Here is a 46,262-nt window from a genome sequence, read left to right as displayed (position 1 = left end):
ACCCCTCGCCCGCCCCCCCCGCCGTCCCCGCCACCACCCTCCGCGCCACCGCCGAGGACCGCGAACCCCCCACCGCCCCCGGCAGCCTCCGCGCCACCCCCGCGGGCCCCGACGCCGCCGTCCTCACCTGGACCCCCTCCCGCGACGACACCCGCGTCACCGCCTACGACGTCCACCAGGCCGGCGTCCGCATCCACACCGCCCCCGGCACCGTCACCACCGCCCGCGTCACCGGACTGCGCCCCGGCACCGCCTACTCCTTCACCCTCCGCGCCCGCGACGCCGCCGAGAACTCCTCCCCGGACACCGCCCCCGCCGACCTCACCACCCCTGCCGCCCCCGGCGCGCCGCCCAACACCTCCCCGCGCGCCCTCACCGCCGCCTCCGCCCGCGGCGAGATCACCCTCACCTGGACCCCGCCGGAGACCGGAGCCCCCGTCACCCACCACGAACTCCACATCGACGGGCGCTTCGCCACCACCGTCGTCTGGGGCACCACCCCGCCCCCCGGCCGTGCCACCTACACCTTCCCGGCCCAGGCCCGCCCCGGCACCACCCTCACCCTCACCCTCCGCGCCCGCCTCCCCGACGGCACCTGGGGCGACTTCTCCGCCCCCCGGACCGTCGTCGTCCGCTGAGCCCGCCGGGGGTGTCCCTCAGGCCGTTCCCGGCGCCCCCGAACTACCCTGGAACCGTGGCCGAGACCGTTCTCACCAATACCGGGCTGGACCAGTTCCTCGCGCTCCTCGACGGCAGGCCGGAGCACCGCGACCCGGCCTTCGCGCGGGCCGCCGAAGCCGTGCTCGGGCTGCTCGCCCTGCGCGGCGCCGACCGGGCCGCGGGGATGCCCGAACCCGACCCGCGGCTCGTGCGGCAACTGCTCGTGGAGGACCTGCCGGCCTTCGTCTACGCCCCGCCCGGCGACCTCCCGGCCTACCCGGCCGTCGTCGGCGCGCTCGCCGGCTGCTTCGACGGCGAACTGCGGCAGCGCGTCGCCGCCGTCGTCGCCGAGGCCGGGCCCGACTTCGAACGGGCCATGACCGACCCGGGGAACCTCACCTGGCACCGCTGGTACGCCTCGCTGCTGCGCACCGTCGGCGCCGACCTCGCCGACCCCGACGACGTACGGCGGCGGATCGGCGCCCTCGACGGGGCACCGCTGCCCGACGGCGTGCTCCGCGCCGATCTCATGGGGCGGACCGCGCTCGCCGAGACCGTGCTCGCCGAGGCCGTCGCCCGCGCCTACGTCCGGGACGCCGAGCAGCCGCCCGCCGCCGGCCCGCTCCTCACCGACCACGCCGTCGCCGCCGGCATCGGCCGCGTCACCGCCGCGCTCCTCGACCGCTGGACCGCCGCCGGCCTCGCCGACCAGCTCGCCGGCGCCTATGCCCGCTTCGCGCCCGGCCCCGACGACTTCCCCCACCTCGTCCTCGCCGACGCCCTCCTCGACGAGCACATGGACTACTACGGCGACACCTCCGTCGCCGTCCCGCCGCCCGCCGACGACGGCCCCGGCGGCGACGTCGAGCGGGACGCCGACGCGCTGCTCGCCGCCGTCGAGGAGCTCGCCGAGGAGGAGTACGAGCCGTACGGCGGCGAGGCACCGCACCTGCTCTACGCGCTCTACCAGCGGGGCTGCGCCGCCGACTCGGTCGCCCGCCGCGCCGCCGAGTACGAGGACTGGACCGTCGACCCGGCCCTGGAGGACGTGCCCGTCACCGTGCCCGAGGGCGTCACCGGCGGCTATGTCACCCCGCCCGTGCCCGAACTCGTCCGGCTGCTCGGCTCCGCCGGGATCACCGAGGACGACCGGGCCCGGCTGGAGGGCCCGGCCCGCGACCTCGCCGCCGTCGCCGACCGGCTCGCCGCCACCGGCCTCGTCCTCCGCTCCGGGGACGCCTTCGGCCTGACCCCGCGCGGCGCCGCCACCGTCCGCTACCTCCTCCGGGTGCGCCGGATCGCCGCGCCCACCGCCGCCGAGGCCGCCGCCTGGTCCGCGGAGGAGCTGGTGGCCGCCGCCGCGCAGTGGCCGCACCCGGCCGCCGCGCGCGTGCTCGCCGACTGGCTGCACGCGCGCGGGGAGACCGCCGACGCCTGGTCGGAGCTGCTGGCCGCGCTCGGCACCGTCCACGCCCACGCCTCCGAAGGGGCCGACGTCCGCGCCCTGTTCGGGCTCCTCGACACGGCCACCGCCCCGCCCGGCGCCCTCCGCGGGGCGCTGCGCGACCCGGTCGTCGGCGCCTGCGCCCTGGACGCGCTCCGGGTGCGCGGCGAGGACGCCGACCCGCTCCAGGTGCCGATGTCGGCCCGGGCCCTGCGCGTCCTCGACCGGCTGCCCGCGAAGAAGGGGCCGTTGGAGTCGCGGCGGGCCGCCTTCGACGCGGCGGCGGCCGACTGGCCGGGCGGCTCGGCCGCCCTGGTCAGGGCGATGGCCGAGGCCGACCGGCACGGCACCGAACGGGTCCTCGGCCCGCTCGGCATCGGCCTGCCGTGAGGCGCCTCCGGTGTCGGGCGGTGCTGACGCACCCCCGGCATCAGCCGGTCGTCAGGTACATCCCCGACGGTCCGGCGCCCGCCGTGTTCCGGCAGGCCCGGTGGCCGGACGGGGTGGCGTGGATCAGCGCGAGGCAGCGCCCGAGGGCCTGCTGACCGTACGCGTTGGGGTGCATGGACTCCTGGACGAGGCCCTGGGTGGACTGGCTGTCGATCCACCGCGCCCACTCGCTCGCCGCCCCCGACGGCGGCAGCGCCGCCGTCACCTGACGGCTCGCCTTCGCGCACACCTCGCGGCCCTGGAGCGCGTCCCGCAGGTCGAGGAACTGCGCGCCCTTCGCGACCGCCACCTGCCGCAGCCGGTTCGCGAGCTGGGGGACGAGGGAGTCCCGCGCCCAGTCGGAGTCCTTGTTCCAGAACGGGCAGCCGCCGGTGTTCGTCCGGGACCAGCCGCTCTCGGAGTAGCGGTTCTCGGCGGCGCGGGGGATCGGCGACGGGTACGACTGGAGCACGATCCGGTAGTCGGAGGCCGCGTAGCCCGCCCCGGTCATCACGGCCCGGATCTCGTCGACCGCCCTGCCGACGTCGGCCATCACGCCGTCGATCCTGGCGTCGACCTCGGCCTGCTGGTCGTCGTGGCAGTACGAGTACCAGACGATGTAGTCGGTCGCGCAGGTGGTGATGATGTCGGCGAAGCCGAGGTCGTTGCCGCCGATCGACAGGGCGATCAGCTCCACGTCGTGCGAGGCGGCGACGGCGGCCAGCTGGTCGGCCTGCGGCGCCTCCCCCTTGTACGCCCGGCCGCCCTGCGCGGCGCGGACGACGTTCTCGGTCGTGGCCCCGGAGCAGGCCAGGTTGATCAGGGTGCTCGCGACCGGTCCGGCGCTCCTGACCTCCGAGACGTCGGAGCGGTGGCAGCCGCCGGCGGTGGAGCCGTACACCCGGGACGGGGCGTATCCGCTGCCGGTCCAGGCGCGGTCGGTGCCGTCGCGGCCGCCGGAGTCGGTGAGGCTGTTGCCGAGCCAGCGGCCGGCCTCGCCGGAGATGTAGCTGTCGCCCATGGCGACGACGGCGGTGGGGCCGGTGCCGGGGGACGCCTGCGCGGCGGGGGCGGCGGCGGTGGCCAGTCCGGCGGCGGTACACAGGGCCAGGAGTGCGCGCAGTGCGCGGTGGGGGGTCGAGGGCATGGCTGTGTGCTCCTGCGGGGACGCAGTGACGTGGGGGACAGCCGCCGGCCGGTGGCATGGCGGAATCTCGCACGCGCCGGCTTATTACCGCTAGGTAGCTGCATATCTCGGTTGCGTCACGTCCCCTGTGACGCGACAGGGCCCGGGCCCCGGATCTGTGCGTTTCCCGGGGGCCGGGCCCTGTGCGGAGGCGCGCCGGAGATCAGCCGACGAGCTGCTCGTACGCGGGGAGGGTGAGGAAGTCCGCGTAGTCCGCGTCGAGGGAGACGTGCAGGAGGAGGTCGTGGGCCTGCTGCCACCGGCCGGCGGCGAACGCCTCCTCGCCGATCTCGGCGCGGATGGCGGCCAGCTCCTCGGCGGCGACCGCGCGGGCCAGCTCCGGGGTGGCGGTCTCGCCGTTCTCGAAGACGACGCCGGCGTTGATCCACTGCCAGATCTGGGAGCGGGAGATCTCGGCGGTGGCCGCGTCCTCCATCAGGTTGAAGATGGCGACGGCGCCGAGGCCGCGCAGCCACGCCTCGATGTAGCGGATGCCGACCTGGACGGCGTTGCGCAGGCCGTCGTAGGTGGGCTTGGCGTCGAGCGAGTCGATGGCGATGAGGTCGCCGGGGGCCACGGAGACGTCCTCGCGGAGCCGGTCCTTCTGGTTCGGCCGGTCGCCGAGGACGGCGTCGAAGGAGGCCATGGCGATCGGGACCAGGTCGGGGTGGGCGACCCAGGAGCCGTCGAAGCCGTCGCCGGCCTCGCGGTCCTTGTCGGCCTTGACCTTCTCGAAGGCGACCTTGTTGACCTCGGCGTCCTTGCGGGACGGGATGAAGGCCGCCATGCCGCCGATCGCGTGCGCGCCGCGCTTGTGGCAGGTGCGGACGAGGAGTTCGGTGTACGCGCGCATGAACGGGGCGGTCATCGTGACCGCGTTGCGGTCCGGGAGGACGAACTTCGCCCCGCCGTCACGGAAGTTCTTGACGATGGAGAAGAGGTAGTCCCAGCGGCCCGCGTTGAGGCCGGCGGCGTGGTCGCGGAGCTCGTAGAGGATCTCCTCCATCTCGTACGCGGCCGTGATGGTCTCGATGAGGACCGTGGCGCGGACGGTGCCCTGCGGGATGCCGACGTAGTCCTGGGCGAAGACGAAGATGTCGTTCCAGAGGCGGGCCTCCAGGTGCGACTCGGTCTTCGGGAGGTAGAAGTACGGGCCCTTGCCGAGGTCGAGCAGGCGCTGCGCGTTGTGGAAGAAGTACAGGCCGAAGTCGACGAGCGCGCCGGGCACGGCCCGTCCCTCGAAGGTGAGGTGACGCTCGTCCAGGTGCCAGCCGCGCGGCCGCATGACGACGGTGGCGAGCTCCTCGGCCGGCTTGAGGGCGTACGACTTGCCGGTGCGGGCGTCGGTGAAGTCGATGTTCCGGGTGTAGGCGTCGATCAGGTTGACCTGACCGAGGACCACGTTCTCCCAGGTGGGCGCCGAGGCGTCCTCGAAGTCCGCGAGCCACACCTTCGCGCCGGAGTTGAGCGCGTTGATCGTCATCTTGCGGTCGGTCGGGCCGGTGATCTCGACGCGGCGGTCGTCGAGGGCCGCCGGGGCCGGCGCCACCTTCCAGGAGTCGTCGGCGCGGATCGCGGCGGTCTCCGGGAGGAAGTCGAGGGTCGAGGTGCGGGCGATCTCGGCGCGTCGCTCGGCGCGGCGCGCGAGGAGCTCGTCCCGGCGCGGGGTGAACCGGCGGTGGAGCTCGGCGACGAAGGCGAGGGCCGCCTCCGTCAGCACCTCCTCCTGGCGCGGCAGGGGCTCGGCGTCGACGACGGCCAGGGGGGACGGCGCTGGTGCGGACATGACCTGTCACTTCCTTCAGCGGACTACGCGTGCGGTGCCTGGCGGCCGCCGGGCGTCACGGACGGCACGGAGTGCCGCGGGTGCCGAGATACGGCCGCGAGCGCCTTCACAGGGGATCAGGCGCTTCTATGCAGTGGATATTAGTTTCCTCATGGTGGAAGTTCAATCGTTTGTTGATGTCGAGATTCTTCGGGTCGACAGAACATGGCTCCGGGTGCCAGCCCCCTCACTCCAGGTGCCCGCACCCGGCCGGCCTCACCCCTCCAACCGGTGGAGATCCGCCTCCGTGTCGATGTCGAAGGGCTCCGCCACGTCCGAACAGTCCACCAGCGCGACCGCCTCCCGGTGCGCCGCCAGGTAGTCCCGCGCCCCCCGGTCGCCCTCCGCACCCGCCGCGATCCCCGCCCACCGGTCCGCGCCGAACAGCACCGGATGCCCCCGCTTCCCGTCGTACGCGGCCGCCGCCAGCGCGTCCCGCCCCCCGTACGCCGCCCGCACCCGGGCCACCGCCGCCGCCCCGATCCCCGGCTGGTCCACCAGCGACACCAGCGCCGCGTCCACCCCGCGCGGATCCGCCGCCAGCGAGGCCAGGCCGACCCGCAGCGACGAGCCCATCCCGTCCGCCCACCCCGGGTTCTCCACGAGCACGCACCCCGGCAGCTCGGCCCGCTCCCGCACCAGCTCCGCCGACGCGCCCAACACCACGTGCACCACCGCGCAGCCGCCCTCACGCAGCACCCGCACCGCGTGCTCGACCAGCGGACGGCCCCGGTACGGCAGCAGCGCCTTGGGCCGCCCGCCGAGCCTGCGCCCGCCGCCGGCGGCCAGCAGCAGACCGGCGACGAGCGGCGGGGAGGAAGGGGAGGAAGGAGAGGGGGAGGCAGTCTTCGTCATGAGCACTGCTTACCTCATGACCCGGAATGACACGGTCGCATGAATGGCGCGCCCGGCCTCTTCCCCGCCGGGCGGCCGAGGGGTTAACTGACCCCCACTCAGGGCGCCCGACCACCGCCCGGAGCCAGTCGGAGCGGACGTCTCGGAGTGGGGGGCCGTGGTGCGGAGCGTGGAGCAGAGGCCGGTGACCGGCGAGACAGTGGACCCGAGGGTGACCGGACTGCGGTCCGCCGTGGCCCGCCTCCGGCGCGAACTGGCCGGACACCGGGTGGAGCTCGCCGACCGGGAGATCGCCGAGGACGAACTGGCGGCGCTCGACGCGATGGCGGTCAGCGGCGCCCCCGAGGTGTGGCGGCTGCGCCGCAGCCTCCTCCTCGTCGCCGGCTCGCTCGGCTCCGTCAGCGCCCTCTCCGAAGCCCTCGCCGGCGTCCGCCACGCCGTCGAACTCTTCGGCCCCGCCCTGCCGCCCCGGCAGCCCGGCGCCTGACCCCCGGCGCCGAGCCGTCCGTCCCGGCGGCCCGGGCGGCCTATTCCGTACGCGCCGCCTCCGCGCGCCGGGCCTCCGCGCGGCGGATCGCCGGGGCGATGGCCGCCTCCACCGCCGCGCGGCCCGCGGCCGCCGAACCGGTCCGCTCCACCATCGTCCGCACCAGCGCGTGGTAGAAGAACGCGGGCGCCCCCGAGGCCCACCAGCCGATGTTCTCCGGGTCCAGCATGAAGTCGAGCAGACCGTCCGGCCGGGCCGGGACGAACGCGTAGCGGCTGTGCTCCCACTTGTCGTCGACGCCCCTGCTCCAGCGGTCCCGCAGCTCGGCCTCGCCCAGCTCGGGCAGGACCGCGCGGAAGCAGCCCGCCCACTGGTGCGACTGTGTGTCCATGCCGAACGACAGCAGTTCCAGCCGGTGTTCGTCGTCGCGGATGCCCAGCTCCTCGCGCAGCGCCCGCCGCGCCGCTCCGAACAGGTCGGGAACGCCGTCCTTGAGGTCGTGGACGCCCGACATCCCCTCGTTCGCCGAGGAGTTCCACCGGTTCGGGTTCATGCCCACCGTGGCGCTCCGGCGTGACACCAGGATCGTGTCGTCCGGCTCCGACACCACGATCACGTTCGCCCCGAAGCTGCTCGACAGGAAGCCGTTGACCGCGACCGGGTCCTTCCCGTCCAGGTAGTGCTCCCGCAGCGTCAGGCCCACCCCCTCGCCCTCCTCCAGCCGGCGGTCCAGCTGCTGCGAGGCCAGGAAGGTGAAGTAGTCGGCGGGGGAGAACCGCAGCTCCACGATCGGGTCCTCGTGCCGGTCGGTACGGGTGACCGCGATGGTCTCCAGGGCGAAGTTCGGGTGGTTCCAGCGCTGCGGCAGGCCGGCGACCGCCCGGGTCTCCTGCTCGTCCTCGATCTCCTGCCGCCACCGCAGCACGTCCGCGGGGACGTGCACGAAGGTGTCCGGCTCGTAGTAGACCTGGAGGTTCTCCTCCTTGATGGGGCGCGTCCCGTCGCCCTCGTAGACGTAGTACGGAGTCCTCAGCGGCCCGATCCGGAAAAGGTCGCGGTCAGCCACGGTTCCCTCGCTCCCCGTTGGTGTCCATGGGGAGTTGACCGTTGCACACCCCGAGGCGGTGAGGCAAGATCAGGGCACTCCGACGGGGGGAGGGGGCGGCGGTGGACCGAGCCACCACGGAGCACAACCTCGCCTACGCGGTGTGCGTACGCCGCTTCGGGCCGCCGGACGGCCCCGAGACCCTGCCCGAACTCCTGGGCGCCGACCAGGTGATCGAGCGCTTCTGGACGGTCGCCGCCGAACTGGGCTTCGCGCGCGGGGGACCGGTGATCACCGGCACCCGGCGGGAGATCGCGGAACAGCTGATGGGCGTCGCCCGGCGCTCCACCCCGGGCGGCCGGACCCTCCTCTACTGGCTGGGCCACGGCGAGGACCTCGGCTTCGGCGTCACCCTCCCCGCGGCCGACTGGGACGCGGACTGGGCCACCGAGACCTCCATGGACGCCGGAGCCCTCCACGCGCGGCTGACCCGCCTCCGCGGCGACGTCCTGTGCGTCATCGACGCCTGCCACTCCGGCGCCCTGGCCCGCCAGTTGGACGACCACCTGCGCACCATGGAGGAGGCGGAGGCCCGCCCCGTCCGCAGCATCGGGTACGTCGGCACCGCGGCGCGCGAGGAGCGCGCCCGCGTCGGCGTCTGGCTCCGCTGCCTGGAGGACCTGGTCCGCGACCGGCGGGCCACCACCCGGCACGGCGCCCTGTGGACGCCGTACACCGCCGCCCTGGGAGCGGGGGAACTCATGGAGGCGGTCCGGCACCGGGTGCCGGAACAGGAACGCCAGGAATCCCGCCTCTACGGCGGCGAAGGGCTCAACCGCTTCTTCCGCAACCCCTACCACGACCCCCGGGCCAGCGCGCAGTCCGCGGCGCTGCGCGGCGCCGCCGCCGAACTCCGGCAGAGCCGGTTCCCCAGTCTCCGGCAGGTGTCCGACAGCGAGTCGTTCGTCGGCCGGCACGGTCCGCTCCGGCGGGCCGCGGACTGGCTGGCGGCCCCCCAGGGGCACCCGGTGCTGCTCGTCACCGGGAAACCCGGCTGCGGCAAGTCCGCCTTCCTGGCCCAGCTGGTGCGGTTCGCCCTGGAGACCGACGGCGGCCCCATCCACCGGGCCGCCGGGATCCCGCCGCAGCACCGTGCCACGGTCGCCGCCGTCGCGCTCTGCCGCGACGCCGCCGCCCTGGACGTCGCCCGCCGGCTCGCCGAGGACATGGAGCTGGCCCCGCCCGACGGCGTGTGGCGCAGCCCCGCACAGGTGCTGGCCGCGATCGGCCGGGAGACCCGCGGCAGGGCGGCCACCGCCTTCGTGGTCGACGGACTGGACGAGGCGGCGGCCGGACAGGCCGAGGTGATAGCCGAGGAGGTGCTGGCCCCGCTCGCCCAGCTGCCCGGCGTTCAGCTGGTCGTCGGCAGCCGCACGCTCACCAGGACCGCGCTGCTCCCGCTGGCGGCCCGCGCCCGGGTCGAGGACCTGGACCGGGACACCGAACGGGACGCCGACATCGCCGCGTACACCCGCCGGAGGCTGGCCGCACCGCCCTCCCCGTACGCCGCGTCCTTACCCGGCGGGGCCGCCTGGGAGGACGGCTCCGAGGGGCCCGGCGCACCGGCCGACGGCGCGCTGCGCGACCGGGTGGTGGCCGCCGTCGCCGCCCGCTGCCAGGGCTCCTTCCTCGCCGCTCTGCTCTACTCGGCCCTCCTCGCCCGCCTCGACCGGCCCTACGACGAGACCACCCCCGAGTTCCGCTCCGTCCTGGAGGCGGGCCTCGACGACGTGTTCGACCAGGAGCTCGCCGACCTCGACGCGGCCGCCGGAGCCGTGGGCCGGCGGTCCGGCGACCGGCCGGGCTGGGCCAGGGGGCTGCTGCTGCCGCTGGCCGCCGCGCAGGGCGCCGGGCTTCCGGAGGAGGACGGGATCTGGCTGTCCGCCGCCAACGCCCTCGCCGCCCGCGCCGGGACCGGCCACCGGTACCGCGACGACGACATCGAATGGATCCTGCACCACGCCGGTGCCCACATCGACATCGCCGGAGGCAGCGGGCAGAAGGTCAACCGGCTCTACCACAAGGCGTGGGTCGGGCACCTGACCGCCTCCGCCCCCGGCGGACCGGAGCAGCTGCACTCGGTGCTGACCGACGTCCTGCTCGCCGCACACGACGACGCGTACGCCGGCCGGGAGACCACCGGCCCGTACATCGCCCGCCACCTCGCCGACCACGCCGCCGCGGCCGGCCGGCTCCACGAACTCTTCGACCGGCCCGCGCTGCTGCTCCGCCTGGACCCCGAGCGGATGAGCATGCTGCTCGACCGGCCCGAGCGCCCGGCCACCCCGCAGACCGCCCTCTACCGCAGGATCGCGGACGCCCTCGGCCGGGCGGGCACCCCGGTGCGACGGGCCACCCTGCTCACGGCGACCGCCCTGCGGGACGACCCCGCGCTGCTCGGCTGGGCCCGGCGCGGCGCCGACCTGCCGTGGGAGGACCGCTGGACCACGGCCGAGGCGCTGGGGCACAGCCGGGAGTGGCGGGCCCCGCGCGGCGACGTCCTCGCCCTCGCGGGCACCGCCGTCCCGGAGACGGCCCTGCTCGGCGCCGGGGAGCAGCTGTGGCGCTGGCCGCTGGCGGGCGGCGGACCGGAGCTGCTGCGCGACAACATCGCCGCCGAGGCGGGGCGCGCCGCGAACCGGCTGCACAGCCTCAAGGTGCCCGCACGGTCCGACTCGCCCGTCGCGGCGGTGGCCGGCGACGCGGGGCGGCTGCTGGTGTGGCCGCGCGACGCGGGTGAGGTGCGGATCCTCGGCTGGGGCGCGGGGATCTCGGACGTGGCGGTCGGCGGCGACGAGGACACGGAGGTGGTGGTCGCGGCCGGCGGCTTCCACGTGGGCGTGTGGACGTGGACCGACGGCCGGCCCCGGCACCACCGCTTCCGGCGCTGGCACCTGGGGCGCGGGACGGAACCGGGGGTGGTGTCCGCGGTGGCGGTGGCGCGGCTGGGCGACACGCTGTGCGTGGTGGCCGGCGGCGACGGGGGCTGCGAGCTGTGGGACGTACGGACCGGGGGCCGGCTGCACGCCTTCGGCGCCGACAGCGGCACCTGCCAGGCCCTCGCCGTGGTCGACCACCGGCCGGGCGCGGGCATCGCGGAACCGGCGCCGGGCACACCGCAGCGCCCCCCGGGCACGACGGGCGCGCCGGGCGGGCAGCCGGGGACTCCGCGGCCGGTACCGGCCGCGCCGACCGCCGCTGGGCCGCCCGCCGGCACCTATGTGGCCGGCTTGTTCACCGGCCGCCCCGACATCCGGGTGTGGCGGCTCCCCGACGACGGCTCCGCCCCCGTCCCGCTGTCGGTGCCGGACGGTCAGCGCCGGGAGCCGTCGGGCACCGCGGTCGCCCTCGGGCACCAGGGCGACGATCTGATGCTGGCCGTCCTCGACGGGGACTCGGCGCGGATCTGGAACCTCTCCCGGGGCCGCGAACTCCCCCGGCGCCCCGGGCACCGCAGCCGCCCCACCTCGCTGGCCTTCCTCCCCGACGGCAGCGGCGCCGTGGCGGTCGCCGACGGCGTCCGCGTCCGCGTCTGGGACCCGCCCGCGGCCGGCTCCGCCCCGGTCCGCGGCGACGGCCTGCTGTCGCCGAGCGCCAAGCTGTTCGGGGCGCTCGCCCCCGACGCGGCCGGCAGCCCGCGGTCCGGGGCGGTGGCCCTCGCCTCCGGCAGCCGGCTGCGCGCCTGGGACCTGACGGGGCGGCGGCTGTACGAGACGGACGACCTGGGCGAGGCCGGGGCCGTCGCCCTGCACACCGACCGCGGCGGCCGCACCTGGCTGGCGGTCGGCGGACGGGACCGGCAGGGCCGCTCGCTGGCCCGGATCCGGCCGCTGCACGGACCGCGGGACGCGCCCTGGCGGGAGTTCGAGGCCCCGCGGCGCGGCGCCGTGCTCCCGGCGGTCGCCCTGGCCGAGGACGCCGGCGCCGGTCCGGGCGACCCCGGAGGGGAGCTGTGGCTGTTCTACGCCGACGGGCGCTGGATACACCGGCGCGGCGTCCGCACCGGCGAGGAGTCGCCCGGCCACTGGGTGGCCAACAGCCGCGTCGGCCACCTGGAGGTCGTCCAGGGCCCCGGCGGCGAGTCCCTGCTGGCCGCCACCGCGGGCGACTCCCTCTGGCTGTGGCCCGGCCTGGCCCCCGGCGGGCCCCGCGCCCGGCTCCGCCTCCCGAAGGGCTCCTCCGCCCGGGCGCTGGCCGCCACCCGCGACGGGACGGGACGGACCTGGCTGGCGGTGGCCGTCGACGAGCCGGTGCCCCACGCGGCCGGCACCGCCTCCCACCGGTCCGCCGTCAACGCCCAGCCGACCCGCAGCACCCTGCTCCTCGGCCGGCCCGACGACCCGGAGGGCCTGCGCGCCCTGGACGGGGCGCCCCCGCGCCTCAACTCCCTGGCCTTCTCCACCACCGGCGACGGCGCGTCCGTCCTGCTGGCCGCGTCCCTCCAGGCCGACCTCACCGAGATCACCGGCTGGACCGTCGCGCCGGGCGGCGCCGAGGCGCCGGCGCGCTGGGAGATCCCCTCGCGCGGCTACGACGTGCAGTCCGTCCTCAGCGCCCGCTCCCCTGCGGGCGGCCTGTACCTGGCGGCCGTCGGCCTCGACCGGATGGACCTGCTCCACCTCACCCCGACCGACCGGCTCACGGAGGCCGCGCATGAATCATGACCTGGTGGTCTTCGTCCCCGGCATCCTCGGCAGCCGGCTGCGGTCCGCCGACGGCACCGACGTGTGGGACCTGTCGCTGCGCGTCGCGGGCCGGGTCCTGCTGCGCGGCACCGAGGAGTTCTTCGCCCGCCTCACCCTGCCCCCGGGGCTCGGCACCGGCGAACCCGGGGACGCCGCCGAGGGACTGCTGGAGCCGGCCGGCCTCCTCCTCCAGCCGCGCAGCTGGCCCGGGCTGATGCCGCACGTCGCGTACCAGCCGCTGCGCAAGCACCTCGACCGGGCGGGCGCCGCCGGCCGCAACCGCGTGGTCACCTTCTCGTACGACTGGCGGCTGTCGAACGAGGTCTCGGCCCGCCGGCTCGCCGCCTTCGTCGCACGCGAACTGGACGACTGGCGGGACACCTGCCGCCGGGCCGGAGTCCCGGACGAACCCCGCGTGGTCCTGGTCGCCCACTCCATGGGCGGCCTGGTGGCCCTCTGCTACCTGGAGCTGTACGGCGGACGCGACACCGCTCGCTCGCTGGTCACCATCGGCACGCCGTACTCCGGGGCGGTCAAGGCCGTCCAGGCGCTCACCGGAGCCTTTCCCCGCCGCAAGCTCCTCGGCGTCCCGGCCCGGCTGCGGGAGCGGCTGGTCGCCGCGGCCCGCAGCATGCCCGCCGTCCACGAGCTGCTGCCCACCTACCAGTGCGTCACCGGCGACCCGGACGGCACCCGGCTCGACACGGTGCCCCTGCCCGACCTCGACACGGCCGCCGTCCGGCACGCGTTCGCCTTCCGGGCCCGCCTCGACGAGGCCCAGCGCAGGAACCGGGCGGCCGACGCGGCGGCCGGCCGGCCCGCCCCCTACACCTGGTTCGCGGCCGGCGGCCGGGGCACCCCCACCGCCGTCACCCTCAGCCGCGGCCCCGACGGCATCGCCTTCGCCGACCGGCTCCCCGGCGACCCCCGCTGGCAGGGCGACGGCACCGTCTCCTGCCTGTCCGCGACCCCGCCCGCCTGGGAGTCCGGCGCCCGCATGGACTGGTACGGCCTGGGGCACACCGAACTCGCCAACGACCCGGACCTGCACCTCCAGCTCCAGGACCGGTACGACGCCCTCGACCACCGCAGGTTCCAGGCCGGCGACCGGGGCTTCGGACTCGACCTGCCGGAGGCCGTCACCGCCGGCACGCCCTTCGAGATCGGCGCGGTCTCCGAGGAGCAGCGGCTGCTGCTCGACGCGCGGGTCCACGATCCGGTCTCGGGCGAGACCGCCGCGGACCTCCGGCTCCGCCCCGACGGGGAGGGCGGCTACCGGGCCACCGCCCAGCTGCCGCCCGGCGTCTGGACGGTGGAGGTCACCGCGCCCCGGCTGCGCGCCCTCGCACCGCGCCGCGAGACCCTGCTGGTCCTGGAGGACCCGGCGTAGGAGGGGCCGCGGGCTCAGCGCCGGATCAGCCGCCGCTCGCGGGCCGCCGCCACCGCCGCCGTGCGGGAGTCGACGCCCAGCTTGGCGAAGACGTGCACCAGGTGGGACTTCACCGTCGCCTGGCTGAGGAAGAGGACCTTGCTGATCTGCTGGTTCGACAGCCCCTCGCCGACCAGCTGGAGCACCTCCAGCTCCCGCTTGGTCAGCGCCTCCGCCGGCGTCCGCATCCGGTCCATCAGCCGGTGCGCCACCGCCGGGGCCAGCGCCGACTGGCCGGCCGCCGCCGTCCGCACGGCCGCCGCCAGCTCCTCCGGCGGCGCGTCCTTCAGCAGATAGCCCGACGCGCCCGCCTCCACCGCCGCCAGGATGTCCGCGTCCGTGTCGTACGTCGTCAGCACCAGCACCCGCGGCCCGCCCGGTACGGCGGTGATCGCCGCCGTCGCCTCCGAACCGTGCATCCCCGCGCCGAACTGGAGGTCCATCAGGACCACGTCCACACCCCCGGCCGCCGCCAGCTCCACCGCGCGCTCCGCCGTCGCCGCCTCGCCGACCACGGTGAGGCCGGGCTCCGTGTCCAGGACCGCGCGCAGCCCCGCCCGTACCACCGGGTGGTCGTCGGCGAGCAGGAGTCGGATGGTCATGCGGACGCTCCAGCGGGGAGGGGGAGGGAGACGGCGACGGCGGTGCCCTGGCCGGGCGCCGACTCGACGGTGAACGTGCCGCCGAGCGACTCCGCCCGCGAGCGCATCGCCGGCAGCCCGAAACCGCCGTCCGAGGACGGGCGCACGGAGGCGGGGTCGAAGCCCCGGCCGTCGTCGACCACGTCGAGCGTCACCGACGCGTCCATGAACGACAGGGTGATCTCCGCCCGCGAGGCCCCGGCGTGCCGCACCGTGTTCCCCAGCGCCGACTGCGCGATCCGCAGCAGCGCCACCTCGTACGGCGTCGGCAGCTCCACCGGCGTGCCGCTCACCGAGAACCGCGCCCGCGGCCCCGCGCCCGGCTCGCACAGCCGCTCCAGCGCCGCCGCCAGCGAACCGCGCTCCAGCTCGGGCGGCGTCAGCGCCCGCACGAACCGGCGCGCCTCCGCCAGGTTGTCCTGCGCGGCCTGCCGCGCCCGGTCGATGTGCCCGGCCGCCGGCGAACCCGCCGGCAGCGCCCGCTCGGCCGCCCGCAGCAGCAGCTGGATCGAGGAGAGCCCCTGCGCGAGCGTGTCGTGGATCTCCCGGGCCAGCCGCTCCCGCTCGGCCAGCGTCCCCGCGTGCCGCTCGGCCGCCGCCAGCTCGGCCCGGGTGGCGATCAGCTCCTCGATGAGCCGTCGCCGCCGCTCGCTCTCCCGGTACAGCGCCTGGTAGCCGAGGACGGTCGCCACGGCCACCGCGGCGCCGAGCAGCGGGCCGATGAAGACCCCCGGGTTCAGCGCGGCGCCGTGCCCGACGTACGAGAGGATCGCCGCGCCCGCCGTCAGCGCGACCGCCGGCAGCGACCAGCGGGTGGGCAGCAGGTGCAGCTGGAGGAAGTACAGCGGGAAGGCGAGCCACAGCGCCTCCGGCGTCGCCCACAGCAGCGCCAGCCAGGCGAGCGCGAGCACCGCGAGCCAGCCCGCGGCGGCCCGCTGCGAGCTCCGTACGGAGGGGAGCCAGGCCCCGGCCGCGTACACCGCGCCGGTCACGACCGCGAGGACGGTCCCGGCGGTGGAGCGGGCGCGGACCGCGGCCAGCACCAGCAGTCCCGCCATGAGGAGGTGGAGACAGAGGCGCAGGGCGCGGAGGGCGGGGGTGAGGGTGCGCGCATCCATGACCTCACCAGCGTAGACAGGGCGGGGAGGTGGCGGCTCAACCGAAAGTTTGAATACGGAGCCATCCGTGGCGCGATGCCCGGAGGGGCCCCGGGCCAGCAGGCTTGGCCCCATGTTCGTGGCATGGAGAGACCTGAGATTCGCCAAGGGGCGGTTCGCCCTCATGGGCACGGTGATCGTGCTGATCACCCTGCTCGTGGGGCTCCTTTCCGGGCTGACGGCCGGACTCGCGCGGGAGAACGTCTCCGCGGTCACCGGCCTGCCCGCCGACCGGATCGCCTTCGCGGCGCCGCCCGCCGGGCGGTCGGTCTCGTTCACCGACTCGACGGTGACGGAGCGGCAGTGGACCGCGTGGGCGGAGCGCCCCGGGGTGACCGGGGCGGCGCCGCTCGGCATCCGCACCCTCAACGCGGTCGCGGGTGAGCGGACCGCCGCCGTCTCCGCCTTCGGTACGCGGCCGGGCGACGGCCTCGCACCCGGAGCCGTCGCCCCGGGCAGGGCGGTCCTGTCCGCGTCGGCGGCCGAGGAACTGGACGCGCGCGCCGGGGACACGGTCCGGCTCGGCCCGCTGGAGGTCACCGTCGCCGCCGTCGCCGGTGACGCCTCGTACAGCCACACGCCCGTCGTGTGGACCTCGCTGGACGACTGGCAGCGGCTCGGCCACAGCGGCACGACGGCGGAGGAGCAGGCGACGGTGATCGCCCTGCGCGGCGACGGCGCCGACTGGGCCGCCGGCGACGCGGCCGCCGGCACCGAGGCGCGGACCGTCGACGACGCCCTCACCGCCATAGGGTCCTACCAGGCCGAGAACGGCTCCCTCCAGCTGATGCGCGGCTTCCTCTTCGTCATCTCCGCGCTCGTCATAGGGGCCTTCTTCACCGTCTGGACCATCCAGCGCAGCGGTGACGTCGCCGTCCTCAAGGCGCTCGGCGCCTCCACGTCCTATCTGCTGCGGGACGCGCTCGGGCAGGCGGTGCTGATGCTGGTGGCCGGGACGCTGCTGGGCACCGGCCTCGCGCTCGGCATCGGCGCGCTCGTCAGCGGCGGCGACGTGCCCTTCGTCCTCTCGCCGCTCACCGTCCTCGGGCCGGCCGCCGTCCTCATCGTGCTCGGCGCGATCGGCTCCGCCCTGTCCATCCGGCGGATCACCGCCGTCGATCCCCTCACCGCGCTCGGGAGCGTCCGATGAGCCTCGAACTCGATGCCGTGACCCTCACCTACCCGGACGGCGAGGGGCGGCTGACCGCCCTCGACGACGTCTCCCTCACCGTCCCGCCGGGCCGGCTCACCGCCGTCGTCGGCCCCTCCGGCTCCGGCAAGTCCAGCCTGCTCGCCGTCGCCGCGACCCTCGTCACCCCGGACCGGGGCCGGGTCGTCGTGGCCGGCACGGACACGGCGGGGCTCGACGCGGCGGGCCGGGCGGCGCTGCGGCGGACCTCCCTCGGGATCGTCTTCCAGCAGCCGAACCTGCTGCCCTCGCTGACGGCGGCCGAACAGCTCCAGGTGATGGCGCACCTGTCCGGGCGTCCGCCGAAGTCGGTACGGGACCGGGCCATGGACCTCCTCGACGCGGTCGGCCTCGCGGACCGGGCCGCCCGCCGGCCGCACCAGCTCTCCGGCGGACAGCGCCAGCGGGTCAACATCGCGCGGGCGCTGATGAACGAGCCGTCCGTCCTCCTCGTCGACGAGCCGACGAGCGCGCTGGACCACGAGCGGGGCGCGGCGATCGTCGACCTCCTCGCGACGCTGACGCGGGAACGGGGGACGGCGACGCTGCTCGTGACCCACGATCACGGTCACCTGTCGGCGGCGGCCGAGACGATCACGCTCCAGGACGGCCACGTCACGATCGGGACGCCCGCCTGACACCCCCGCGGGGCGGCGCCTTCCGATGGTCCTCCGTGTGGGCAGGCGTTCCGCCCCAGCGGAACACCTGCCCACCACGGAGCGGCGCGACCGCCCGCAACGGGGTCCAGCCGGGCGCAGCCCACAACGGAGGGGCGGCACCCACCGGCCCGCGACGGCGCGGCGCGGCGTGGGGGTTACGGCTGGCCGTTGCCGGTGGTGTTGGCGAGGGCCGTGGAGAGTTCGCGGGCCACCTGCTGGAGGATCGGGACGATCTTCTCCGTCGCCGCCTCCGTGACCCGGCCCGCCGGGCCCGAGATGGAGATGGCCGCCGCCGTGGGGGAGTCGGGGACGGAGACCGCGAGGCAGCGGACCCCTATCTCCTGCTCGTTGTCGTCGACCGCGTACCCCGTCTCGCGGACCGCCGCCAGCGCCGCGAGGAAGCCGTCCGGCGTGGTGATGGTCTTCTCGGTGGCGGCCGGCATCCCGGTCCGGGAGAGCAGGGCGCGCACCTCGTCGTCCGGGGTGTGCGCGAGCAGCGCCTTGCCGACGCCGGTGGAGTGCGGCAGCACCCGGCGGCCGACCTCGGTGAACATGCGCATGGAGTGCTTGGACGGCACCTGGGCGACGTACACGATCTCGTCGCCGTCGAGGAGCGCCATGTTCGCCGTCTCGCCGGTCTCCTCGACGAGCCGCGCCAGGTAGGGGCGGGCCCAGGTGCCGAGGAGGCGGGAGGCGGACTCGCCGAGGCGGATGAGGCGGGGGCCGAGCGCGTACCGCCGGTTGGGCTGCTGGCGGACGTAGCCGCACGCGACGAGGGTGCGCATGAGACGGTGGATGGTGGGCAGCGGGAGTCCGCTGCTGGCGGAGAGCTCGCTCAGCCCGACCTCGCCCCCGGCGTCGGCCATCCGTTCCAGGAGATCGAAGGCGCGCTCGAGGGACTGGACGCCGCCGCTCGCGGCGGGCTTGGCGGCGTCGGTGGTGCTGGCGCTGGACGTCGGCACGTCAACGGTCCTTTCGGGGCAGGCGGGCAAGGCAGCAGCCTACCGGTCCGCCGCGCCGGGCACCGTGTGCGGGCCCCGGCGTCCGGGCCGGTCAGCGGGGTGTTTGTCCGTTGTCGGCGGCTGCTCCGCGAGATCTGGACGACCCCGCCTGTGCGGAGCTACCTTCTACTGTACGAAATTCACATTCCACTTTGTGGAAACGTCTAAGACGGTTCCGTGGGGTGCGGGCGGGTCGGGCGGACCCTTGACGGCGTCTCGCCCCCGGCCGCAGACTCCTTCAACAGTTCGTTGAAATTCTGCTTCGTGGAAGCGGAACGGGAAAGGGGCATGGTGGACGTCAACCTGGTACTGCGCTCGACACGGGTCATCACCCCGGAGGGCACGCGGCCGGCGGCCATCGCCGTCTCGGGCGGGACGATCGCGGCGGTGCTGCCGTACGAGGCCGAGGTGCCGGCCGGCGCGCGGCTGGAGGACGTCGGCGACGACGTCGTCCTGCCGGGTCTGGTCGACTCGCACGTCCATGTGAACGACCCCGGCCGCACCGAGTGGGAGGGCTTCTGGACCGCCACCCGCGCGGCCGCCGCCGGCGGCATCACGACGATCGTGGACATGCCGCTGAACTCGCTGCCGCCGACCACGACCGTGGAGAACCTGCGGGTCAAGCAGGACGTCGCCCGGACGAAGGCCCACGTCGACGTCGGCTTCTGGGGCGGGGCGCTGCCCGACAACGTCAAGGACCTGCGGCCGCTGCACGACGCCGGCGTCTACGGCTTCAAGTGCTTCCTGTCGCCGTCCGGCGTGGACGAGTTCCCCGAGCTCGACCAGGAGCAGCTGGCGCGGTCGCTGGCGGAGATCGCCGGCTTCGACGGGCTGATGATCGTGCACGCCGAGGACCCGCACCACCTCGCCGCCGCGCCGCAGAAGTCCTCGGAGCAGTACGCCGACTTCCTGGCCTCCCGGCCGCGTGACGCCGAGAACACGGCCATCTCGAACCTGATCGGCCAGGCCCGGCGCCTGGGCGCCCGCGTCCACGTCCTGCACCTGTCCTCCTCGGACGCGCTCCCGCTGATCGCCGCCGCCAAGGCCGAGGGGGTGAAGGTGACCGTGGAGTCCTGTCCGCACTTCCTCACCCTCACCGCCGAGGAGATCCCGGACGGGGCCACCGAGTTCAAGTGCTGCCCGCCGATCCGCGAGGCGGTCAACCAGGACGCGCTGTGGCAGGGCCTGGCGGACGGGGTGATCGACTGCATCGTCTCGGACCACTCGCCGTCGACGGCCGACCTGAAGACGCCCGACTTCTCCTCCGCCTGGGGCGGCATCTCCTCCCTCCAGCTCGGCCTGCCCGCGATCTGGACCGAGGCCCGCCGCCGCGGCCACTCGCTGGAGGACGTCGTCCGCTGGATGTCCGCCGGCCCGGCCCGCCTCGCCGGCCTCGACCGCAAGGGCGCCATCGAGGCCGGACGCGACGCCGACTTCGCCGTCGTCGACCCCGACGCCACCTTCACCGTCGACCCCGTCGAGCTCCAGCACCGCAACCGCATCACCGCCTACGCGGGCAAGACCCTCCACGGCGTGGTCACCTCCACCTGGCTGCGCGGCGCGAAGATCAACGACCGCGGCACCCTGGCCGAGCCCTCCGGCCGTCTCCTCGAAAGGAACAACTGACCCGTGAGCACCGGCATACCCTCCTTCACCGGCGACGCCAGCCCGTACGGCGGCGGCGACCCGTACGCCGACTACCGCACGGCCGAGTTCCCCTTCACCCAGTACGCGGACCTCGCCGACCGCCGCCTCGGCGCCGGCGTCATCGCCGCCAACGACGAGTTCTTCGCCGAGCGCGAGAACCTGCTGAAGCCCGAGGCCGCCGAGTTCGACCCCGAGCACTTCGGCCACAAGGGCAAGATCATGGACGGCTGGGAGACCCGCCGCCGGCGCGGCGTCTCCGCCGCCGAGCCGCACCCCACGGCCGAGGACCACGACTGGGCGCTCGTCCGGCTCGGCGCGCCCGGCGTGATCCGCGGCATCGTCGTCGACACCGCCCACTTCCGCGGCAACTACCCGCAGGCCGTCTCCGTCGAGGCCGCCTCCGTACCCGGCTCGCCCTCGCCCGAGGACCTGCTCGCCGACGACGTGAAGTGGACGACCCTCGTCCCGCGCACCGCCATCGGCGGTCACGCGGCGAACGGCTTCGCCGTCGACGTCGAGCAGCGCTTCACCCACCTCCGCGTCAACCAGCACCCGGACGGCGGCATCGCCCGCCTCCGCGTGTACGGCGAGGTCGCCCCCGACCCGGCGTGGCTGGCCGTCCTCGGCACCTTCGACCTCGCCGCCCTGGAGAACGGCGGCCAGGTCGAGGACGCCTCCGACCGCTTCTACTCGCCGGCCACCAACACCATCCAGCCGGGCCGCTCCCGCAAGATGGACGACGGCTGGGAGACCCGCCGCCGCCGCGACAAGGGCAACGACTGGATCCGCTACGCGCTCGCCGCCGAGTCCGAGATCCGCGCCGTCGAGATCGACACCGCCTACCTCAAGGGCAACAGCGCCGGCTGGGCCGCGCTCTCCGTCGCCGCCGAGGGCTCCGACGACTGGACCGAGATCCTGCCCCGGACCCGGCTCCAGCCCGACACCAACCACCGCTTCGTGCTCGACACGCCGGCGGTCGGCTCCCGGGTGCGGATCGACATCTACCCGGACGGCGGCATCTCCCGCCTCCGCCTCTTCGGCTCCCTCACCGAGACGGGCGCGTCCCGCCTCACCGCCCGCCACCAGGAACTCGGCGGCTGACGAGCCCGTACGACCCGGGGGCCCGGCCGGCCGACACCGACCGGCCCCTGACCGGGCGGGCACGACACCCCGCCCGGCCCGCGAGGGCGCACCGGCCCGACAGCACCGGTGCGCCCTCGCGGACTGTATTTTTTTGGGCTCGGTTCGCCTCCGGGGCGCTTCATGCCGGGCTCACGGGTCCGACCGTGCTCGCCTCCCTCGTTCCTCGGGAGGCTCCGCGCGCTCGGACCCGTTCCCCCGGCGCGCCCCTTCGGCTCACTCGCCGGCCCATCGGGCGAAGCTCAGCCCACCGGCCGAAGCCCAGCCGGCCGAAGCTCAGCCCACCGGCCGAAGCCCAGCCGGCCGAAGCTCAGTCCACCGGGATCGGGCTCCGCCCCCTTCCGCGTCAGGCCGCGTGCCCGCCGTCCACCGACAGTTCGGCGCCCGTCACGTAGCGGCCTTCCGGGCCCGCCAGGTAGGCGACGGCGGCGGCGACCTCGTCCGGGGTGCCGAAGCGGCCGAGCGCCGTCAGGGCCGCCTGGCCCTCCGCGTACGGGCCGTCCGCCGGGTTGAGGTCGGTGTCGACCGGGCCCGGGTGGACGATGTTCGCGGTGATCCGGCGCCCGCCGAGTTCGCGCGCCAGCGCCCGCGTCAGGCCCACCAGCGCCGACTTGCTCAGCGTGTAGAGGGTGCCGCCGGGGCCCGGCACGCGCTGGGTCATGCAGGTGCCGATCGTGATGATCCTGCCGCCGTCGGGCAGCCGCTCCGCCGCCGCCTGGGAGGCGAGGAACGTGGCCCGGACGTTCACCGCGAGCACCCGGTCCACGTCGGCGAGGGTCAGCTCGCCCAGCGGGCCGAGGACGCCGATGCCGACGTTGTTCACCAGGACGTCGAGCCGCCCCAGGTCGTCCGCCGCCCGGTGCACCACGCCCGCCGCCTCCCCGGCGTCCCCCGCGTCCGCGCGCAGCGGCAGCGCCCGCCGGCCGGCCGCCTCGATGCGGGCCGCGACCTCCTTGGCCGCCGCCTCGTCCCGTACATAGGTGAAGGCCACGTCGGCGCCCTGCCGGGCGAGCCGGACCGCCGTCGCCGCGCCGATGCCGCGGCTGCCGCCCGTCACGAGTACCGCCGTCCCGTCCATCGCGTTCACCGCGTTCATCGTGGACATCGCTCCCTGCCTCCTCGAAATCGCCTAACTGGTTGCGGATTCAAGGAAAGCGGGGGCGAGGAGCCTCCGCTGGCGGCCATCGGACACCGACTTCGGCGCGCACCGATGAGTTGCGGTACCCGTCCCGGTCGATACGGATGGAACCCGACGTTCCCACCGACCGAAAGGCAAGCGTCATGGCCACCCTCAGCCTCACCCAGTTCCTCACCCTCGACGGCGTCTACCAGGCGCCCGGCGGCCCCGACGAGGACCGCAGCGGCGGCTTCGAGCACGGCGGCTGGTCCGTGCCCTTCGGCGACGAGGACTTCGGCCGCCACATCGACGGGATCTTCTCCCGGCCCACCGCCTTCCTCCTCGGCCGCCGCACCTACGAGATCTTCGCGGGGTACTGGCCGAAGCACGACGACCCGGCCGACCCCGTCGCGAGCAAGCTCAACGCCCTGCCCAAGTACGTCGCCACCACCACCCTCGACTCCGCCGACTGGGCCCACACGACCCTGCTGCGCGGGGACGCCGTCGAGGAGGTCACCGCGCTCAAGGAGCGCCTCGACGGCGAGATCCAGATGCACGGCAGCGGCGGACTCGCCCGCACCCTCCTCGCCCACGACCTCATCGACACCCTCCACCTGCACCTCTTCCCGGTCGTCCTCGGCACCGGCTACCGCCTCTTCACCGAGGGGGCCCGGCCGACCGCCTTCCGGCTCACCGAGGCCGTCGTCACCAGCACAGGCGTCGCCCTCCACACCTACGAGCGCGCGGGCCGCCCCACGTACGGCAGTTACGCCTGAGCGGGGGCGAGGAAAAGGGTGTAGTCACCACCGGGACGGGCCGGTACGGTGATCGTCCCCGTGTCAGAGTGGGCGAGCCGACGAAGTCTCCACCCCTTGAGCAGAGTTGGAGACCCGCACCGATGGCCGCTTCGTCCGCTTCGCCGTACGCCGGATCCGTCCCCCTCGGCGCCCGGCGCCGCGCCTGGCTCACCGACCTTCCGCTGCTGCTCGTCGCCGCCTTCTGGGGCGGCAGCTACCTCGCGGCCAAGGGCATCACCACCAGCCACACCGTCGTCGCCGTCCTGGTGCTGCGGTTCGCGCTGGTGGTGCCCGTCCTGGTCGCCGCCGGACGGAAGGGCCTGCGGGCCCTGACCGGCGCGCAGTGGCGCGGTGCCGCCCTGCTCGGCGGGATCCTCGCCGGGATCTTCCTCCTGGAGACCTACGGGGTCGTCCACACCTCGGCCACCAACGCGGGCCTGATCATCAGCCTCACCATGATCTTCACCCCGCTCGCCGAGGCCGCCGTCACCCGCACCAGGCCGTCGCGCGGCTTCCTCGGCGCCGCGGGGCTCTCCGTCGCCGGCGTCGTCCTGCTCACCCAGGGCGCGGGCTTCACCGCCCCCTCCCTCGGCGACCTGCTGATCCTGCTCGCGGCGGTGGCCCGGACCGTGCACGTCCTCGCGATGGCCCGGATCAAGGCGGTCCAGTCGGCCGACGCGCTCTCCCTGACCACCGTCCAGCTCGGCACCGCCGTCCTCGTCTTCGCCGTCCTCTCCGCGACCGGCGGCGGCGTCAGCCCGTGGGCCGCCGCGCTGGACTTCGGCCCCCGCGAGTGGGCCGGGCTGCTCTTCCTCTCCGTCTTCTGCACCCTCTTCGCCTTCTTCGTGCAGATGTGGGCCGTCCGCCGCACCTCCGCCTCCCGGGTCAGCCTGCTGCTCGGCACCGAGCCGCTGTGGGCCGCCCTCGCCGGCATCGCCCTGGCCGGCGACCGGCCCGGCGTCCTCGGCCTCGCGGGCGCCGTCCTGGTCCTCACGGGCACCGCCTGGGGCCGCCGGAGCGCCGACGCGGACGCCCGATAGGTTCTGTCCATGCCAAGCAACCCCACCGTCGCCCCCGAGTCCCCGCTGCTCGCCCGCGCCCGCCGCACCCAGGCGTGGGGCCTCGGCCTCCTCGCCGTCGCAGGGCTCCTCTGGGCCTGGTTCGCCGTCCTCCTCGTCACCCCGTACGCCGAGGACGGCAAGTGCCCCGCGCTGGTCGCCAGCGAGTACGCCCACGACGACGCGTGTGTCGAGGTGCGCGACTGGCCGCTCCTCGTCGCCCTGCTCGGCGGCTCGGTCCCGTGCGCCGCCCTGGGCGCCGGACTCAGCGCGAGCGGCGGCGCCCAGCGCCGGCTCGCCGAACATCTGGACACCGCCCCCCGCGCCTAGGACTTCTTCTCGACCCGCTCCGAGACGATCATCAGCACCAGGCCGAGCACGGCGACCACGACGTTCGCGAAGACCTCGCGGCCTTCCAGGAACCCCACGTGCTCGGTCAGGAAGCGCGTCGCGCCCATGAACGAGAACCAGCCGTCCGTCAGCTCCCGCACCACACCGCAGACCCCGAAGACGGTGAGCAGGAAACCGGTCACCTCAAGAAATCTCCTCATGCGGCGATCATGGGCGCGCCGCCCGGCCGGCCGCGTCGGCCGCCGGTCGACGGCCGCGCGACCGAAGTATCGACCCGCGCGACTTCGGTCGCGGACGGCCGCCGCGGACCGGTGCGCCGGGCCCCGGCTGCGTACATTGCGGATATGACGCGAACGGACCGGCAGCGCTGGCTGCTCCCCTCCCACCTGGTCGAACCGGGCGGGAGCGGGGCCGGCCGGCCCCGCCGTACCGTCCGGGACTGGGTCGTCGACACCGTCGTCTTCCTGCTCGCCGCCGTCTTCGGGCTCGTCGCCCTCGACACCAGCGCCCGCTACAACGGCGACGCCGTGAACCTGGCCGACCAGATCGTCGGCGCCCTCGCCTGCTGCGCGCTCTGGCTGCGCCGCCGGTGGCCCGTCGGGCTCGCCGCCGTCCTCGCCGTCGTCGGCGCCCTCGCCCCGGTCGCCGCCGGCGCCATGCTCGCGAGCCTCTTCAGCGTCGCCGTCCGCCGGCCCTTCCGGGAGATCGCCTGGATCCTCGGGATCGCCCTCGCCGGCGCCGTCGTCACCGTCTTCGTCCGCCCCGACCCCGAGACCGGCGCCGTCCTCGGCATCGTCCTCGGCGTCTCCCTCACCCTCCTCGTCACCGCCTGGGGCATGCTCGTCCGGGCCCGCCGCCAGCTCGTCGAGGCGCTACGCGAGCGCGCCGAGCGGGCCGAGTCGGAGGCCGAGCTGCGCGCCGCACAGGCCCAGCGGCTGGCCCGCGAGGCCATCGCCCGCGAGATGCACGACGTCCTCGCCCACCGGCTCACCCTGCTCAGCGTCCACGCCGGCGCCCTGGAGTTCCGGCCCGACGCCCCGCCCGAGCAGATCGCCCGCGCCGCCGGCGTCATCCGCGACAGCGCCCACGACGCCCTCCAGGACCTGCGCGAGATCATCGGCGTGCTGCGCGCCCCGGGGGAGGAGAGCGGCGGCGGCGACCGGCCGCAGCCGACCCTCGCCACCCTCGGCGAGCTCGTCGACGAGTCCCGCGCGGCCGGGATGACGGTCGTCCTGGACTCCACGGTCGACGACCCCCGCGCCGTACCCGCCGCCACCGGCCGCACCGTCTACCGCATCGCCCAGGAGGGCCTCACCAACGCCCGCAAGCACGCCCCCGGCGCCCGGGTCACCGTCCTGCTGCGCGGCCGGCCCGGCGAAGGGCTCACCGTCGAGGTCAGCAACCCGGCGCCGGACGGACCCGTCCCGCACGTCCCCGGCTCCGGCCAGGGCCTCATCGGGCTCTCCGAGCGGGCCGCGCTCGCCGGCGGGCGCCTCGACCACGGCCCGGCCCCCGGCGGCGGCTTCGCCCTCACCGCCTGGCTACCGTGGCCCCCATGACCATCCGGCTGCTCCTCGTCGACGACGACCCCCTGGTCCGCGCGGGCCTCACCCTGATGCTCGGCGGCGACGACGCCGTCGAGATCGTCGGCGAGGGCTCCGACGGGAGCGAGGTCCCCGACCTCGTCGCCCGGCTCGCCCCCGACGTCGTCCTCATGGACATCCGTATGCCGCACGTCGACGGCCTCACCGCCACCGAACGGCTCCGGGCCCGCCCCGGCGCCCCCGAGGTGATCGTCCTGACCACCTTCCACGCCGACGAGCAGGTGCTGCGCGCGCTGCGGGCCGGCGCCGCCGGGTTCGTCCTCAAGGACACCCCGCCCGCCGAGATCGTCGCCGCCGTCCGCCGGGTCGCCGCCGGCGACCCGGTGCTCTCCCCGGCCGTCACCCGCCAGCTGATGAGCCATGTCGCCGGCCGCCCCGAGGCCCGCCCCCGCCGGGCCGGCGCCGCCGAACGCCTCGGCGGGCTCGCCGACCGCGAGCGGGAGGTGGCCGTCGCCGTCGGCCGCGGCGCCTCCAACGCCGAGATCGCCGCCGAGCTGTACATGAGCGTGCCGACGGTGAAGACGTACGTCTCCCGGCTGCTCGCCAAGCTCGGCCTCAACAACCGGGTCCAGATCGCGCTCCTCGTCCACGACGCCGGTCTCCTCGATCAGGACCCCCACGGGGGTACCGGCGAGTAGGGTGACGAGGGTGACCGACTCCGCCACCCTCGCCATGGCCCGGGACATCCTGCGGGCCCAGCCCTTCAGCCGCCTCGTCGGCGCCGACGTCCGCGCCTTCGGCGACGGCGGCGCCACCCTCGAACTGCCGATCCGCGAGGACCTGCGCCAGCAGAACGGCTTCGTGCACGGCGGAGTCCTCTCGTACGCCGCCGACAACGCGATCACCTTCGCCGCCGGCACCGTCCTCGGCCCGGCCGTCCTCACCGCCGGGTACTCCATCGACTACGTCCGCCCCGCCGTCGGCGTCACCCTCCGCGCCCGCGCCGAGGTCCTGCACGCCGGCCGCCGCCAGGCCGTCGTCCGCTGCGAACTCCTCACCGTCGACGAGGAGGGCGACGAGACCGTCTGCGCCCTCGCCCAGGGCACCGTCCGCGCCGTCGGCTGAGCTCAGTCCGCGACCCGCACCGGCCGGTGCTCGCGCCGGGACCGCTCGCACGCGTCCGCGACCCGCAGCGCGGCCAGCGCCTCCCGCCCGTCGCACGGGTTCGGGGCCTCGCCGCGCACCAGCCGGACGAAGGCGTCCAGCTCCGCCTCGTACGCCGGGGCGAACCGCTCCAGGAAGCCGGGCCACGGCTTCGGCGGCGGCGCGGGGGAGTGCGGCTCCAGCGAGGTGAGCGGGGTCCGCTCGTCCAGCCCCACCGCGAACTGGTCCCGGTCCCCGGCCAGTTCCATCCGTACGTCGTACCCGGCGCCGTTGCAGCGGGTCGCCGTCGCCGTCACAGGCGTGCCGTCGTCCAGGGTGAGCAGCGCGGCGGCCGTGTCCACGTCACCGGCCTCGCGGAACATCGCCGGGCCCGCGTCCGAGCCGGTCGCGTACACCTCCACGACCTCCCGGCCGGTCACCCAGCGCACGATGTCGACGTCGTGCACCATGCAGTCCCGGAAGAGACCGCCGGACAGCGGCAGATACGCGGCGGGCGGCGGCTCCGGGTCCGAGGTCACCGTCCGTACCGTGTGCAGCCTCCCCAGCCGCCCCGCCCGGACCGCCTCGCGCGCCGCCCGGTAGCCCGCGTCGAAGCGGCGCATGAAGCCCAGCTGCAGCTCGGTGCCCGCCTCCGCGACCGCCGCCAGCGCGGCCAGCGTGCCCGGCACGTCCAGCGCGATCGGCTTCTCGCAGAAGGCCGGCAGCCCCGCCCGCGCGGCCCGGGCGATCAGCTCCGCGTGCGCGGCCGTCGCCGAGGCGATCACCACGGCGTCCAGGCCCCCGCCGAGCAGCGCCGCGACGTCCGGCGCGGCCTCGGCGCCCACCGCCGCCGCCACCGCGGCCGCCCGCGCCGGATCGGCGTCGGCGACCACCAGCGCGCCGACCCCCGGATGCCGGGCGAGCACCCCCGCGTGAAAACTCCCGATCCGGCCCGTACCGATGAGTCCGATGCGCATGGCCCCACCGTGAGGCGCCCGCCGGACCGTGTCAAGGTTTGTCAGGACAAGCGCCGGCGGCGCCCCGGTGAACCCGGTACGACGCCTTCCCGGCGTCCCGGGGCGGGGCTACGCTCCCAGCCGTGGCCAAGCAGTCCGGATCCCCCCTGCCGCCCTTCTCCGTGGACCGTGCCAGCCCGGTCCCGCTCTACTTCCAGCTGGCCCGGCAGCTGGAACAGGCCGTCGCCGACGGGACCCTGCCGCCCGGCACCCTCCTCGGCAACGAGATCGACCTCGCCGCCCGCCTCGGCCTCTCCCGGCCCACCGTCCGCCAGGCCATCCGCACCCTCGTCGACCGGGGCCTGCTCGTCCGCCGCCGGGGCGTCGGCACCCAGGTCGTCCACTCCCGCGTCCGCCGCCCCCTGGAGCTCAGCAGCCTCTACGACGACCTGGAGGCCGCCGGCCACCACCCCGCCACCCGTGTCCTCGTCGACCGCCTCGAACCCGCCGGACCGGCCGTCGCCGCCGCCCTCGGCGTCCCCGAGGGCACCGGCGTCCACTACCTGGAGCGGTTGCGCACCGCGCGCGGCGAGCCCCTGGCGTACCTCCGCAACCACCTCCCCGCCGGGCTCGTCGACGCCGCCGCCCTGGAGACCACCGGGCTCTACCGGCTGCTCCGCGCCGCCGCGCCCGCCCTGCACACCGCCCGCCAGTCCATCGGCGCCCGCGCCGCCGCCCCCGAGGAGGCCGCGCTCCTCGCGGAGGAGCCCGGCGCGCCGCTGCTCACGATGGAGCGCACCACCTTCGACGCGACCGGCCGGCCCGTCGAGTTCGGCTCCCACCTCTACCGGGCCGGCCGCTACTCCTTCGAGTTCCAGCTGATGGTCCGTCCGTAGGGCCGCCGGACCGGGGGCGGGGCCCCCTGACGAGCGCCCTGACCCGCATGACCGATACTGCAATGCACGCAGAAGGACACAAAGGAGGGCACGGCCTCGTGACCAGGCTTCGGACAGGAGGGGTACGCGCCGCGATCGGCGCCGTGCTCGCACTCGCGCTCACGGGAGCGCTCGCCGGGTGCAGCAGCACGGGCGGCAAGCGGGCGGAGGACGCCCGCAAGGCGGCCGCGGCCCAGGGCCGGGCGGCCGTGGACACCCCCCGCTGGACCTTCGCGATGGTGACCCACTCGGGCGACGGGGACACCTTCTGGGACATCGTCCAGAACGGCGCCGAGCAGGCCGCCGCCAAGGACAACATCAACTTCCTCTACGCCCACAGCGACGAGTCCCAGCAGCAGGCGCAGCTGATCGACTCGTACGTCGCCAAGGGCGTCGACGGGCTCATCGTGACCCTCGCCAAGCCCGACGCGATGAAGGCCGCCGTGGAGAAGGCCGTCAAGGCCGGCATCCCGGTGATCACCGTGAACTCCGGCGCCGCGCAGTCCGAGGAGTTCGGCGCCCTCACCCACATCGGCCAGGACGAGACCGTCGCCGGCCAGGCCGTCGGCGAGGAGCTGACGAAGCGCGGGCGCAAGAAGGCCCTCTGCGTCCTGCACGAGCAGGGCAACGTCGGCCACGAGCAGCGCTGCGCCGGCACGAAGGAGACCTTCGACGGCGAGCTGGTCAACCTCTACGTCGACGGCACCAACATGCCCGACGTGAAGGCGTCCATCGAGGCCAAGCTCCAGTCCGACAAGGACGTGGACGCCGTGGTCACCCTCGGCGCCCCCTTCGCCGACGCCGCCGTGCAGGCCGCGAAGAGCGCCGGCAGCAAGGCCGAGGTCGACACCTTCGACCTCAACGCCAAGGTCGCCGCCGCGCTCGCCGACGGCACCCTCGGCTTCGCCGTCGACCAGCAGCCCTACCTCCAGGGCTACGAGGCCGTCGACCTGCTCTGGCTCTACCGCTACAACGCCGACGTCCTCGGCGGCGGCAAGCCCGTCCTGACCGGACCGCAGATCATCACGAAGGACCAGGCCGGGGCCCTCAGGGAGTACGCGGAGCGGGGGACCCGATGAGCGCCACCGCCCCGCCGTCCGCACCGGGCGACGGCGTCGACCACGTCGACGAACGCCTCCTGCGCACCACCCCGCTGAAGAAGCTCCTCGCCCGCCCCGAGCTGGGCTCGGTCGTCGGCGCGGTCGCCGTCTTCGTCTTCTTCGCGTTCGCCGCCGACAGCTTTTTGCGCCCGTCCAGCCTCGGCACCGTCCTCTACGCGGCCTCCACCCTCGGCATCATGGCCGTGCCGGTCGCCCTGCTGATGATCGGCGGCGAGTTCGACCTCTCCGCCGGCGTCCTCGTCACCAGCTCCGCGCTGGTCTCGTCGATGTTCAGCTACCAGATGACCGCGAACGTCTGGGTCGGCGTCGGCGTCTCGCTGCTCGTCACCCTGGCCATCGGCGCCTTCAACGGCTTCATGCTGACCCGGACGAAGCTGCCCAGCTTCATCATCACGCTCGGCACCTTCCTCATGCTGACCGGCCTGAACCTGGGCCTCACCAAGCTGATCACCGGCACCGTCTCCACCAAGTCGATCGCCGACATGGAGGGCTTCCCCTCCGCCCACTCCGTCTTCGCCTCGACCCTCACGGTCGGCGGCGTGGAGCTGAAGGTCACCATCCTGTGGTGGTTCGGGCTGGTGGCGGTGGCCACCTGGATCCTGCTCCGCACCCGCTTCGGCAACTGGATCTTCGCCGTCGGCGGCGGCGCCGACGCGGCCCGCGCGGTCGGCGTCCCGGTCCACCGCACCAGGATCGGCCTCTACATGGGCGTCGCCCTCTGCGCCTGGATCGCCGGCCAGCACCTGCTCTTCTCCTTCGACGTCGTCCAGTCCGGCGAAGGCGTCGGCAACGAGCTGATCTACATCATCGCGGCCGTCATCGGCGGCTGTCTGATCACCGGCGGCTACGGCTCGGCCATCGGCTCCGCCGTCGGCGCCCTCATCTTCGGCATGACCAGCAAGGGCATCGTCTACGCCGAGTGGAACCCCGACTGGTTCAAGTTCTTCCTGGGCGCGATGCTGCTGCTCGCGACCCTGCTGAACGCCTGGATCCGCAGGCGCGTGGAGGCGACCAAGTGACCACGACCCCGCTGGTGGAGCTGACCGGCGTCAGCAAGTACTACGGCAACATCCGCGCCCTCGAAGGGGTCTCCCTGGAGGTCCGGGCCGGCGAGATCTCCTGCGTCCTCGGCGACAACGGCGCCGGCAAGTCCACCCTCATCAAGATCGTCGCCGGTCTGCACCGGCACGACGCCGGCACCTTCCGCGTCGAGGGCGAGGAGGTCACCCTCGCCAACCCGCGCGACGCCCTCGACCGGGGCATCGCCACCGTCTACCAGGACCTCGCCGTCGTCCCGCTGATGCCCGTCTGGCGGAACTTCTTCCTCGGCTCGGAACCCACGAAGGGCAAGGGGCCCCTCAGGCGGCTCGACACCGAACGGATGCGGACCACCACCCGCGAGGCGCTGCTCCGCATGGGCATCGACCTGCGCGACGTCGACCAGCCCATCGGCACCCTCTCCGGCGGCGAACGCCAGTGCGTGGCCATCGCCCGCGCGGTCCACTTCGGCGCCAAGGTCCTCGTCCTCGACGAGCCGACCGCCGCCCTGGGCGTCAAGCAGTCCGGCGTCGTCCTCAAGTACGTGGCCGCCGCCCGCGACCAGGGCCTCGGCGTGGTCCTCATCACGCACAACCCCCACCACGCCTACCTCGTCGGCGACCGGTTCGTGCTGCTCAAGCGCGGCGTGATGGCCGCGAGCCACACCAAGGACTCGGTGACGCTCGACGAGTTGACCCGCCAGATGGCCGGCGGCAGCGAGCTGGACGACCTCCGCCACGAGCTGGAGCGCCCCTCCGGCCCGTGACCCGACCCGCCGCCTCATCACGCGGACCCGACGCCCCTCCTGGCAGAATCGAGCCGATGAGTACCTACCGTGACCCCGCCCGGGGCGGTGTCCTGCGGACCGTCGGGACCCGCGAGCGGCGCTCCCACCTGTCGGCGCCCCGGGTGCCGACGGTGGGCATCGACATCGGCGGGACCAAGGTGATGGCGGGCGTCGTCGACGCCGACGGCACCATCCTGGAGAAGATCCGCACCGAGACCCCCGACAAGTCCAAGAGCCCCAAGGTCGTCGAGGACACCATCGTCGAGCTGGTCCTGGACCTCTCCGACCGGCACGACGTGCACGCCGTCGGCATCGGCGCGGCCGGCTGGGTCGACGCCGACCGGGCCCGCGTCCTCTTCGCCCCCCACCTCGCCTGGCGCAACGAACCCCTCCGCGACGCCCTCCAGGACCGGCTGGCCGTCCCCGTCATGGTGGACAACGACGCCAACACGGCCGCCTGGGCCGAGTGGCGCTTCGGCGCCGGCCGCGGCGAGGACCACCTCGTCATGATCACCCTCGGTACGGGGATCGGCGGCGCCATCCTGGAGGACGGCAGGGTCAAGCGCGGCAAGTACGGCGTGGCCGGCGAGTTCGGCCACATGCAGGTCGTGCCCGGCGGCCACCGCTGCCCCTGCGGCAACCGCGGCTGCTGGGAGCAGTACAGCTCCGGCAACGCCCTGGTCCGCGAGGCCCGCGAGCTGGCCGCCGCCGACTCCCCGGTGGCGTACGGGATCATCGAGCGGGTCAAGGGGAACGTCCCCGACATCACCGGCCCGCTCATCACCGAGCTGGCCCGCGAGGGCGACGCCATGTGCGTCGAACTGCTCCAGGACATCGGGCAGTGGCTCGGCGTCGGCATCGCCAACCTCGCCGCCGCCCTCGACCCCTCCTGCTTCGTCATCGGCGGCGGCGTCTCCGCCGCCGACGACCTGCTCATCGGCCCCGCCCGGGACGCCTTCCGCCGCCACCTCACCGGCCGCGGCTACCGCCCCGAGGCCCGCATCACCCGCGCCCAGCTCGGCCCCGAGGCCGGCATGGTCGGCGCCGCCGACCTCGCCCGGCTGGTCGCCCGCCGCTTCCGCCGCGCCAACCGGCGCCGGGTGGAGCGCTACGAGCGGTACGAGCGGTACGCGCAGGCGTTCCGCCCCGGGACGCACGGCCGCGCCCCCCGCACCCCCGAGGACCCCGGCTCATGAGCGTGCAGGAGCGGCTGCCCGAGCAGCGCCACGCCGAGCAGCGGATGCCGGAGGACCGGGGACGGATGATCCGCCGCCGCTGGCTGACGGCGGTCATCATCGTCCTGCTCGTCGGCATCCCGGCCGGCTATCTGGTGATCTCCGCCGGGCAGAGCCGGGCGAGCGGCGTCGACAAGGAGCGCGAGTCCTCCGTCGTCGGCCTCCAGGACAACTGGCCCTCGCTGATGAAGCGCCGGGTCTTCGAGGTCCCCGTCCCGGCGGGCGCCTCCGGCGTCGCCTACTACGAGACCAGCAACTGGCGGACCAGCCGGCTCTACGTGCAGTTCACCACCACGGCGGCCGGCCTCGACGCCTTCCTCGCCGAGTCCGGCACCAGCCGCTCCGCGCTCACCTCCGGCCGGATCACGGTCTCCGGCCGGGACGCCGACATCGTCGGCTGGACCTTCCCCGACGGCCTGACCTGGTCGGGCACCACCGTCACCCGCGAGGACCCCCGCCCCACCTCCGACATCACCGTCGACCTCACCGACCCGGCCTTCCCCCGCGTCTTCACGGTCTCCACCACCAGCCCGTGACCCGCGCGCCGTCCGCGCCGGGTCACAATGGACCCCATGAACAGTTCCCGCCCCACCGCAGCCGAGGACGACTTCGCGCAGCACGCCGGTGCCACGCCGGCCCTCCCCGCCGTCGCCTCCTTCGACGAGCTGGGGCTGCTTGCCGCGGTACGGGAGCTGCTCACCGCGCAGGGCGTCGTCACCCCCTTCCCGATCCAGGCGGCGACCCTGCCGAACGCCCTCGCCGGGCGTGACGTCCTCGGCCGCGGCCGGACCGGCTCCGGCAAGACGCTCGCCTTCGGGCTGCCGCTGCTGGTGCGCCTCGCCGGCCGTCGCGCCGAGGCCCGCAGGCCCCGCGCCCTGGTCCTCGTCCCCACCCGCGAACTGGCCCAGCAGGTCACCGACGCGCTCGCACCGTACGCCGGGGCGCTGCGGCTGCGGCTCGCCACCGTGGTCGGCGGCATGTCGATCGGCCGGCAGGCCACCGCGCTGCGCGACGGCGCCGAGGTCGTGATCGCCACCCCCGGCCGCCTCCTGGACCTCGTCGAACGCAAGGACGCCCGGCTCGACCGGGTGGAGATCACCGTCCTCGACGAGGCCGACCAGATGGCCGACCTGGGCTTCACCGACCAGGTCACCGCCCTCCTCGACCTGGTGCCCGCGGACGGCCAGCGGATGCTGTTCTCCGCCACCCTCGACCGGAACGTCGACCTCGTCGTCGAGCGCTACCTGCGGGACCCGGTCGTCCACTCCGTCGACCCCTCGGCCGCCGCCGTCACCACCATGGAGCACCACGTCCTCCAGGTGCACGGCGCCGACAAGTTCGCCACCGCCACCGAGATCGCCGCCCGCGACGGGCGCGTGATCATGTTCCTGGCCACCAAGGCGGCCGTCGACCGCTTCACCGCGCACCTGCGCGGCAGCGGCGTACGGGCCGCCGCCCTGCACGGCGACAAGTCCCAGCCGCTGCGGACCCGCACCCTGGAGCGGTTCCGCGCCGGCGAGGTGACCGTCCTGGTGGCCACCAACGTGGCCGCGCGCGGCATCCACGTCGACGAGATCGACCTCGTCGTGAACGTCGACCCGCCCGCCGACCACAAGGACTACCTCCACCGCGGCGGCCGCACGGCCCGCGCCGGCGGCTCCGGCACCGTCGTCACCCTGGTCCTGCCCGACCAGCGCAAGGACGTGCTGCGGCTGATGGCGGACGCCGGGCTCCGGCCCCGGGTCACCCAGGTCCGCTCCGGCGAGGCGGAGCTGACCCGCCTCACCGGCGCCCGCGCGCCGTCCGGCGTCCCCGTCGACGGCGCCGCCCCCAGCACCGAGCGCCCCAAGCGGGGCGGCGCGCAGTTCCGCGGCATCGGCACCGTCCCCGGCAAGCCCGGCCGGGCGAAGAACGAGTCCCGGCGGTCCGCCGAGGAGCGCAAGCTGGCCGAGGCCCGCAAGGCCGCCCGGATCCGCCGGGGCCGCTGACCCCGGACCGGACGGGAGCCTCGTCACACCCCGACCTCCGACCCGGCGCCGCGCGCGACGCGGCGGGATGAGAGGGTCGGGCGAGTGAGTGAGACACCGACGAACACCCTGCAATACCGAGTCGACGGGCCCGACGACGCTCCCGTCCTGGTCCTGGGCCCCTCGTTGGGCACCACCTTCCACATGTGGGACCGCCAGATCCCGGAGCTGACCCGGGACCGGCGCGTCGTCCGGTTCGACCTGCCCGGCCACGGCGGCGCCCCCGCCCAGCCCTTCACCTCCGTCGCGGAGCTCGGCGACCGCCTCCTCGCCACCCTCGACACCCTCGGCGTCCAGCGCTTCGGCTACGCCGGCTGCTCCCTCGGCGGCGCCGTCGGCCTGGACCTCGCCCTGCGCGCCCCGCACCGGGTCGCCTCGCTGGCGCTGGTCGCCACCGCGCCGCGGTTCGGCACCCCCGACGAGTTCCGCCAGCGCGGGGTCGTGGTCCGCACCAACGGCCTGGAGCCGATGGCCCGCACCGCGCCCGAGCAGTGGTTCACCCCGCACTTCGCCGCCAACCAGCCGGCCATCGTCGACTGGGCCGTCCAGATGGTGCGGACCACCGACGCCGCCTGTTACGTCGCCGCCTGCGAGGCGCTGGCCGTCTTCGACGTCCGCGCCGCCCTCGGCAGCATCGGCGTGCCCGCGCTGGTCCTGGTCGGCTCCGAGGACCGGGTGACCGGCCCCGCCGAGGCCCGTACCCTCGTCGCCGGCATCGCCGACGCCAAGCTGGCCGTCGTCCCGGGCGCCTCCCACCTCGCCCCGGTCGAGCAGCCGGCCGCCGTCACCGACCTGCTCCTGGAGCACTTCTCGGCGACCGGCCCGGAGACCAGCGGCACCCTGGCCGTCCCGCCGCCCGTCCCCACCGCCGCCCCGGTCCCGGCCGAGTCGCCCGCCCCCGTCCCGGCCGCGGCCGAGGACGCCGCGGAGGCCCCGGCGGCCCGCCCCGACCCGTACGAGAAGGGGCTCGGGCTGCGCCGCGAGATCCTCGGCGACGCCCATGTCGACCGGGCGCTCGCCGACCCGGACGCCGGCGCCTTCCAGGAGCTCGTCACCCGCTACGCCTGGGGCGAGGTCTGGGCCCGGGACGGCCTCGACCGGCGCACCCGCAGCGTCGTCACCCTGACGGCGCTGATCGCCGGCGGGCACCGGGAGGCGCTCGCCGACCACACCCGGGCCGCGCTCCGCAACGGCCTGTCGCCCGCCGAGATCCGCGAGATCGTGCTGCACACCGCCGTCTACTGCGGCCTCCCGGCCGCCGAGACCGCCCTCGCCACGGTCGGCCGCGTGATCACCGAGGAGACCACGCCGCCCGCGTAGGCCGTGCCGCTCGGACCGCGCCGGGCCCGCACGCCCGGCGTAGGGTGAGGCCGTGAAGCTGACGAAGAAGTCCCACGCCTGTGTCCGGCTGGAGAAGGACGGGCGGACGCTCGTCCTCGACCCCGGGATGTTCACGGAGGAGGACGCGGTGCTGGGCGCCGACGCCCTCCTCGTCACCCACGAGCACCCGGACCACTTCGACGAGGGCCGGCTCCGGGCCGCCCTCGACGCCAACCCTGCCGCCGAGATCTGGACCCTGCGGAGCGTCGCCGACCGGCTGGCGCCGGCGTTCCCCGGCCGGGTGCACACCGTCGGGCACGGCGACGCCTTCACCGCCGCCGGTTTCGACGTCGAGGTCCACGGCGAGCTGCACGCCGTGATCCACCCGGACATCCCGCGCATCACCAACGTCGGCTTCCTCGTCGACGGCGCCGTCTTCCACCCCGGCGACGCCCTCACCGTCCCCGGCCGCCCGGTGGACACCCTGCTGCTGCCGGTGATGGCGCCGTGGAACAAGATCTCCGAGGTGATCGACTACGTCCGCGAGGTGAGGCCGCGCCGGGCGTACGACATCCACGACGCGCTCCTGACCGACCTGGCCCGGCCGATCTACGACCGGCAGATCGGCGGGCTCGGCGGCACCGACCACCAGCGGCTCGCGTCCGGCGCCTCCGCGGAGCTCTGAGCGGGCTCCGGGCCGCTGTCGGTGCCCGCCAGTAGGCTGGGCGTCATGCGCATCGCCACCTGGAACGTCAACTCGATCACCGCCCGGCTGCCCCGGCTGCTGGCCTGGCTGGAGAGCAGCGGCACCGACGTGCTCTGCATCCAGGAGACCAAGTGCACCGCCGAGCAGTTCCCCACCGAGGAGCTGCGCGCGCTGGGGTACGAGTCGGCGGTCAGCGCCACCGGCCGGTGGAACGGCGTGGCCCTGCTCTCCCGTGTCGGCTTCGAGGACGTCGTGACGGGCCTGCCCGGCGGGCCCGAGTACGCCGGCGTGCAGGAGCCCCGGGCCGTCTCCGCCACCTGCGGCCCGGTCCGCGTCTGGTCGGTCTACGTGCCGAACGGCCGGGAGGTCGCCCACGAGCACTACGCCTACAAGCTGCGCTGGCTGGAGGCGCTGAAGGCGGCCGTCGGCGAGGACGCGGCCGGCGACCGGCCCTTCGCCGTCCTCGGCGACTACAACATCGCCCCGACCGACGCCGACGTCTGGGACATCTCCCTCTTCGAGGGCGCCACCCACGTCACCGAGCCCGAGCGCGCGGCCCTCGCCGGGCTGCGCGAGACCGGCCTCGCCGACGTCGTCCCGCGCCCCCTCAAGTACGACCACCCGTACACGTACTGGGACTACCGCCAGCTCGCCTTCCCCAAGAACAAGGGCATGCGCATCGACCTGGTCTACGGCAACAAGTCCTTCACCGAGGCCGTGAAGGACAGTTACGTGGACCGCGAGGAGCGCAAGGGCAAGGGCGCCTCCGACCACGCCCCGGTCGTCGTCGACCTCGACCTCTGACGGCGGTGACCTGCGCGGGCGCTCCATAACGATCTCAGCGTGCCGGGTGGTGGACGGGCGGGTGACGATGCGACGCTGTTCCGATGAACATCCCGTTTCTCGACCACTGGCGCAAGCGGCACGAGCCCGAACCGTCCCCGCTGGCCGCGGCCTTCGACCGTGACCCCGAGGGCGTGGCGGAACTGCTCGCCGAGTGCGAGCTGCTCCGCGCCCGGGTCGAGCGGGCGGGCGTGACGCTGGACGACTCCCCGCGCTCCCTGGAGGAGCTCGACCAGCTCCCGCCGCGCTGGCGCGACGACGCCGAAGAGCTGCCCTGGTTCGGCAACGACGCGGGGCTCTACCTCGGCACCGTCATCGTGCGGAACGTGCCGGGCGCCCGCTGGCAGGTGTGGCCGAACGGCGGTCCGGTCGTCGTCCTGGAGTCCGGCCGTGAGGTCCCGGTCGTCGAGTACGGCGTCGAGTGGGCGATGAGCGGGGCGCCCGAACTCTCCCAGGTGTACGCCGAGGCCGCCGAGGAGTGACCTTCCGGCAGGCCGTGCCCGCCCCACCCGGTTGCCGTAAATACGGCTAATCCCGACTTGCTCCCTTTCGGGCGTGTCGGGCGTGAAGTCCCTTTTCCCGGCGGTAGTTTGCGCTGTCTCGACACACCGCATCGGCACACCGCTGGGAATGGGGCAGGGCAGCGCATGACCGTCGATCCGCTGATCGAACTGCGTGGCGTGAACAAGCACTACGGCACGCTGCACGTCCTCCAGGGCATCGACCTCACCGTCGGCCGCGGCGAGGTCGTCGTCGTCATCGGACCCTCCGGCTCCGGCAAGTCCACCCTCTGCCGGGCGATGAACCGGCTGGAGACCATCGAGTCCGGCGAGATCCGCATCGACGGCCGGCCCCTCCCCGAGGAGGGGAAGGACCTCGCCCGGCTGCGCGCCGAGGTCGGCATGGTCTTCCAGTCCTTCAACCTCTTCGCCCACAAGACCGTCCTCGCCAACGTCTCCCTCGCCCAGATCAAGGTCCGCGGGCGCAAGCGCGAGGAGGCCGACCGGCGGTCCCGCGAACTCCTCGACCGGGTCGGCCTCGCCGCCCACGCCGAGAAGTACCCGGCACAGCTCTCCGGCGGCCAGCAGCAGCGCGTCGCCATCGCCCGCGCCCTCGCCATGGACCCCAAGGCACTCCTCTTCGACGAGCCCACCTCCGCCCTCGACCCGGAGATGATCAACGAGGTCCTGGAGGTCATGCAGCAACTGGCCCGCGAGGGGATGACCATGGTCGTCGTCACCCACGAGATGGGCTTCGCCCGGTCCGCCGCCAACCGGGTCGTCTTCATGGCCGACGGCCGGATCCTGGAGGACCGCGCCCCCGAGGAGTTCTTCACCGCCCCGCGCAGCGAGCGCGCCAAGGACTTCCTCTCCAAGATCCTCTCGCACTGACCGGGGTGGGAACCATGCAGCGCACGCACCGACGCCTGGGCGCCCTCGCCCTGCTGCTCGCCGTCACGGGCTCCCTGCTGGCCGGCTGCGGCCGCCCCGGCAGCCCGCCCGTCAGGGGCCCGCAGCCCGACCAACTCCCCACCTACCGAGTCGAGTCCGGCTTCCGGCTGCCGGAGTCCCCCACCTGGAACCGGGCCAGGAAACGCGGCCGGCTGATCGTCGGCGCCAAGGAGGACCAGCCGTACCTCGGCGAGAAGGACCCCGCCACCGGCGTCTACTCCGGCTACGACATCGAGATCGCCCGGATGATGGCCGCCTCCCTGGGCTTCGACCCGAAGAGCGGCGTCGAGTTCCGCACCATCGCCTCCGCCAACCGCGAGACCGCTCTGCAGAACGGGCAGATCGACTACTACGTCGGCACCTACACCATCAACGACAAGCGCAAGCAGCTCGTCGGCTTCGCCGGCCCCTACTACCAGGCCGGGCAGTCCCTCCTCGTCCGCACCGACGAGGACGACATCCACGGGCCCCAGGACCTCGACGGCAAGCGCGTCTGCTCCGCCGCCGGCTCCACCCCCTACCAGCGGATCCAGCAGGAGTACCCGAAGGCCGAACTCGTCGCCTACGACACGTACTCCATCTGCGTCGACAACCTCCTCACCTACCAGGTCGACGCCGTCACCACCGACGACACCATCCTCATGGGCTACGCCGCCAAGGTCCCCGACGAACTCAAGCTCGCCGGGAAGCCGTTCTCGAAGGAGCCGTACGGGATCGGCGTGCCGCACGGCGACACCGCGCTCCGCCTCGCCCTCGACGACGCCATCGCCGCGCACGAGAAGAACGGCGACTGGAAGAAGGCGTACGACGCGACCCTCGGCCTCTCCGGGGTCCCCGCCCCGACGCCGCCGCCCATCGACCGCTACCCGGCCAACTGAGGACCCCCACCGCTGACATGGACGTACTGACAGAGAACTTCTCGCTCTACGCCGAGGGTTTCCTCGGCACCCTCGAACTCACCGTCTACGCCTCGGCGCTCGCCCTCGTCCTGGGCTTCGTCATGGCCGCCTTCCGGGTCGCGCCCGTCGGCTCCTTCCGGGTCTTCGGCACGGTCTGGGTCACCGTCCTCCGCAACACCCCGCTCACCCTGCTCTTCTTCGCGGTCATGCTGGGCCTGCCCCGCTTCGGCATCGTGCTGCCCTTCGAGCTGTTCGCCGTCCTCGCCCTCGGCTGCTACACCTCGGCCTTCATCTGCGAGGCGCTGCGCTCCGGCATCAACACCGTCCCCGTCGGACAGGGCGAGGCCGCCCGCAGCCTCGGCATGAGCTTCACCCAGACCCTCGGCGCGGTCGTCCTGCCGCAGGCGTTCCGTTCGGTGATCCCGCCGATCGGCTCCACCCTGATCGCCCTCGCCAAGAACTCCGCCATCGCCGGCGCCTTCAGCGTCACCGAACTCCTGGGCACCTACAAGACCTTGAGCGAACTCGGCTACAACATCATCTGGACCTTCGTCTGGATCGCCGTCGGCTACCTCGTCATCACGCTCGCCATCAGCGCGCTCTTCAACGTGATGGAGAAGCGCTGGGGGGTGGCCCGATGAGCCGCCCGCCGCAGGCCAGCGCCCTCTACGACATCCCCGGCCCGCAGGCCCGCCGCCGGCACCTCCTCTACGGCCTGCTCTCCACCGCCGTGATCCTCGGCATCGCCGCCTGGATCCTCTATCTGCTCTTCGACACCGACCAGTTCACCGCGGTGAAGTGGCGGCCCTTCCTCTACGAGGGCATCCAGGAGCTGCTGCTCGAAGGGCTCGGCAACACCCTCAAGGCGTTCGCGCTCGCCGCCGTCCTCTCCCTGGCGCTCGGCGCGGTCCTCGCCACCGGGCGGCTCTCCGACCACCGGCCGGTGCGCTGGATCGCCACCCTGCTCGTGGAGTTCTTCCGCGCCATGCCCGTGCTGGTGATGATCTTCTTCATCTTCGTGGCGCTCAAGGTGCAGCCGCTGCCGGCGCTGGTCGCCGGACTCACCCTCTACAACGGCTCGGTGCTCGCCGAGGTCTTCCGCACCGGCGTGCACGCCGTGCCGCGCGGGCAGGGGGAGGCCGCGTATGCCCTGGGCATGCGGAAGACCCAGGTGATGACCTGGGTCCTGGTCCCGCAGGCGGTCCGCGCGATGCTTCCGGCCATCATCAGTCAGCTGGTGGTGGCGCTGAAGGACACCTCGCTCGGCTATCTCATCACCTACGAGGAGTTCCTCCACGCGGGCAAGCTGATCGCCTCCAACCTCGACTACGACCTGCCGTTCATCCCGGTCGTCCTGGTGATCTCGCCGATCTACATCGGGATGTGCATGCTGCTCTCCTGGTTCGCGACCTGGATCGCGCGCCGGGAGCGCCGCGACCCCCGCACGAAGGGGGTGGACGTCGCTCCCGCCGCACCGGTGATCACGCTGCCGGGCCGCGAGTGACCCCTCTACGGGCCCCCGCACGGGCCTGAAACCGGCCCGGCAGCAGCCGTGATCACTCCTTCCGCATCGGCACCGTCAGGTACGAGGGATCGGACGCGGGGGAGGAGAAGGTCAGCTGCGCGCCGGCCGGGTTGTGCTCGATGTACAGCGGGTCGACGGTGTCGACGACCAGCGCGAGCCGGTGGCCGGCCGGGACGTCGTAGGCCGTGGAGAACAGCTCCAGGTCGACGGCGAACGGCCGGCCGGGCGTCTTGCCGTGGAAGGTGTACGGGGCGTTGCTCACCAGCTTCCCGACACCCAGCGGGCCCACGTCGTACAGGTACGCGACGAAGGTGCCGCTCGACGCGGTCGGCGTGACCGTGGTGTGCAGCACGGGCGTGCCGCGCACCGCCGCGCCGGAGTCGTACCGCCCGGACTGCCAGACGGCGGCGAAGGAGCGGGGGAGGAGCGGCACGGAGACGGTCGGCGGGGTCTGCGCCAGCTGGTCGAGCAGATTGCTGAGCAGCACGATGCCGCCGTCCGCGCCGGAGTTCACGTTGGCCCAGACGTGCTCGGAGTCGGCCAGCGCGATGCGCTCGCGGTGCGCCTGGACGGACGCCCAGTCGGCGTACCCCTCGTAGCCGCCGTCGGAGCGCGGCTTCAGGCGCACGGGCGGCTCGCGGTCGATGCCGTTGTCGGTGCCCTTGAGGTAGCGGTCGAACCAGCGGTGGGCGCTGGTCCAGGTGTCGTTGGGCAGGCCGAGGAGGCCGGTGGCCTCGGCGGTGGCGTGGTCGCCGGGGCGGAACTCCAGCCGCTTGGGGCCCTTCAGCTTCTCGTAGAAGCTCGCGTACTGGTTGGGCGGGAAGACGGTGTCGCCCCAGGCGTTGCCGAGCATGACCGCGGTGCCGTTGGCGTTGATCCGGTCGAGGTGGGTGACGGCCGAACGCTGCCGTCCCCAGGCGATCATCTCGTCCTCCTGGTCGAGGTCGGACGAGAGGAAGTCCTTGAGGACCTTCTCCAGTTCGGGCCCGGGCCGCCCGGTGAGGTACCCGGCTCCGCCGAGCAGCGCGGCGGCCTGGAGGTGCTGGGTGCGGCCGCTGTAGATGGAGTCGATCAGGTCGGCCCAGCCGCTCAGCGCGGCGACGGCCTTGATCCGGGAGTCGTGCGCGGCGGCGAGCAGGCTGATCCCCGCGCCGTAACTGATCCCGGCCATACCGACCCTGGCCGGATCCGCCGGGGTGTGGGCGAGCGCCCAGTCGATCACCTTCGACGCGTCGGCGATGTCCTTCGGTCCGGCGGTCTCGATCTCCCCGCCGGACTCCCAGAACCCGCGCGAGTTGTAACTCACCACGACGTAACCGGAGTCGGCGAGCCTCTGTGCCTGTGCCAGGTACTCGATCTGGGGCGTGGCCCAGCTGGTGGGCAGCACGACGACCGGGTAGCGGACGGAGCCGTCGGCCCCGGCGGGCGTGACGACGTTGGCCTTGAGGACGGTGCCGCCGTCACCGGCGATGTCGACGAACCGGACCGACGTGCCGGACTCGGCGGCGTGGGCGGCGGGGGACAGGGCCAGGGCCGTCCCGGCCACCAGGGCGGCGGAGACGGCGAGGGCCAGGGATGTGCGCACGGGCCACTCCTCGATGGGGGGTCGCTGATGGGGGCAGCGAGGTGGCCCGACGGTAACGGCGAGGTGCTACCCGTGGTAACCGGTCGGTAAGTTACGTGCGGGTAACGATTGTGGGGTGCTGCTCCCTGCTCCAGGCTGGACCCGTGCAGCCGACGAGCCTTCCCGATGTCTTCGACCCCCGTGTCCACGCCGCCGGGCCGCCGCACGACGCCTTCCGGGAGCTGCGGGAGCGGGCGCCCGTCGCCTGGCAGGAGGAGCGGGCGGTGCTGGGGTGGCCCGCCGGGAGCGGGTTCTGGGCGGTGACCCGGCACGCCGACGTGGTGCGGGTGCTCAAGGACGCCGGGACGTACTCCTCCCGGCTCGGGGCCACCCAGATCCGCGACCCCGATCCGGCCGACCTGCCCTTCATCCGGCGCATGATGCTCAACCAGGACCCGCCGGAGCACGGCCGGCTGCGGCGGCTGGTCAGCCGGGCGTTCACGCCGGGGCGGATCGAGCGGTTCGAGGCGACCGCGCGTACGCGGGCCCGCCGGCTGCTCACGGCGGCCCGGGAGGCCGGCGGCGAGGTCGATCTCGTGCGGACCGTCACCGACGACTACGCGCTGCTCAACCTCACCGACCTGCTCGGCGTGCCGGCCGGGGACCGGGGGCTGCTGCACGCCTGGACCGAGCGGGTCATCGCCTACCAGGACCCCGACGAGCCGCCCGTCCTCGGCGCCGACGGACGGCCCCTCGACCCGCGGTCACCGGCCATGCTCGCCGAGATGTTCGGGTACGCGCAGGAGCTGGCCGCGTACAAGCGGCAGCACCCCGCCGACGACCTCATGACCGCCCTCGCCACCACCGAACTCGCCGACGCCGAGCTGGAGATGTTCTTCTTCCTCCTCACCGTCGCCGGCAACGACACCGTGCGGTCGGCGGCCCCGGGCGGCGTCCTCGCCCTCTGCGGGGACCCCGGCGAGCAGCGCAGGCTCTGGCGGGGCGAGGCCGGCATGGACACCGCCGTGGACGAGCTGCTGCGGATCCACCCGCCGGTGCTCTCCTTCCGTCGCACCGCCGCCCGGGACACCGAACTCGCCGGGACGCGGATCACCGTCGGCGACAAGGTCGTCGTCTTCCACGTCTCCGCCAACCACGACGAACGCGTCTTCGCCGACCCGCACCGCCTCGACCTCGACCGCCGCCCGAACCCCCACGTCTCCTTCGGCGACGGCCCGCACGTCTGCCTCGGCGCCCACTTCGCCCGGCTGCAACTCCGTGTCTTCTACGAGGAGTTGCGCGGCGCCTGCGCGGGCGTCGAGTCCGCCGGGGCGCCCCGGCGGCTGGTCTCCAACTTCATCAACGGGATCACGTCGCTGCCGGTGCGACTGCGGGAGCCCTGAGCGCCGCCCGCGTCACGTCGGCCACCAGCTCCACCACGTCGGGGCCGTACGCCTGGGAGTTGACCACCCGCAGCAGCAGGACGAACGAGCCGCCGCGGTGGGTGCGGGCGAGCCGCTCGTGGTGCCGGGCCAGATAGCGGGTCGCCGCCTGGTTGGTGATCGCCCGCTGTCCGCAGAAGAGGAAGACCGGGCGCCCGCCCTCGCCGGCCGTGATCCGCGCCAGCACCACGTACTCGACGGTCCCCGGGTCCATCCGGTACCGCTCGCCGCCGACCTCGATCGCGCCCCGCTCCTCGACCGGGTCCGGCTCCGTGTTCATGGACAGGCCGGGCAGCAGACTGCCGAGATGCGCGGCCATCCTGCGGTTCGACCCCGGCCCGCCGACGCAGAACTCCGTGCGGTCGCCGAAGCCCAGATGGGTCCGGTCGTGCTGGACGATCTGCGCCTGCGCCCCGCAGTCCTTCACCAGCGCGGCCAGTTCGAGCAGCGCGAAGACGTCGAAGCGGTGCACCGCCCCGTCCCCGCCCGCCTCCCGGTTGACCACCAGCAGACACTCCGCGTGGCCGGGCAGGCCGAAGAACTCCTGCTTCCGGCGGAGCCGGCGACGCCACACGTACGTCCGGGTGAGCCAGCCCAGGGACGCGCTGAGGCCGGTCGCCAGCACGCCGAGCACGATGTTCCGCAGGTCCTCGTCCATAGGGGCGCATGCTAGCGGCGGTCGGGTGACCCTTCGAGAGGGGAGGGGGACGCTCCCCTCGCCGGCCGCGCACGGAAGTTACGGTGGGTGCCGGAGCGTTGACGGGAGGTCAGGGATGCGCCGGTCCGCCTGGCGGTACGGCATGGTCGCGGCGGCCACCGCGACCATGCTCGCGGTGGGAGCCGCCGCCCCACCCGCCCCCGCCC

General features: G+C 74.4%; 43 protein-coding genes. 31 read left to right on the top strand and 12 right to left on the bottom strand.

From position 1 onward, the window contains the following. Positions 1 to 638, top strand: a 638-nt coding sequence (locus IF73_RS0127695) for a fibronectin type III domain-containing protein (protein ID WP_031012836.1), incomplete at its 5' end; no start/stop codon positions are given. Positions 639 to 694: 56 nt separating this feature from the next. Then, positions 695 to 2,494 (top strand): hypothetical protein, encoded by a 1,800-nt coding sequence (locus IF73_RS0127690; protein ID WP_031012834.1) that lies wholly within the window; start codon positions 695 to 697, stop codon positions 2,492 to 2,494. Positions 2,495 to 2,534: 40 nt separating this feature from the next. On the opposite strand, the gene IF73_RS0127685 is transcribed toward IF73_RS0127690, so the two are convergent. The 3 genes from IF73_RS0127685 to IF73_RS0127675 all read right to left on the bottom strand — a co-directional run bounded on the left by IF73_RS0127685 (position 2,535) and on the right by IF73_RS0127675 (position 6,399). Then, on the bottom strand, positions 2,535 to 3,680 hold the full coding sequence (locus IF73_RS0127685) for a GDSL-type esterase/lipase family protein (RefSeq protein ID WP_031012833.1): 1,146 nt from the start codon (positions 3,678 to 3,680) through the stop codon (positions 2,535 to 2,537). Between the two features lie 202 nt (positions 3,681 to 3,882). After that, positions 3,883 to 5,505 (bottom strand): malate synthase A, encoded by a 1,623-nt coding sequence (gene aceB, locus IF73_RS0127680; RefSeq protein WP_031012832.1) that lies wholly within the window; start codon positions 5,503 to 5,505, stop codon positions 3,883 to 3,885. A gap of 255 nt (positions 5,506 to 5,760) precedes the next feature. After that, positions 5,761 to 6,399, bottom strand: coding sequence for a nucleotidyltransferase family protein (locus tag IF73_RS0127675; RefSeq protein WP_051717378.1), 639 nt, complete (start codon positions 6,397 to 6,399; stop codon positions 5,761 to 5,763). Between the two features lie 157 nt (positions 6,400 to 6,556). On the opposite strand from IF73_RS0127675, the gene IF73_RS0127670 reads away from it, so the two are divergent. Continuing rightward, positions 6,557 to 6,886, top strand: coding sequence for a DUF5955 family protein (locus IF73_RS0127670; RefSeq protein WP_199806726.1), 330 nt, complete (start codon positions 6,557 to 6,559; stop codon positions 6,884 to 6,886). A gap of 40 nt (positions 6,887 to 6,926) precedes the next feature. On the opposite strand, the gene IF73_RS0127665 is transcribed toward IF73_RS0127670, so the two are convergent. After that, positions 6,927 to 7,952: a hypothetical protein gene (locus IF73_RS0127665; protein ID WP_051717374.1), complete on the bottom strand. Its 1,026-nt coding sequence runs from the start codon at positions 7,950 to 7,952 to the stop codon at positions 6,927 to 6,929. A gap of 101 nt (positions 7,953 to 8,053) precedes the next feature. Here IF73_RS0127665 and IF73_RS38050 point away from each other — a divergent pair, with 101 nt between their 5' ends. Continuing rightward, positions 8,054 to 12,655, top strand: a complete 4,602-nt coding sequence (locus IF73_RS38050; RefSeq protein ID WP_037880665.1) for an AAA family ATPase — start codon at positions 8,054 to 8,056, stop codon at positions 12,653 to 12,655. Next, positions 12,645 to 14,066, top strand: a complete 1,422-nt coding sequence (locus tag IF73_RS38865) for a lipase family alpha/beta hydrolase (RefSeq protein WP_078868288.1) — start codon at positions 12,645 to 12,647, stop codon at positions 14,064 to 14,066. The genes IF73_RS38050 and IF73_RS38865 overlap by 11 nt, the downstream gene beginning before the upstream one ends. A 14-nt stretch (positions 14,067 to 14,080) precedes the next feature. Here the strand turns inward: IF73_RS38865 and IF73_RS0127650 are convergent, their stop codons facing one another. Both IF73_RS0127650 and IF73_RS0127645 read right to left on the bottom strand, forming a co-directional pair. Next, the gene (locus IF73_RS0127650; protein WP_031012827.1) at positions 14,081 to 14,707 is read right to left on the bottom strand and encodes a response regulator; all 627 of its coding nucleotides are present in this window, start codon (positions 14,705 to 14,707) and stop codon (positions 14,081 to 14,083) included. Continuing rightward, the gene (locus IF73_RS0127645; protein ID WP_031012824.1) at positions 14,704 to 15,864 is read right to left on the bottom strand and encodes a sensor histidine kinase; all 1,161 of its coding nucleotides are present in this window, start codon (positions 15,862 to 15,864) and stop codon (positions 14,704 to 14,706) included. Before IF73_RS0127645 ends, IF73_RS0127650 begins: the two co-directional genes overlap by 4 nt. 112 nt (positions 15,865 to 15,976) lie before the next feature. On the opposite strand from IF73_RS0127645, the gene IF73_RS0127640 reads away from it, so the two are divergent. Then, positions 15,977 to 17,053 carry an ABC transporter permease gene (locus IF73_RS0127640; protein ID WP_031012823.1) on the top strand — a complete coding sequence of 359 codons (1,077 nt, stop codon included), beginning with the start codon at positions 15,977 to 15,979 and terminating at the stop codon, positions 17,051 to 17,053. Next, the gene (locus tag IF73_RS0127635) at positions 17,050 to 17,730 is read left to right on the top strand and encodes an ABC transporter ATP-binding protein (protein ID WP_031012822.1); all 681 of its coding nucleotides are present in this window, start codon (positions 17,050 to 17,052) and stop codon (positions 17,728 to 17,730) included. Before IF73_RS0127640 ends, IF73_RS0127635 begins: the two co-directional genes overlap by 4 nt. A 176-nt stretch (positions 17,731 to 17,906) precedes the next feature. Here the strand turns inward: IF73_RS0127635 and IF73_RS0127630 are convergent, their stop codons facing one another. Next, positions 17,907 to 18,713 (bottom strand): IclR family transcriptional regulator, encoded by an 807-nt coding sequence (locus IF73_RS0127630; RefSeq protein ID WP_031012821.1) that lies wholly within the window; start codon positions 18,711 to 18,713, stop codon positions 17,907 to 17,909. Positions 18,714 to 19,040: 327 nt separating this feature from the next. Here IF73_RS0127630 and allB point away from each other — a divergent pair, with 327 nt between their 5' ends. Together allB and alc are read left to right on the top strand one after the other, a co-directional pair. After that, complete coding sequence (gene allB, locus IF73_RS0127625) at positions 19,041 to 20,378, top strand: allantoinase AllB (protein ID WP_031012819.1); 1,338 nt, start codon at positions 19,041 to 19,043, stop codon at positions 20,376 to 20,378. Between the two features lie 3 nt (positions 20,379 to 20,381). Next, on the top strand, positions 20,382 to 21,500 hold the full coding sequence (gene alc / locus IF73_RS0127620) for an allantoicase (protein ID WP_031012817.1): 1,119 nt from the start codon (positions 20,382 to 20,384) through the stop codon (positions 21,498 to 21,500). 385 nt (positions 21,501 to 21,885) lie between these two features. Here alc and IF73_RS0127615 read toward each other — a convergent pair whose 3' ends face one another. Then, entirely contained in the window at positions 21,886 to 22,644 is a 759-nt protein-coding gene (locus IF73_RS0127615) for an SDR family NAD(P)-dependent oxidoreductase (RefSeq protein ID WP_031012815.1), read from the bottom strand. A gap of 176 nt (positions 22,645 to 22,820) precedes the next feature. Between IF73_RS0127615 and IF73_RS0127610 the strand changes: the two genes are divergently transcribed. The 3 genes from IF73_RS0127610 to IF73_RS0127600 all read left to right on the top strand — a co-directional run bounded on the left by IF73_RS0127610 (position 22,821) and on the right by IF73_RS0127600 (position 24,841). Further along, entirely contained in the window at positions 22,821 to 23,432 is a 612-nt protein-coding gene (locus tag IF73_RS0127610; RefSeq protein ID WP_031012813.1) for a dihydrofolate reductase family protein, read from the top strand. A 122-nt stretch (positions 23,433 to 23,554) separates the two neighbouring features. Further along, positions 23,555 to 24,493 (top strand): DMT family transporter, encoded by a 939-nt coding sequence (locus tag IF73_RS0127605; protein ID WP_031012811.1) that lies wholly within the window; start codon positions 23,555 to 23,557, stop codon positions 24,491 to 24,493. Positions 24,494 to 24,502: 9 nt separating this feature from the next. Next, the gene (locus IF73_RS0127600; RefSeq protein WP_031012808.1) at positions 24,503 to 24,841 is read left to right on the top strand and encodes a hypothetical protein; all 339 of its coding nucleotides are present in this window, start codon (positions 24,503 to 24,505) and stop codon (positions 24,839 to 24,841) included. Here the strand turns inward: IF73_RS0127600 and IF73_RS0127595 are convergent. Beyond that, positions 24,838 to 25,062 carry a hypothetical protein gene (locus IF73_RS0127595; protein ID WP_031012806.1) on the bottom strand — a complete coding sequence of 75 codons (225 nt, stop codon included), beginning with the start codon at positions 25,060 to 25,062 and terminating at the stop codon, positions 24,838 to 24,840. The genes IF73_RS0127600 and IF73_RS0127595 overlap by 4 nt on opposite strands. 144 nt (positions 25,063 to 25,206) lie before the next feature. Between IF73_RS0127595 and IF73_RS0127590 the strand changes: the two genes are divergently transcribed. The 3 genes from IF73_RS0127590 to IF73_RS0127580 are packed head-to-tail and all read left to right on the top strand — an operon-like array spanning position 25,207 to position 27,531. After that, the gene (locus IF73_RS0127590) at positions 25,207 to 26,421 is read left to right on the top strand and encodes a sensor histidine kinase (RefSeq protein WP_031012805.1); all 1,215 of its coding nucleotides are present in this window, start codon (positions 25,207 to 25,209) and stop codon (positions 26,419 to 26,421) included. Further along, the gene (locus tag IF73_RS0127585; protein ID WP_051717371.1) at positions 26,418 to 27,104 is read left to right on the top strand and encodes a response regulator; all 687 of its coding nucleotides are present in this window, start codon (positions 26,418 to 26,420) and stop codon (positions 27,102 to 27,104) included. The genes IF73_RS0127590 and IF73_RS0127585 overlap by 4 nt, the downstream gene beginning before the upstream one ends. A 34-nt stretch (positions 27,105 to 27,138) precedes the next feature. Next, positions 27,139 to 27,531 (top strand): PaaI family thioesterase, encoded by a 393-nt coding sequence (locus IF73_RS0127580; RefSeq protein WP_031012802.1) that lies wholly within the window; start codon positions 27,139 to 27,141, stop codon positions 27,529 to 27,531. 2 nt (positions 27,532 to 27,533) lie between these two features. Here the strand turns inward: IF73_RS0127580 and IF73_RS0127575 are convergent, their stop codons facing one another. Then, entirely contained in the window at positions 27,534 to 28,526 is a 993-nt protein-coding gene (locus tag IF73_RS0127575; protein ID WP_031012801.1) for a Gfo/Idh/MocA family oxidoreductase, read from the bottom strand. Positions 28,527 to 28,687: 161 nt separating this feature from the next. On the opposite strand from IF73_RS0127575, the gene IF73_RS0127570 reads away from it, so the two are divergent. The 15 genes from IF73_RS0127570 to IF73_RS0127500 all read left to right on the top strand — a co-directional run bounded on the left by IF73_RS0127570 (position 28,688) and on the right by IF73_RS0127500 (position 42,371). After that, on the top strand, positions 28,688 to 29,401 hold the full coding sequence (locus tag IF73_RS0127570; protein ID WP_031012799.1) for a GntR family transcriptional regulator: 714 nt from the start codon (positions 28,688 to 28,690) through the stop codon (positions 29,399 to 29,401). Positions 29,402 to 29,499: 98 nt separating this feature from the next. Beyond that, entirely contained in the window at positions 29,500 to 30,519 is a 1,020-nt protein-coding gene (locus tag IF73_RS0127565; protein WP_031012797.1) for a sugar ABC transporter substrate-binding protein, read from the top strand. After that, positions 30,516 to 31,580 carry an ABC transporter permease gene (locus tag IF73_RS0127560; RefSeq protein WP_031012796.1) on the top strand — a complete coding sequence of 355 codons (1,065 nt, stop codon included), beginning with the start codon at positions 30,516 to 30,518 and terminating at the stop codon, positions 31,578 to 31,580. The genes IF73_RS0127565 and IF73_RS0127560 overlap by 4 nt, the downstream gene beginning before the upstream one ends. Further along, a complete protein-coding gene (locus tag IF73_RS0127555) occupies positions 31,577 to 32,365 on the top strand; it encodes an ATP-binding cassette domain-containing protein (protein ID WP_031012794.1) in 789 nt (262 codons plus the stop codon). Before IF73_RS0127560 ends, IF73_RS0127555 begins: the two co-directional genes overlap by 4 nt. A 56-nt stretch (positions 32,366 to 32,421) precedes the next feature. Further along, positions 32,422 to 33,582 carry an ROK family glucokinase gene (locus IF73_RS0127550; RefSeq protein WP_031012793.1) on the top strand — a complete coding sequence of 387 codons (1,161 nt, stop codon included), beginning with the start codon at positions 32,422 to 32,424 and terminating at the stop codon, positions 33,580 to 33,582. Continuing rightward, positions 33,579 to 34,157: a hypothetical protein gene (locus IF73_RS0127545; protein WP_031012791.1), complete on the top strand. Its 579-nt coding sequence runs from the start codon at positions 33,579 to 33,581 to the stop codon at positions 34,155 to 34,157. Before IF73_RS0127550 ends, IF73_RS0127545 begins: the two co-directional genes overlap by 4 nt. A 36-nt stretch (positions 34,158 to 34,193) precedes the next feature. Further along, on the top strand, positions 34,194 to 35,609 hold the full coding sequence (locus IF73_RS0127540) for a DEAD/DEAH box helicase (protein ID WP_031012790.1): 1,416 nt from the start codon (positions 34,194 to 34,196) through the stop codon (positions 35,607 to 35,609). 84 nt (positions 35,610 to 35,693) lie between these two features. Then, entirely contained in the window at positions 35,694 to 36,968 is a 1,275-nt protein-coding gene (locus IF73_RS0127535) for an alpha/beta fold hydrolase (protein ID WP_031012788.1), read from the top strand. 52 nt (positions 36,969 to 37,020) lie between these two features. After that, complete coding sequence (locus IF73_RS0127530) at positions 37,021 to 37,653, top strand: MBL fold metallo-hydrolase (RefSeq protein WP_031012787.1); 633 nt, start codon at positions 37,021 to 37,023, stop codon at positions 37,651 to 37,653. Between the two features lie 45 nt (positions 37,654 to 37,698). Next, entirely contained in the window at positions 37,699 to 38,478 is a 780-nt protein-coding gene (locus IF73_RS0127525) for an exodeoxyribonuclease III (protein ID WP_031012786.1), read from the top strand. Between the two features lie 83 nt (positions 38,479 to 38,561). After that, positions 38,562 to 38,999, top strand: a complete 438-nt coding sequence (locus IF73_RS0127520) for a DUF6278 family protein (RefSeq protein WP_031012785.1) — start codon at positions 38,562 to 38,564, stop codon at positions 38,997 to 38,999. A gap of 165 nt (positions 39,000 to 39,164) precedes the next feature. Next, positions 39,165 to 39,908: an amino acid ABC transporter ATP-binding protein gene (locus IF73_RS0127515; protein ID WP_031012784.1), complete on the top strand. Its 744-nt coding sequence runs from the start codon at positions 39,165 to 39,167 to the stop codon at positions 39,906 to 39,908. A gap of 14 nt (positions 39,909 to 39,922) precedes the next feature. Further along, the gene (locus IF73_RS0127510; RefSeq protein ID WP_031012782.1) at positions 39,923 to 40,846 is read left to right on the top strand and encodes a glutamate ABC transporter substrate-binding protein; all 924 of its coding nucleotides are present in this window, start codon (positions 39,923 to 39,925) and stop codon (positions 40,844 to 40,846) included. Between the two features lie 17 nt (positions 40,847 to 40,863). Further along, entirely contained in the window at positions 40,864 to 41,508 is a 645-nt protein-coding gene (locus IF73_RS0127505) for an amino acid ABC transporter permease (protein ID WP_031012780.1), read from the top strand. Next, the gene (locus IF73_RS0127500; RefSeq protein WP_031012779.1) at positions 41,505 to 42,371 is read left to right on the top strand and encodes an amino acid ABC transporter permease; all 867 of its coding nucleotides are present in this window, start codon (positions 41,505 to 41,507) and stop codon (positions 42,369 to 42,371) included. The genes IF73_RS0127505 and IF73_RS0127500 overlap by 4 nt, the downstream gene beginning before the upstream one ends. Before the next feature lie 52 nt (positions 42,372 to 42,423). On the opposite strand, the gene IF73_RS0127495 is transcribed toward IF73_RS0127500, so the two are convergent. Then, complete coding sequence (locus IF73_RS0127495) at positions 42,424 to 43,977, bottom strand: alpha/beta fold hydrolase (protein ID WP_031012777.1); 1,554 nt, start codon at positions 43,975 to 43,977, stop codon at positions 42,424 to 42,426. Between the two features lie 143 nt (positions 43,978 to 44,120). Here IF73_RS0127495 and IF73_RS0127490 point away from each other — a divergent pair, with 143 nt between their 5' ends. Then, positions 44,121 to 45,359 (top strand): cytochrome P450, encoded by a 1,239-nt coding sequence (locus tag IF73_RS0127490; protein ID WP_031012775.1) that lies wholly within the window; start codon positions 44,121 to 44,123, stop codon positions 45,357 to 45,359. Here the strand turns inward: IF73_RS0127490 and IF73_RS0127485 are convergent. Further along, on the bottom strand, positions 45,325 to 46,056 hold the full coding sequence (locus IF73_RS0127485; protein WP_031012772.1) for a hypothetical protein: 732 nt from the start codon (positions 46,054 to 46,056) through the stop codon (positions 45,325 to 45,327). The two genes, IF73_RS0127490 and IF73_RS0127485, sit on opposite strands and share 35 nt — an antisense overlap. Positions 46,057 to 46,262 lie beyond the last annotated feature (206 nt).

The organism is Streptomyces sp. NRRL F-5727, assembly GCF_000719555.1.
GTDB lineage: Bacteria > Actinomycetota > Actinomycetes > Streptomycetales > Streptomycetaceae > Streptomyces.
The sequence above is the reverse complement of the archived record's forward strand: the minus strand, read 5'-3'. Positions and strand labels throughout refer to the sequence as shown.

Coding starts and splice junctions, on each gene's coding strand:
- IF73_RS0127510 (WP_031012782.1), top strand. CDS start 39,923: ATGCAGCGCACGCACCGACGCCTGGGCGCCCTCGCCCTGCTGCTCGCC.
- IF73_RS0127540 (WP_031012790.1), top strand. CDS start 34,194: ATGAACAGTTCCCGCCCCACCGCAGCCGAGGACGACTTCGCGCAGCAC.
- IF73_RS0127575 (WP_031012801.1), bottom strand. CDS start 28,526: ATGCGCATCGGACTCATCGGTACGGGCCGGATCGGGAGTTTTCACGCG.
- IF73_RS0127640 (WP_031012823.1), top strand. CDS start 15,977: ATGTTCGTGGCATGGAGAGACCTGAGATTCGCCAAGGGGCGGTTCGCC.
- IF73_RS0127505 (WP_031012780.1), top strand. CDS start 40,864: ATGGACGTACTGACAGAGAACTTCTCGCTCTACGCCGAGGGTTTCCTC.
- IF73_RS0127610 (WP_031012813.1), top strand. CDS start 22,821: ATGGCCACCCTCAGCCTCACCCAGTTCCTCACCCTCGACGGCGTCTAC.
- IF73_RS0127580 (WP_031012802.1), top strand. CDS start 27,139: ATGGCCCGGGACATCCTGCGGGCCCAGCCCTTCAGCCGCCTCGTCGGC.
- IF73_RS0127645 (WP_031012824.1), bottom strand. CDS start 15,864: ATGGATGCGCGCACCCTCACCCCCGCCCTCCGCGCCCTGCGCCTCTGT.
- IF73_RS0127585 (WP_051717371.1), top strand. CDS start 26,418: ATGACCATCCGGCTGCTCCTCGTCGACGACGACCCCCTGGTCCGCGCG.
- IF73_RS0127485 (WP_031012772.1), bottom strand. CDS start 46,056: ATGGACGAGGACCTGCGGAACATCGTGCTCGGCGTGCTGGCGACCGGC.
- aceB (WP_031012832.1), bottom strand. CDS start 5,505: ATGTCCGCACCAGCGCCGTCCCCCCTGGCCGTCGTCGACGCCGAGCCC.
- IF73_RS0127615 (WP_031012815.1), bottom strand. CDS start 22,644: ATGTCCACGATGAACGCGGTGAACGCGATGGACGGGACGGCGGTACTC.
- IF73_RS0127550 (WP_031012793.1), top strand. CDS start 32,422: ATGAGTACCTACCGTGACCCCGCCCGGGGCGGTGTCCTGCGGACCGTC.
- IF73_RS0127515 (WP_031012784.1), top strand. CDS start 39,165: ATGACCGTCGATCCGCTGATCGAACTGCGTGGCGTGAACAAGCACTAC.
- IF73_RS0127525 (WP_031012786.1), top strand. CDS start 37,699: ATGCGCATCGCCACCTGGAACGTCAACTCGATCACCGCCCGGCTGCCC.
- IF73_RS38865 (WP_078868288.1), top strand. CDS start 12,645: ATGAATCATGACCTGGTGGTCTTCGTCCCCGGCATCCTCGGCAGCCGG.
- IF73_RS0127635 (WP_031012822.1), top strand. CDS start 17,050: ATGAGCCTCGAACTCGATGCCGTGACCCTCACCTACCCGGACGGCGAG.
- IF73_RS0127675 (WP_051717378.1), bottom strand. CDS start 6,399: ATGACGAAGACTGCCTCCCCCTCTCCTTCCTCCCCTTCCTCCCCGCCG.
- IF73_RS0127600 (WP_031012808.1), top strand. CDS start 24,503: ATGCCAAGCAACCCCACCGTCGCCCCCGAGTCCCCGCTGCTCGCCCGC.
- IF73_RS0127590 (WP_031012805.1), top strand. CDS start 25,207: ATGACGCGAACGGACCGGCAGCGCTGGCTGCTCCCCTCCCACCTGGTC.
- IF73_RS0127560 (WP_031012796.1), top strand. CDS start 30,516: ATGAGCGCCACCGCCCCGCCGTCCGCACCGGGCGACGGCGTCGACCAC.
- IF73_RS0127595 (WP_031012806.1), bottom strand. CDS start 25,062: ATGAGGAGATTTCTTGAGGTGACCGGTTTCCTGCTCACCGTCTTCGGG.
- IF73_RS0127520 (WP_031012785.1), top strand. CDS start 38,562: ATGAACATCCCGTTTCTCGACCACTGGCGCAAGCGGCACGAGCCCGAA.
- IF73_RS0127685 (WP_031012833.1), bottom strand. CDS start 3,680: ATGCCCTCGACCCCCCACCGCGCACTGCGCGCACTCCTGGCCCTGTGT.
- allB (WP_031012819.1), top strand. CDS start 19,041: ATGGTGGACGTCAACCTGGTACTGCGCTCGACACGGGTCATCACCCCG.
- IF73_RS0127650 (WP_031012827.1), bottom strand. CDS start 14,707: ATGACCATCCGACTCCTGCTCGCCGACGACCACCCGGTGGTACGGGCG.
- IF73_RS0127545 (WP_031012791.1), top strand. CDS start 33,579: ATGAGCGTGCAGGAGCGGCTGCCCGAGCAGCGCCACGCCGAGCAGCGG.
- IF73_RS0127500 (WP_031012779.1), top strand. CDS start 41,505: ATGAGCCGCCCGCCGCAGGCCAGCGCCCTCTACGACATCCCCGGCCCG.
- IF73_RS0127605 (WP_031012811.1), top strand. CDS start 23,555: ATGGCCGCTTCGTCCGCTTCGCCGTACGCCGGATCCGTCCCCCTCGGC.